Annotated in this window: 48 protein-coding genes, 6 tRNA genes and 2 pseudogenes; 34 read left to right on the top strand and 22 right to left on the bottom strand. The window is 69.5% G+C overall.

Annotation, left to right across the window (positions count from 1 at the left end; all coding sequences use genetic code 11):
- Positions 1-51: 51 nt before the first annotated feature.
- Positions 52-993, bottom strand: coding sequence for a hypothetical protein (locus AB0N66_RS32900; RefSeq protein WP_365441902.1), 942 nt, complete (start codon positions 991-993; stop codon positions 52-54).
- A gap of 359 nt (positions 994-1,352) precedes the next feature.
- Between AB0N66_RS32900 and AB0N66_RS32895 the strand changes: the two genes are divergently transcribed.
- From AB0N66_RS32895 to AB0N66_RS32880, 4 genes and pseudogenes are all read left to right on the top strand, one after another.
- On the top strand, positions 1,353-2,534 hold the full coding sequence (locus AB0N66_RS32895) for a glycoside hydrolase family 19 protein (protein WP_365441900.1): 1,182 nt from the start codon (positions 1,353-1,355) through the stop codon (positions 2,532-2,534).
- 143 nt (positions 2,535-2,677) lie between these two features.
- Positions 2,678-3,184, top strand: a pseudogene (locus AB0N66_RS32890) (ricin-type beta-trefoil lectin domain protein); the annotation flags it as partial.
- Positions 3,185-3,277: 93 nt separating this feature from the next.
- Positions 3,278-3,547 (top strand): annotated as a pseudogene (locus AB0N66_RS32885) (septal ring lytic transglycosylase RlpA family protein); the annotation flags it as partial.
- Positions 3,548-4,562: 1,015 nt separating this feature from the next.
- Positions 4,563-6,053 carry a hypothetical protein gene (locus tag AB0N66_RS32880; RefSeq protein ID WP_365441898.1) on the top strand — a complete coding sequence of 497 codons (1,491 nt, stop codon included), beginning with the start codon at positions 4,563-4,565 and terminating at the stop codon, positions 6,051-6,053.
- A gap of 67 nt (positions 6,054-6,120) precedes the next feature.
- On the opposite strand, the gene AB0N66_RS32875 is transcribed toward AB0N66_RS32880, so the two are convergent.
- The 6 genes from AB0N66_RS32875 to AB0N66_RS32850 form a co-directional block, all read right to left on the bottom strand.
- Complete coding sequence (locus AB0N66_RS32875; protein ID WP_365441897.1) at positions 6,121-7,581, bottom strand: ATP/GTP-binding protein; 1,461 nt, start codon at positions 7,579-7,581, stop codon at positions 6,121-6,123.
- 113 nt (positions 7,582-7,694) lie between these two features.
- Positions 7,695-9,194: an SCO6880 family protein gene (locus AB0N66_RS32870; protein WP_365441896.1), complete on the bottom strand. Its 1,500-nt coding sequence runs from the start codon at positions 9,192-9,194 to the stop codon at positions 7,695-7,697.
- Entirely contained in the window at positions 9,181-10,512 is a 1,332-nt protein-coding gene (locus tag AB0N66_RS32865; RefSeq protein WP_365441894.1) for a hypothetical protein, read from the bottom strand. The genes AB0N66_RS32870 and AB0N66_RS32865 overlap by 14 nt, the downstream gene beginning before the upstream one ends.
- Positions 10,512-11,270 carry a hypothetical protein gene (locus AB0N66_RS32860; RefSeq protein WP_365441892.1) on the bottom strand — a complete coding sequence of 253 codons (759 nt, stop codon included), beginning with the start codon at positions 11,268-11,270 and terminating at the stop codon, positions 10,512-10,514. Before AB0N66_RS32860 ends, AB0N66_RS32865 begins: the two co-directional genes overlap by 1 nt.
- Positions 11,271-11,510: 240 nt before the next feature.
- A complete protein-coding gene (locus tag AB0N66_RS32855; protein ID WP_365441890.1) occupies positions 11,511-11,840 on the bottom strand; it encodes a hypothetical protein in 330 nt (109 codons plus the stop codon).
- 38 nt (positions 11,841-11,878) lie between these two features.
- A complete protein-coding gene (locus AB0N66_RS32850) occupies positions 11,879-12,397 on the bottom strand; it encodes a DUF6668 family protein (protein ID WP_365441888.1) in 519 nt (172 codons plus the stop codon).
- A gap of 260 nt (positions 12,398-12,657) precedes the next feature.
- Here AB0N66_RS32850 and AB0N66_RS32845 point away from each other — a divergent pair, with 260 nt between their 5' ends.
- From AB0N66_RS32845 to AB0N66_RS32835, 3 genes are read left to right on the top strand one after another with little or no spacing between them, the layout of a single operon-like run.
- The gene (locus tag AB0N66_RS32845) at positions 12,658-13,719 is read left to right on the top strand and encodes an NlpC/P60 family protein (protein WP_365441886.1); all 1,062 of its coding nucleotides are present in this window, start codon (positions 12,658-12,660) and stop codon (positions 13,717-13,719) included.
- A complete protein-coding gene (locus AB0N66_RS32840; RefSeq protein WP_365441884.1) occupies positions 13,716-14,366 on the top strand; it encodes a hypothetical protein in 651 nt (216 codons plus the stop codon). Before AB0N66_RS32845 ends, AB0N66_RS32840 begins: the two co-directional genes overlap by 4 nt.
- Positions 14,367-14,380: 14 nt before the next feature.
- Complete coding sequence (locus AB0N66_RS32835) at positions 14,381-15,634, top strand: hypothetical protein (protein WP_365441882.1); 1,254 nt, start codon at positions 14,381-14,383, stop codon at positions 15,632-15,634.
- Positions 15,635-15,676: 42 nt separating this feature from the next.
- Here AB0N66_RS32835 and AB0N66_RS32830 read toward each other — a convergent pair whose 3' ends face one another.
- The 3 genes from AB0N66_RS32830 to AB0N66_RS32820 all read right to left on the bottom strand — a co-directional run bounded on the left by AB0N66_RS32830 (position 15,677) and on the right by AB0N66_RS32820 (position 18,484).
- On the bottom strand, positions 15,677-16,267 hold the full coding sequence (locus tag AB0N66_RS32830) for a sigma-70 family RNA polymerase sigma factor (protein ID WP_365441880.1): 591 nt from the start codon (positions 16,265-16,267) through the stop codon (positions 15,677-15,679).
- Between the two features lie 230 nt (positions 16,268-16,497).
- The gene (locus AB0N66_RS32825; RefSeq protein WP_365441879.1) at positions 16,498-17,610 is read right to left on the bottom strand and encodes a hypothetical protein; all 1,113 of its coding nucleotides are present in this window, start codon (positions 17,608-17,610) and stop codon (positions 16,498-16,500) included.
- 55 nt (positions 17,611-17,665) lie between these two features.
- The gene (locus AB0N66_RS32820; RefSeq protein ID WP_365441877.1) at positions 17,666-18,484 is read right to left on the bottom strand and encodes a transglycosylase SLT domain-containing protein; all 819 of its coding nucleotides are present in this window, start codon (positions 18,482-18,484) and stop codon (positions 17,666-17,668) included.
- A 302-nt stretch (positions 18,485-18,786) separates the two neighbouring features.
- On the opposite strand from AB0N66_RS32820, the gene AB0N66_RS32815 reads away from it, so the two are divergent.
- The 11 genes from AB0N66_RS32815 to AB0N66_RS32765 all read left to right on the top strand — a co-directional run bounded on the left by AB0N66_RS32815 (position 18,787) and on the right by AB0N66_RS32765 (position 28,862).
- Positions 18,787-19,398, top strand: a complete 612-nt coding sequence (locus tag AB0N66_RS32815) for a DUF6668 family protein (protein WP_365441875.1) — start codon at positions 18,787-18,789, stop codon at positions 19,396-19,398.
- Positions 19,395-19,697, top strand: coding sequence for a hypothetical protein (locus tag AB0N66_RS32810; RefSeq protein WP_365441873.1), 303 nt, complete (start codon positions 19,395-19,397; stop codon positions 19,695-19,697). The genes AB0N66_RS32815 and AB0N66_RS32810 overlap by 4 nt, the downstream gene beginning before the upstream one ends.
- A gap of 44 nt (positions 19,698-19,741) precedes the next feature.
- A complete protein-coding gene (locus tag AB0N66_RS32805) occupies positions 19,742-20,056 on the top strand; it encodes a hypothetical protein (RefSeq protein WP_365441871.1) in 315 nt (104 codons plus the stop codon).
- A gap of 27 nt (positions 20,057-20,083) precedes the next feature.
- Positions 20,084-20,851 (top strand): hypothetical protein, encoded by a 768-nt coding sequence (locus AB0N66_RS32800; protein WP_365441869.1) that lies wholly within the window; start codon positions 20,084-20,086, stop codon positions 20,849-20,851.
- A gap of 1 nt (position 20,852) precedes the next feature.
- On the top strand, positions 20,853-22,028 hold the full coding sequence (locus AB0N66_RS32795) for a hypothetical protein (protein WP_365441868.1): 1,176 nt from the start codon (positions 20,853-20,855) through the stop codon (positions 22,026-22,028).
- Positions 22,029-22,183: 155 nt separating this feature from the next.
- The gene (locus AB0N66_RS32790; protein WP_365441866.1) at positions 22,184-23,680 is read left to right on the top strand and encodes an SCO6880 family protein; all 1,497 of its coding nucleotides are present in this window, start codon (positions 22,184-22,186) and stop codon (positions 23,678-23,680) included.
- Positions 23,681-23,910: 230 nt separating this feature from the next.
- Positions 23,911-25,377, top strand: coding sequence for an ATP/GTP-binding protein (locus AB0N66_RS32785; protein WP_365441998.1), 1,467 nt, complete (start codon positions 23,911-23,913; stop codon positions 25,375-25,377).
- Positions 25,378-25,465: 88 nt separating this feature from the next.
- Positions 25,466-27,253: a TraM recognition domain-containing protein gene (locus tag AB0N66_RS32780; protein ID WP_365441996.1), complete on the top strand. Its 1,788-nt coding sequence runs from the start codon at positions 25,466-25,468 to the stop codon at positions 27,251-27,253.
- Between the two features lie 254 nt (positions 27,254-27,507).
- Entirely contained in the window at positions 27,508-28,479 is a 972-nt protein-coding gene (locus tag AB0N66_RS32775) for a hypothetical protein (RefSeq protein WP_365441864.1), read from the top strand.
- 210 nt (positions 28,480-28,689) lie between these two features.
- A tRNA-Asp gene (locus AB0N66_RS32770) sits at positions 28,690-28,764 on the top strand.
- Between the two features lie 24 nt (positions 28,765-28,788).
- Positions 28,789-28,862, top strand: a tRNA-Phe gene (locus AB0N66_RS32765).
- Positions 28,863-28,914: 52 nt separating this feature from the next.
- Here the strand turns inward: AB0N66_RS32765 and AB0N66_RS32760 are convergent.
- Entirely contained in the window at positions 28,915-29,967 is a 1,053-nt protein-coding gene (locus AB0N66_RS32760) for an ABC transporter permease (RefSeq protein ID WP_365441994.1), read from the bottom strand.
- Positions 29,968-30,102: 135 nt separating this feature from the next.
- Between AB0N66_RS32760 and hrpA the strand changes: the two genes are divergently transcribed.
- The 3 genes from hrpA to AB0N66_RS32745 all read left to right on the top strand — a co-directional run bounded on the left by hrpA (position 30,103) and on the right by AB0N66_RS32745 (position 34,780).
- Entirely contained in the window at positions 30,103-34,062 is a 3,960-nt protein-coding gene (gene hrpA, locus AB0N66_RS32755; RefSeq protein ID WP_365441862.1) for an ATP-dependent RNA helicase HrpA, read from the top strand.
- A 96-nt stretch (positions 34,063-34,158) separates the two neighbouring features.
- A tRNA-Asp gene (locus AB0N66_RS32750) sits at positions 34,159-34,233 on the top strand.
- 337 nt (positions 34,234-34,570) lie between these two features.
- Positions 34,571-34,780, top strand: coding sequence for a DUF6274 family protein (locus tag AB0N66_RS32745; RefSeq protein WP_365441860.1), 210 nt, complete (start codon positions 34,571-34,573; stop codon positions 34,778-34,780).
- 392 nt (positions 34,781-35,172) lie between these two features.
- On the opposite strand, the gene bldC is transcribed toward AB0N66_RS32745, so the two are convergent.
- Positions 35,173-35,379 carry a developmental transcriptional regulator BldC gene (bldC, locus tag AB0N66_RS32740; RefSeq protein WP_003949541.1) on the bottom strand — a complete coding sequence of 69 codons (207 nt, stop codon included), beginning with the start codon at positions 35,377-35,379 and terminating at the stop codon, positions 35,173-35,175.
- Positions 35,380-35,916: 537 nt separating this feature from the next.
- On the bottom strand, positions 35,917-36,765 hold the full coding sequence (locus AB0N66_RS32735; protein WP_365441858.1) for a hypothetical protein: 849 nt from the start codon (positions 36,763-36,765) through the stop codon (positions 35,917-35,919).
- A 247-nt stretch (positions 36,766-37,012) separates the two neighbouring features.
- Between AB0N66_RS32735 and AB0N66_RS32730 the strand changes: the two genes are divergently transcribed.
- Positions 37,013-38,116, top strand: coding sequence for a Glu/Leu/Phe/Val dehydrogenase dimerization domain-containing protein (locus AB0N66_RS32730; protein ID WP_365441856.1), 1,104 nt, complete (start codon positions 37,013-37,015; stop codon positions 38,114-38,116).
- 280 nt (positions 38,117-38,396) lie between these two features.
- Complete coding sequence (locus AB0N66_RS32725; RefSeq protein WP_326722128.1) at positions 38,397-38,654, top strand: DUF3073 domain-containing protein; 258 nt, start codon at positions 38,397-38,399, stop codon at positions 38,652-38,654.
- Between the two features lie 174 nt (positions 38,655-38,828).
- On the opposite strand, the gene purM is transcribed toward AB0N66_RS32725, so the two are convergent.
- The 4 genes from purM to AB0N66_RS32705 form a co-directional block, all read right to left on the bottom strand.
- On the bottom strand, positions 38,829-39,899 hold the full coding sequence (gene purM, locus AB0N66_RS32720) for a phosphoribosylformylglycinamidine cyclo-ligase (protein ID WP_365441854.1): 1,071 nt from the start codon (positions 39,897-39,899) through the stop codon (positions 38,829-38,831).
- A 34-nt stretch (positions 39,900-39,933) separates the two neighbouring features.
- Complete coding sequence (gene purF / locus AB0N66_RS32715; protein ID WP_365441852.1) at positions 39,934-41,463, bottom strand: amidophosphoribosyltransferase; 1,530 nt, start codon at positions 41,461-41,463, stop codon at positions 39,934-39,936.
- Positions 41,464-41,524: 61 nt separating this feature from the next.
- Positions 41,525-42,328 (bottom strand): META domain-containing protein, encoded by an 804-nt coding sequence (locus AB0N66_RS32710; RefSeq protein WP_365441850.1) that lies wholly within the window; start codon positions 42,326-42,328, stop codon positions 41,525-41,527.
- Positions 42,329-42,500: 172 nt separating this feature from the next.
- Positions 42,501-43,301, bottom strand: a complete 801-nt coding sequence (locus AB0N66_RS32705; protein WP_365441848.1) for a sterol carrier family protein — start codon at positions 43,299-43,301, stop codon at positions 42,501-42,503.
- Positions 43,302-43,568: 267 nt separating this feature from the next.
- Between AB0N66_RS32705 and AB0N66_RS32700 the strand changes: the two genes are divergently transcribed.
- The 3 genes from AB0N66_RS32700 (at position 43,569) to AB0N66_RS32690 (ending at position 45,899) form a co-directional block, all read left to right on the top strand.
- Complete coding sequence (locus AB0N66_RS32700) at positions 43,569-44,702, top strand: NAD(P)/FAD-dependent oxidoreductase (protein ID WP_365441846.1); 1,134 nt, start codon at positions 43,569-43,571, stop codon at positions 44,700-44,702.
- Positions 44,703-44,901: 199 nt separating this feature from the next.
- Positions 44,902-45,318, top strand: coding sequence for a hypothetical protein (locus AB0N66_RS32695; protein ID WP_365441844.1), 417 nt, complete (start codon positions 44,902-44,904; stop codon positions 45,316-45,318).
- The gene (locus AB0N66_RS32690; protein WP_365441842.1) at positions 45,315-45,899 is read left to right on the top strand and encodes a Uma2 family endonuclease; all 585 of its coding nucleotides are present in this window, start codon (positions 45,315-45,317) and stop codon (positions 45,897-45,899) included. The genes AB0N66_RS32695 and AB0N66_RS32690 overlap by 4 nt, the downstream gene beginning before the upstream one ends.
- Positions 45,900-45,979: 80 nt before the next feature.
- Here the strand turns inward: AB0N66_RS32690 and purL are convergent, their stop codons facing one another.
- From purL to purS, 3 genes are read right to left on the bottom strand one after another with little or no spacing between them, the layout of a single operon-like run.
- Complete coding sequence (purL, locus tag AB0N66_RS32685; protein ID WP_365441840.1) at positions 45,980-48,238, bottom strand: phosphoribosylformylglycinamidine synthase subunit PurL; 2,259 nt, start codon at positions 48,236-48,238, stop codon at positions 45,980-45,982.
- Positions 48,235-48,915 carry a phosphoribosylformylglycinamidine synthase subunit PurQ gene (gene purQ / locus AB0N66_RS32680; protein ID WP_365441839.1) on the bottom strand — a complete coding sequence of 227 codons (681 nt, stop codon included), beginning with the start codon at positions 48,913-48,915 and terminating at the stop codon, positions 48,235-48,237. Before purQ ends, purL begins: the two co-directional genes overlap by 4 nt.
- Positions 48,912-49,175: a phosphoribosylformylglycinamidine synthase subunit PurS gene (gene purS, locus AB0N66_RS32675; protein ID WP_060898438.1), complete on the bottom strand. Its 264-nt coding sequence runs from the start codon at positions 49,173-49,175 to the stop codon at positions 48,912-48,914. The genes purQ and purS overlap by 4 nt, the downstream gene beginning before the upstream one ends.
- Positions 49,176-49,536: 361 nt before the next feature.
- On the opposite strand from purS, the gene AB0N66_RS32670 reads away from it, so the two are divergent.
- From AB0N66_RS32670 to AB0N66_RS32635, 8 genes are all read left to right on the top strand, one after another.
- The gene (locus AB0N66_RS32670) at positions 49,537-49,854 is read left to right on the top strand and encodes an Lsr2 family protein (RefSeq protein WP_365441837.1); all 318 of its coding nucleotides are present in this window, start codon (positions 49,537-49,539) and stop codon (positions 49,852-49,854) included.
- A gap of 170 nt (positions 49,855-50,024) precedes the next feature.
- Positions 50,025-50,096 (top strand) — tRNA-Gly (locus AB0N66_RS32665).
- 79 nt (positions 50,097-50,175) lie between these two features.
- Positions 50,176-50,251, top strand: a tRNA-Gly gene (locus tag AB0N66_RS32660).
- A gap of 151 nt (positions 50,252-50,402) precedes the next feature.
- Positions 50,403-51,398, top strand: a complete 996-nt coding sequence (locus AB0N66_RS32655; protein ID WP_365441835.1) for an ABC transporter ATP-binding protein — start codon at positions 50,403-50,405, stop codon at positions 51,396-51,398.
- Positions 51,399-51,457: 59 nt separating this feature from the next.
- The gene (locus tag AB0N66_RS32650; RefSeq protein WP_365441992.1) at positions 51,458-52,201 is read left to right on the top strand and encodes an ABC transporter permease; all 744 of its coding nucleotides are present in this window, start codon (positions 51,458-51,460) and stop codon (positions 52,199-52,201) included.
- Positions 52,202-52,224: 23 nt separating this feature from the next.
- Positions 52,225-53,565 carry a histidine kinase gene (locus AB0N66_RS32645; RefSeq protein ID WP_365441833.1) on the top strand — a complete coding sequence of 447 codons (1,341 nt, stop codon included), beginning with the start codon at positions 52,225-52,227 and terminating at the stop codon, positions 53,563-53,565.
- Entirely contained in the window at positions 53,562-54,191 is a 630-nt protein-coding gene (locus tag AB0N66_RS32640; protein ID WP_365441831.1) for a response regulator transcription factor, read from the top strand. The genes AB0N66_RS32645 and AB0N66_RS32640 overlap by 4 nt, the downstream gene beginning before the upstream one ends.
- Before the next feature lie 23 nt (positions 54,192-54,214).
- Positions 54,215-54,290 (top strand) — tRNA-Gly (locus AB0N66_RS32635).
- 53 nt (positions 54,291-54,343) lie between these two features.
- Here AB0N66_RS32635 and AB0N66_RS32630 read toward each other — a convergent pair.
- Positions 54,344-55,255 carry a phosphoribosylaminoimidazolesuccinocarboxamide synthase gene (locus AB0N66_RS32630; protein ID WP_365441829.1) on the bottom strand — a complete coding sequence of 304 codons (912 nt, stop codon included), beginning with the start codon at positions 55,253-55,255 and terminating at the stop codon, positions 54,344-54,346.
- A 102-nt stretch (positions 55,256-55,357) separates the two neighbouring features.
- Positions 55,358-56,893: a N,N-dimethylformamidase beta subunit family domain-containing protein gene (locus AB0N66_RS32625; protein ID WP_365441827.1), complete on the bottom strand. Its 1,536-nt coding sequence runs from the start codon at positions 56,891-56,893 to the stop codon at positions 55,358-55,360.
- Positions 56,894-57,167 lie beyond the last annotated feature (274 nt).

The following is a 57,167-nucleotide window of genomic DNA, read 5'->3' as shown; positions in this document are numbered from 1 at the left end:
ATCGGCCGCACCGTCAGGGTGCGGCCGTAGGCATCGAGCTGGTGGGTGCGGTTACTTGCGCTTCGCCTTGGGGCCGGCGGGGGAGTTGTCCCTGGACCTGTTGCCGTCCACGGGCCCGTCCCCTTCCCCGCCCCGGCGGCGGATTTCACTGCGGCCCGCGTCGGTCACGGGTGGGTTGAAGTCCTGGGCGGGCACAGGGATGGGCACGTGAGGCTCGAAGGACGAGGTGCTGGACGAGGGTTGGGTGGGTGGATTGACTCCGGGAGGGTACTGACCCGGCTCCGTTCCGACCTGCGTATGTTGATGCATCCCGGCATACAGCTGGTTCTCGACGTCCCCCAGCCTCTGCGGCCCAGGCTGAGCCGAGTGGCGCATCCCGTCAACACCTGTCGCGGCGCCCGCCCCCCAGTTCCCGAGCCCGTCGATCACGCCGGTGATCGGCTTGGTTTTGTTTCCGACCTCTCCGAACGTGTTCGCCCCCGCGGAGAGTATCCGGACCATGCTCGTGGTGATCTGTGGCCAGTCGACCTGGCCGCCCGCTCGATGCTGCTTCGCCTGGCCGACGAGGTCGTAGATTCCCACGCCGGCCTGAGCGAGGATTCCTGCCCCCTTCACGACCGTGTGGGCGGTTCCTTCGGGCACGAAGGCTGAAGCGCCCTGTATGAAACTGGGAGAAACATCGAGGACGGCTCTCGCGAGTTTCTGACGGTTCTCCCAGATCCATTCCTTGCCCGCGTTCCAACGGGCAACATAACCTTCAGGGTGGACCGCGAAAAACTCTCCGGTGTTTTGGCGGTAAACTCCCAGGCCTCCCGGGGGGAGTGGAGGTGCGTCGTCCGGGACCGGCTGATCCGACTCCACGGACCGGATTTCATCCGGCTCCTGCGTTTGACTGCCCTGGCTCTCACTCAGAGGCATTTCGGTGATGTCGACGGACCTGTAGGAGCTGGCGTTGGAAACGTTGCTGTCGTCTGAATGCTCTGAGCCTGGCATTTAGCCCTTCCTCACGGGTGGATGGTCGCTCCGTGCGGTGCCCGTGGCGGCGCCGAGTTCAGCACCGTCGATCGGCCAAGTTCTCCGCTCGACAAGTCACAACGCTTCTGTCGGTACATCAGTTCACTACCTTTGTTCCCCCGGACGCCGGTTTTCGCCGCCCACGCTCCCTCAGCGTGGGCAGGAAAAGAACCGGCAACGTGGCAGAACCGTTCGCGGCTCTTGGCCGTGGTACGAGCGTCGGCTGTCGGGGCCTCGCCGGTCTCGGCGGATTCGCTCGGAGGGAGCGTCGGTTCGGAGCCCTACGCGAACAGCGAACCCTTTCCCTGCCTTCACCACAGGACCAAGGAGTGACGTCCATGATGTCCACCACCCCCCACTTCAGATGGCGTTCACCCGGGCGGCTTGTCCGAGTTGGGCTCACGGTCGGTGCCGAGTTGGCCGTGGCCGCAGCGACGTTGTTCACCGTCGGGCCGGTCAAGTTAGGGCTGGCGTCCGAGGCGTCCGTGCCCGCGGGGCCGATCACCGGGCTGGCCGGCAAGTGTGTCGACGCGGATCGGTCGAGCAGTGACAACGGCACCCCCGTTCAGCTCTACGACTGTCTCGCGAACTCCGCGCAGAGTGTGTCGAACCCGGGGGACGGGACCCTGCGGATACTCGGCAAGTGTCTGGACGCCCTGGACTTCGGTACCGCGGACGGGACGGCGGTCCAGCTGTGGGACTGCCACGGCGGGCCCAACCAGCAGTGGGTGGTCAACGGGGCCCACGACATCGTCAATCCGGCCGCGAACAAGTGCCTGGACGTGCGAGACAACCTCAGCGCCAACAAGACGCGCCTGCAGATCTGGACCTGCACGGGCGCCGCGAACCAGAAATGGGTCACCACGGCGGCACTGGTGCGGGACAAGGGCGAAGCCCCGTCGGGATTCGTGGTGAGCGAGGCGCAGTTCAACGAGATGTTCCCGGACCGGAACTCCTTCTACACGTACAGCGGGCTGACCGCGGCGTTGAGCTCTTACCCCGGCTTCGCCACCACTGGTGACGACATCGTCAGGAAGCAGGAGGCCGCCGCCTTCCTCGCCAACGCCAACCACGAGACCAGCGGCCTGGTGGACATCATCGAGGACGACTTCACCGCGTACACCTCGTACTGCGACCAGAGCAAGCCCTTCGGCTGCCCGGCCGGCATCGACGCCTACTACGGCCGCGGCCCCATCCAGCTCAGCTGGAACTACAACTACAAGGCTGCCGGAGAGGCCCTCGGCCTGGATCTGCTGAACGACCCCTTCCTGGTGCAGAACGACTCCTCCATCGCCTGGAAGACCGCCCTTTGGTACTGGAGCACCCAGTCGGGGCCCGGCACCATGACCCCGCACGACGCCATGGTGAACAAGGCCGGCTTCGGGCAGACCATCCGCTCCATCAACGGCGACCTGGAGTGCGACGGCAAGAACCCCTTCGCGATCGATCGCCGGGTGGATTCCTACCAGCGCTTCACCGCGAGGCTCGGGGTCCCGGCAGAGGGCACCCTCGGCTGCTGAGACGGACAAACTCCGTTCACCGCAAGGCTGTTGAGGTGTGGGTCGGCACGCGCGATGCGTTTCGTCCGGCGCACGCCCCTTCGTACTCCGCACCTCGTACGGCTGTCTCGCCCCCGCTTCCGAAAGGCTGTGACTCTCTCCCCATGGCCGCACGCACCCCCGCTCGTTCCGCCGCGTTGCGCGGCGCCCTCGCTCTCGGCGTCCTCGCCCTTCCCATCGGCCTCCTCGGCGCCTCCCCCGCCCTCCGCCTCCTCAACACGGCCCAGGACGAGCCCGCCCCCAGCACGATCATCGGCCTGGCGGGCAAGTGCCTCGACGTCGAAGGCGCCAACCCGGCCGACGGCACTCCCGTACAGCTCTACGACTGCAACACAACCGTCGCCCAGCAGTGGACGGTCGGCTCCGACGGCACCCTCCGGGCCCTGGGCAAGTGCCTTGACATCACTGATGGTTCGACCGCCGACGGTGCCAAGGCACAGTTGTGGACGTGCCACGGTGGGGCGAACCAGGTCTGGTCCATCAACACCGCGCACGACATCGTCAACCCGCAGGCGGGCAAGTGCCTCGACGTGACCGACAACAACCCGGCGAACAGCACCCGGGCCCAGATATGGACCTGCACCGGCGCCGCGAACCAGAAATGGACCGCGTCAAGTCAGCCTGTCGCCCCGCCCGTTGTCCAGCCCGTCGGCGACCAGTGCTGGGCCACCCACTACGGAGCCCAGCCGGCCGGTGCTCTCACCTCCAGCGGCGAGCTGTACGACAACAACGCGGACACGGCCGCCACTTCGCTCAGCCGCCAGCCGCAGCTGCCGTTCGGGACGCTGGTTCAGGTCACCAACGTCGCGAACGGCAGGTCCCTGGTGGTGCGCATCACCGATCGGGGGACGTTCGCGCAGACGCCCCAGGAACCCAAGTGCCTCGACCTGACCGACGGAGCGTTCGACCGGCTCGGCGGGAGTCTCAATCCTGACGCCGGGCACATCGTGGTCACGCAGCAGGTGTTGAACTGACCGTGCTGCGGAGGGTGCCGCCGCCGTGGGGTCCGGAAACCTTATTTTCCGCGGCTGCGTGGGCGGCTCCGTTCACGGGACTCCTCGCGCGGGCGCCCCGTGTTGGAGTCTCCACGGGGGCGCGACTCCCTGTCCGTGGGGAAGCCGTTGGGCATCATCCCGGCTATGTCCGCCGAGTGCCTCGGTGTCGGGGTTGGTGGTACTGACCGCGACCGATCGGCATCGGTATCGGTACGCGAGTTCTCCGGCCACGGATTCTGGCGTGAATCGGGAGCCGTGGACTGGGAAGCCCTGGTCCACCTACTCCACTGCTGGAACTCCCGGAACCTCTGGGACTCTTCGAGATCCTTTGGCTGCTTCGGCTCCTTGAGCCGCGGGTCAGGTTCCGGGAGCTGCGCCTGCTTCGACGAGTTGTTGGCTTCCTGTGCCTGCAACGCTGCCCTCTCCCGCAGCTGCCCCGTCTTCCGCCTCATCCCCATGGAAAGCCCGAGCGCCGCCCCTCCCGCACCGCCCAGCGCGGCCGCCAACGGCAGCGCCAGTCCCAGCCCCAGCGGCCCTGCCAGCGCGAATCCCACGGCTCCCAGGACCAGCGCCGGCCCCCATATGCCCTTCGTCCGCCATATCTGCCGCCCGATCCACCGTGCCGCCCGTCCGAGAGCTCTCAGAATTCCCACAGCTGCGGCTCCGGATCGTGGCGTCGGTGAGGAATCGGATGCGGCAGGAGTCCGTCTCCAGAGGACCGGACCCGGCGGCGTCACATAGGAGCCGCCGGGTCCGGTGCCGACTGGGAGGCCGCCGGGGGGATGGCGTCCTCGCCACCTCCACGGGAAAGGGACCCGAGTGGTTCACTGCGCGGCCTCGGTGAGATCGGTCGTGGCCGCGGATTGAACTGTTTGCCCTCGGGGCCCGTTGCGGCGTTGTGCAGGGACCGCGTCCGTGTTCTGGCCGGGCGGTTCGGGTTCGTCGAGGATCCGGATCGGGGCCACACGGACGGCAACGTCAGGAGGGGATAGGCATGGGCCTGGGTGAAGAAGAGGACGAGCCGATCTCGGGGGACAAGCACCTCGCACCCGGGGAACCGGTGGACGGCGGCTCACAGAGTCCCGCCCCGGAGACGCCCGGGACCATTCCCGTGATCGTCGCCGGCGACGGCTCCGCCTCCATCGACGGCATCCCCGTACCCGTGATGGGAGGCGAATCGGTCGACGTCGCGATCCTCGACACGCTCCACGGGTACGCCCGCAACCGCAACTCCACCGTAAGAGCCTCGATTTCCGACCCGTCCGCGGGATACGTCGCCATCGTCGAGGTCGCACCCGACGGCTCCAGCCAACTGGTCGAGCAACGCCAGGAAGGCTCCACCGAGGACTCCGGGTCCGAACAGCCCGCGGACCAGTCCGACTTCTCCGACATCGACGACGATACCGATACCGGTGTTGATACCGATGCGGATGCGGATGGCTACGACGCCGCCGGTGACTACAACACTGCCTATGGCTACGCCGCTACTGACGACAATGACCACAATGATGGCGACGACGATGACGCGGTGGCCCTCGTGCCGGAGCGGCCAAGGCCGAGAATCTCAGCCCCCGCTCTCAGCGTCCCGAACCTCGGCCTGGGCAACATCCGGAAGAAGATCCTCCGCCAGTCGGACGACGAGTACGAGCCGCCCTCGTTCCTCAAACGCCCCCTCGGCGTAGGAATAGCAGGCGTCGTAGCAGCCGCAGTCATCGTCGTCCCCCTGGTCATGCTCGGCAGCGGCTCGGGCGGCGGCGAAGGCCAGGATGGTCAGAACCAGGCCGCCGACTCCACAGCCGCCGACACCACCTCACCCACGCCAGTCGAACTCACACCGAGCTACTCCACCTCCCCCAGCCCATCACCATCCCTGTCACCCGCACCGTCACGCTCCCCCTCACCGTCGCGCTCCCCCTCTCCCTCAGCATCCACCTCGGCAAAACCAAAACCGAAGACGAAGACGAATCCGAAGACCACGGCGAAGCCGAAGGCGCCGACAACGCCCAAGCCCCACAAGGAGACCGCCGCGGAGGCCGTCATGAAGTTGGCGGCGAGGGATCCCGGGCGGCACATCTGCTACCGCGTGTACCTCGACAAGGACGGCTGGCAGAAGCCGGCGTGCGACGGCACCACGGCCGGACGTGTGGGCACCAGCCAGAAGATCAAGTCGATCAACACGGCGACGGCGGGTACGAAGGGCACGGCCTCCAGTGCCTGGGTCCACATCGAGGAATGGAAGGCCCCCTGGAACGGGGCGGCCGATGGCGTCGACAACTACATCGGCTCCACCAAAGCGAGTTACCCGTACATCCTGGGCTTCGTCATCAACGTGGGTGACGGCGCGGTCTGCCAGAACGCGGCCGTCAACGGCCGTTGGGGCGGGCTGGGATGCGACCAGCCCACGGGCCAGGCGCCGGGCAACTTCATCTGGGGCGGCACCCAGGACAACTCCCTCTGGCTGCAGGCCGTCAGGTTCACCGTGTGAGCGGAAGGGACGGTGCCGGGCCGCGTTGACGCCGCCCGGCACCGTCCCTCGGCGCACCGAGGCCGCTCTACTTGTTCCACCTCTTGTTCGTGTTGTTGACCTCCAGCTCCGCCGCCGTCAGATCCACGTGCAGCGGGATTCCGGGACGGTTTCCGACCTTGATCAGGAAGTTGCCGAGGCCGGGCGGGTCGGTGCGGCGGCCGTTGGCGCCGTCCCATGCGGGCGGGGTGGACCAGTCGACCAGGAGACGCTTCTCCGGCTCGGTCAGCTCGACGATCTGGGCGAGCTGAGGCATCTCGGCCGGGGGCAGGCCCGCGCAGATCACCATGCCCGCGCGTTCGACGAAGCCCTTGGCCTTGGTGCGGTCCTCCTCGGTGGGGAGGGCGAGCAGGTCGTCGAGGCTGTGGGTGATCATGGCCAGACCGACTCCGCGCTGCCGGTCAAGGCGGGTGAGCGCGTTGACCCGGTCGACCAGACCGCGGCCCGCCTGGAGGACACGCCACAACTCGTCCATGACGAGGAAGTAGTTGCGCTGCGGCTCAAGACCGGCGTCCGCGAGCGCGTGCGCCGCGGAGACCGCGCCGAAGCCGTACGACCAGCAGGACAGCAGCGCCGCCGCCTGGAGCAGCACCTCGCTGTCGTCGATGCCGCTGATGTCAAAACAGACCGGCCGGTCGAGCTTCATCGGCTCGGTGGTCTGCTGGGCGAAGGTGCCGCCCAGCCGGCCGTCACCGAGCAGCGCGGTCAGCGACGCCTCCAGGTTCTCGGTGATGTCCTGGTAGCGAGTGATGTCGCCGCGGTCCAGGGCGACCGAACGCACCGACTCCGGGGCCTCCTTGATGACCCGCACCAGGTCGCCGAGTACGGGTATGTCGCCCGGTCCGTGCCGGTCGTCGAGGACGTTCAGCGCCGCCGAGATGATCGTCTCCTCGCGGTCGGTCGGTGGTGCCGAGCGCAGGATGGTGATGAGCGCGGAGACCATGTGGAGACGGCGGCCGTGGATGTCGGCGAGGAGCCGGTGGCGTGCGTCGCCGGTGAGCCGGGCCGCGGCCTCGATCGACGCACCGGGGTCCAGGACGTTCAGGTTGCCACGGCCTCTGCCCAGGCTGATGACCTGCCCGCCGATCGCCCGGATCAGGTCCACATAGTCGGGCTTGAGGTCGCCGAAGATCAGCGGGTGGACGCCGTAGCCGGAGAGGCCAAGTGCCATGCGTCGTACGATCGTTGACTTGCCGAGGCCCGGGCGGCCCAGCACGAACATCGAGGGGTTGGCCAGCAGGCCCGTGCGCGTGAACCACGACACGGGGTCGCAGCACACCGTGGCTCCCGAGTCGAGGTCGCGGCCCAGCGGCACCCCGACCATGGGGGTCCCCGCGCCCGCGCCGAACGGCCACAGCCCGCACACCTGCACCGAGGTGCCGCGCCACTCCGGGGCGGGATCCACGTACCCCACCATGCCGCCGCCATGGCCGGGCCAGCCACGGGACGTGACGCGCGGCGGTCGGAGTTCCCTGGTCGTGCGTGCCATTGAACTTCCCCTGTACTGGATCGAGTTGTCCTGGATCGAGTTGTCCTGGATCGAGCCCGACAAATGAAGATCGAGCCCCGCAATGAACCCCGCAATGAACCCCGCATCGACCTCTACATCGAGTCCCGCACCGTCTGCGGCAACGCCGTGTGCAGCGGCAGTACCAGCCCCAGCGGCAGCGCCGCGGCGAACGCCGCCGCCTGCGAGCCGTAGACGGGCCGCACCGCGATGCGGGCGGCGGGTGCCAGGTTGTCCACGGTCGCGGCGGCCTTCGCCAGTTCGTCGGCGGAGTTGACTGTCGCCGTGATCAGTAGTCCGAAGCGGATCACGCCGTGGCCTTGGGCCTGCTCCTCGGTGGTCCTGCGTGCCGCCGTCAGCTCCGCGTCGTCGCGCGCCTGGCCGACCTGCGACTGCTGGGCGTTGAACAGGGCGTTCTTGTAGTCCTGTTGGACGACCCGGGCGCCCTCGGCCCGGGTGTGCGGGCGGTAGAGCAGGGTGACCCGCTTGCGGGCGATGTCTCGGTTGGGCTGTACGAGGGCGGTGAGGACGTTGGAGAACACCTCACCCTGCGGGGCCTCCGTCATGGCCCAGGTGACGCTGAAGACGCCGTCGTGCCGGTAGTGGTCCCAGGATTCCTGGGCGGCCATGGGCCCGGCCTGGTCCCAGGTCAGCCCGGTGCCGCCGGAGCCACGCGCCTCCTCCACCAGGGACGCCACGGTGGGGTCGTAGGCGACGCGTACCGCCTCGGCGAGCTCGGTCGCGGTCATCGGCACGGCCGTGCCGGCGCCGGTCATGGACAGCCCTGCGGTCAGGCCCGGCAGGCGGGTGCCGATGTGCAGCGCCATGTCCTCGACGCTGCGGCGAGGTGTGCCCTCGCGGGCGGCGCCGGAGTACGTAAGCGCGATTCGCGTGGCGATCTGCGCCGAACCGGCGGGATAGGCGGCCAGCACCTCCCGCAGCATCGATCTGGCCAGGTCGGGGGCCCCGTCGACGGCGTTGGCCGCGATCTCCTGCTGGAGCCGGACTCCGGAGTCGGGGGCTGTCTCCACGGTGACGCTCGCGGCGACGAGGCCCGGCTCGGCGCCCAGGGCGGACAGCCACTGACCCCAGTGGGCCACCCAGACATCGACCTGCTGCTCGTCGACGAGGGCGGCTCCGTCCGCGTCGCAGGAGATGACGACGGTGTGGTGGCCGGTCGCCGGAATCGTGATCACGGCGAACGGGCGGCCGTAGCCGTCCCGCGCCTCCGTCAAGGTCGACTCGGCTGCCAGGCCGGGCAGTTGGCAGGTGCCGTAGCCGGTCAGGCCCAGCGGACCCGAGCGGTACTGATGGCCGCCGGACGAGGTGGTGCGCCGCCAGGCCAGCCGGACCGCGCCGCGCTGCATCAGAGTGCGGCCGTGCCGGTCCCGCAGTGCCAGCGGGGCCAGGGCCATGACCAGCACCACCCCCAGGGCCAGCGCGGCCCACACGGAGACCAGCGTGGCCAGGACGACGGCGATCAGTCCGGCGAACAGCAGCAGGGTCGCCCCGAGGGACAGACCGCGCAGGCCGGAGGTACGGGGCTTGCGGAAGTTGCCGTACGTGCGGGGGCCGGTTGCTTCAGTGGCTGCCACGGGGCTCCTCCTGGTGGTGGTCGGTGTGCCGCCAAGCGGGCAACAGCAGGGAGGCCGTCGCGTCCCACTGGTGCTCGGGCTCTGTCTCCGCGGTGTCGTCCGGATACGCCGGGTCCGTCTGGTCCGTCTGGTCCGTCTGGTCCGCCGTCTGTGGCGGCCAGGTGGTGTCGCCCGCGGTGCGCTCGCCGTCCGGAGCTCCACGTGCGCCGTCGGCGCCCGGCGCGGGCCCCGGCCCGCCCGCCTTCGCTCCCGGGGTGACGCGCGCGCCGGTGGTTCCGTAGCCGTCCGGGTGCACGGCGGCCCCGGACACCGACCGGCCGGCGGCCGGACCGCGCAGCTGCGGTACGGACAGCGCACCGGTGGCCGCGGCCGAGCCGCCCGCACCGGCGGACGTCTTGCCCGCGCGGCTCGTCCCGGACACCGCCGCCTGTACGACTGGAGCGGCGAACCGCATCAGCGCGGGCAGCGTGAAGCAGGCCAGGACGATCAGGACGACCCCGGAGACCATCGAGACGACGTCGTTGTCCTGCGTCTGGCCGGACATCGAGAACGCGGCCGCGTACACGACGGCCGCGGCCGGTTTGTACAGCACGAAGGCGAGCAGCCAGCCCACGGACCTGCGGAACCAGACCCGGCCGGTGGCGGTGGAACTGGCCGCCGCCGCCAGCGGCAACGTGCCGGTCAGGATCACCAGCATGGCCATCCGTACGATCATCAGCGCGATCTGCGCCACACTGCCGACGATCACCAGCACGGCCATGATCAGGACGAGGAACGACGAGTCCGCGTCGCTCAGCGCCAGCATGGCCGAGGTGCGTTTCTCGAACTCGGCCACGCAGCTGGCCACCGGCTCGCCGGTGGCGCTGATCTTCTGGCAGCCGGTGGACCTGTCGATGATCCAGACGCTGAACTTGTCCCCCGCGTCGGCCAGCAGATTGACCGTGGCGACCCCGGCGGAGGAGACCACCACCAGGTTGAGCAGCCCCTGGAGGGCCTGCCGGGCGGGTTCGCCGCGGCGCTGCCAGGCGAGGTGCCCGGCCGCGACGAGCAGACACAGTACGGCGGTGAACGTGGTGAACCAGAGCGTGGAGCCGCGCAGGAACGCCACCGGGCCGCCTTCCTCGCCCAGGTCGGGACTGCCCAGGTCCATCCACGCGCTGCCGAGTGCCTTGACGGTGATGCTCGCCGCCTGCGCGGCGCTCTCGGCTATGTCGTCGAACCCGGTGTCGCCGAGGTTCTTCGGGGCCGTCCCCGTCCCCTTCCCCACGCAGTAACCGCCGACCGTGGGGGGTACCCAGCCGAAGTCGCAGCCCGCCATCAGACGCCTCCCCACTGGGTGTATCCGGCGAGGGAGTCGACCGGGGCGGGGTCGGCCGGGTCGGCCGGGTACTCCAGCCGCCAGTCCCCGTCCTGCCACAGCACCGTCGTGGTGGCGGCCTGCAACTGCCCGTCAGGGAACCGCCACACGGTCTGGATCACCGCGGTAGTGTCGTTGTAGGTGACGAACCTGAATCCGGCGATCTGCCCGTGGGAGCCGCTGTCCCCGGCCGGGGCCGCCGTCTGCTCCGCCTTGGTCCGGTCGGTGATGTAGGCGTCGCGGCCCGCGCCCACGGTCTGGGTGCGGGTCACCTTCAGCCAGTCGTCCGCGGCCAGGTAGCGCACGCTGATCTGGCTGTTGGCCAGCAGGGCGCCGACGGGGGTGTGCGCGTAGCAGCGCGCCACGTCCTTGCCCGCCGTGGCCGGGCCCGCCTCCTCCGAGGAGGGGAGGGCGACGCTGCCGTACAGGTTCCAGGTCACGCCCGCGGGTGCGGAAGTGGGCAAGTCCTGCTCGCCGTCGGCCAGTTCGGGGCACGAGCCGCCGTCGGCGGCGGCGGACCCGGACGGCAGGCCGGCGGCGCGGGCGGCGGGTGTCTCCGCCGTGCTGGTGCCGCCGTTTCCGGAGGTGTCCGAGGTGACGGCGAGCACTGTGCCGATGACGGCGATGAAGCCGATGAACGCGGCGGCGAGGACGAAGCCGGTACTCAGCCACGGGCTGCGCGGCTCATCGGCCGCCGCGCTGTTGCCGGGCTCTGCCATGTTCCTCCCTCATCCTCGTGAGTTGTCGGGTGACGGGTGGCCAGGGGCGTGGGGTGCGCGTGGGGTGCGCGTGGGGGCCGGTTGGCCGGTTGGCCGGAACACCAGGCGCCGACGCCAGCTCGCCTGACGGACTCTCAGCTCACGTCGACGCCTGGTCGGCGTCCGGCTCTCGGCCCGCGTCGACGTCTGCTCGGCATCCGGCTCCCGGCCCGCGTCGACGTCTGCTCGGCATCCGGTCGCCTAGACGAGCGCGCCGACAAGGCCCGAAGCGGAGCCGACGAGCAGGCACGCGCCGAGGACGAACCCGAGTCCCCTGGCGTGCTCGCGGGCGCCTCCCCGGGAGTGGTCGACCGCCATCCTGGCGGCCACGCCGAAGATGCCCGCGACGCAGAGGGCGGTGACACTCCAGGCCACCCACTTCAGCACCGTCAGCAGGCCTTCGGCGCCGGGTGGCGCCTCGCCCCCGCCGACGTCCGGCGGGCCGGAGGGGACCGGGGTCGCGGCGGCCAGGTGGGCAATCGGGGCTATGTGCGGTGAGGCGTCCAGAACGACCGCCAGCAGGCTGGACAACGGGTTCTCCCTAAGCGGGGCGGGATAAGCGGGGCGGGCTAAGCGGGGCGGGTGAGTCGGGACAGGTCGCGCGCCAGCGGCGCGCACTCCTTGGGCAGGTGCGCGATGGGCGATTCACCGAGCCGCCAGGGCTCCACCCACGGGATCTCCCACAGCCGGGGCACGGCGCCGGAGACCAGCCGCACCAGGTTCTGCAGAACCCGGGGCCGCCTGCCGGGGGCGTCGGCGACGACGACAAGGCCGAGCAGATCGACGCCGGGGACCATGCCCGAGGCCCACTGCCGCGCGGCGTTCTGCGCGGCCTTGATGCCGTTCGCGCTGGAGCGGGCGACGAGCACGACCGCCGGGGACTGCGCGGACGCGGGCCAGGCGAGCCCCGCGTCCTGGCCGCCGGGCACGGCCCGCTCCAGCGTGCTGACGCCCGCGCCGCCGTGCACGCCGAGCCACCACCAGCCGTGCGCGGTGCCGGGCCGCGGCCCTGCGACGGGCAGCCCCTGCTCGGGTCGCGGCACTCCAGCACCCTGCGGCGCCACCGGGCCGGTGAGCTCTGCCGACACGTCCTGAACCGATCGCAGGGATTTCCCGTTGCTGCCCCCGGAAGGGCGTGACTGCGGCAACCAGGGATTGATGACCGGTGCATCACCCGCCACGGCAACTCCTTCCACTGCTGACTCGACTGACTCAACGCGCCCATAGTACACATAAGTTAGCAATACAACACAAGTGATTACTTATCAGGAATACGAAATTTAGGGCGAGTTGAGGCAATTCCGGAGCGCTTGGTTCCCGGATCGCAGGTCTATTTGGGGGGTTGCAGATGACCGGCCATACCGCGCAGGCACGATCGACGATGCTGGTGACGGGTTGCAGCGTCCTGGCGTTGATCGGCTCTCTGGTCGGCCTGTCGGTACTGGGCGCCGTGGACCAGAAGGAGGAGGCCGCCGCGTCCGTGGGGTTCGCGACCACGCTGGACGCCAAGGGCGTTCCGACGGACTACGTGGCGTGGATCGAACGCGCGGGCCGGCAGTGCGAGGAGGTCAGCGCGCCTCTGGTGGCCGCGCAGATCAAGGCGGAGTCCAACTGGGACCCGACCGCGGTGAGCCCCGCCGACGCACAGGGACTCAGCCAGTTCATACCCGGCACCTGGGCGACCTGGGGCGTGGACGCGGCGAGCCGGGACGGCAGCCCCCAACCGGACGGCGTGGCCGACCCGTTCACCCCGGGCGACGCGATCATGACGCAGGCCCGCTACGACTGCTGGCTCGCCGACAAGGTCAAGACGATGGAAGCGGACGGCGACCCCACCCGGCTGATGCTCGCCGCCTACAACGCGGGCCCCGGCGCGGTCCAGCAGTACGGCGGTGTGCCCCCGTACCCGGAGACCCAGGCCTACGTCGCCAGGATCATCAAGTCGATGTCCGACTTCACCGGCGACGAACCGGGCCAACCGGCCGAGCAGGGCGGCGCGTTCGGTGACCGGGTGGTGGCGGCCGCCAAGAAGTGGCTCGGCACCCCGTACTCATGGGGCGGCGGCGGGCCGGAGGGCCCAGGGCGCGGATTCGCCCAGGGCGCGAACACGATCGGGTTCGACTGCTCCAGCCTCGTCCAGTACGCGGTCTACCACGCCAGCGGCGGCGAACTGCTCCTGCCGCGCGTCTCCCAACTCCAGGTCGCCTCGGGCAAAGCGGTGGCACGCGACGACATGCGGCCGGGCGACGTGATCGGTTTCAAGCTGAACGGCAACTACGACCACATCGGCATCTACATCGGCCACGGTCAGTTCATCCACGCGCCGAAGACCGGAGACGTGGTCAAGATCAGCAACCTCGACGAGGCCTACTACACCTCGAAGACCCAGAAAGTGAGGCGGTTCGGATGACTCCCCCCAGTACGCGGGACACCACCGCCGTGGCCGCGACGGTACTCGCGCTCGTCCTCACCCTGGGCGGCTGCGGCTCCGGCGGCGAACAGGGCGCGTCCGACCGTCCGTCGGCTCCCGCCGCGACCGGCACCGGCCCCTACCCGACCCCGCCCGACGCCCGCGAGGCCGCGCCCCTGCCCGCGGGGGCCAAGGGCACACCCAAGGGAGGCGTCACCAGGCCCGCCGACGTCGACCAGCGGAACGCCGACGCGGTCGGCCGGGGCGCGCTCGAGGTGATGTGGACGTTCGACGCCGACATCGACAGCGGCCCGCAGGACGCCGGAGTGCGCGCCGCGGACGCGGGCTGGCTGACCAAGGCGTACGCGACACAGTTGCGCGCGCACCGGTCCCGCTCGGTAGCCGGCGCCCAGTGGCGGGAGTGGGCGGGCCACCGCGCGTACACCGTCGTCACGGTGCGCAAGGCCGAGGACGCCGCCATGCCCGGCGACACCGGCACCGAGGCGTGGGGGCAGTGGACCGTCACCGCCACCCCGTTCGGCCGCGACGGGTGGAAGGGCGGACCCACCACCGTCGCGGCGTTTGTGCACCTCACCCGCACGGCAGCCGGCGGGACGTGGCGTATCGCCGACGTCACCGTCCCATAGCCCGGAGGGATTTCATGCCTACGACGTATGAGGACGAGGAAGTGCCGGCGTGGCCGGTCTACGCCCTCACCGTTCACGACGGCGGCGGGGTCGACGCCTCCGGCCCGCTGGTGCCCGCCTACGCGCATCCCGACCGCGCCTCGGCCATCGACACCGTGGCCGCGGCGGCCGCCCGCCTCGGCCGCCCCGTACGGGCCGAGGCCACCGAACCGGACGGCGCCGTATGGCATTTGGTCATTTCGCCCGAGGGAGCGGTGGGGGAGGTCCCGGGCAGCGGACAGCGTGCCAAGGCGACGAAGAAGCGCCAGGACAAGCCCTCCGCCCGGCCCGGGAACGCGGCCACGGAACCGGCGGCGCCGCAGGTCCCGGCAGACGTCCACGGAACCGCCGTCGCCGTACGGACTTCCCCGGGGCCGCCGGCCGCCGGGCACCCGGTTACGGCCGTGTCGAGCCGGCCGCGCCCGAGACCGTCGGTGGTCGCGTCGCGTCAACTTGGTCCGGCGGCCGCGTCGAGCCGTCCTGTTCCACTGGCCGTGTCGAGCCGGCCCGTTCCAACGGCCGCGTCGAGCCGTCCCGTTCCAGCGGCGGCCTTGGTCGGCCGCGCCCTCGAAGCCGACCCGGGGACGAATCCCGGAACGAATCGCGGAACGGATCCCGGAACGAATCGCGGAACGGATCTCGGAACGGATCTCGGAACAGATCCCGGCACGGATCCCGGCACGGATCCCGCGGAGTACGCCGAGTCCCTGGCCATGGTCACGAAGCTCCTTCAGACGGGCCGGGTCGGCAAGGCCGCCTCGCTCGCCTCGCGGCTGGACGAGCAGGCCGCCGGCACGCTCGGGGTCTCCCACCCCGACGCCCTGCGCATCCGCGAGATCCGGGCCCGGGTCACCGCCCTGGCCGGGAACGCCCTCGGCGGCGTACAGCTGTTCCGCGATGTCGCCGAGCGCTGGCACTACCAGGGGAACGGCGAGCGGGCCGAGGCCGCGGCGGCCCGCGCGCAGGCGCTCTGGCTGCAGATCACCGACCTGGACCCCGCGCTGTCCGCCGCCGTGGCCGTGGTCCGGCTGCGCAACCAGATCCCGGGCGAGGGCGGCACGGCGCTCACCGCCGCCCTGCACCACAGGGCATGGCTGGAGGCGTCCCGCGTCGCGGGCGGACAGCCGCTGCGGGAAGTCGCCCCGGCGGGCCCGCCCGGCATGGTGCGGACCCGGCGTCCGATGCCGTCCTGGGAGCGCCCCGCGCAGGAGACCCGGACGGCCAGGTGAGCCCGGGGCCGTCCGGTGGCCCGCCGAAGCGGGCCGGGCTGGTCACGCGGCGGGCGTGTGCCACAGGACGGGGTGCTTCCCGGCGACCACCTCGTCGGGGGTCTCCACGACGCCCAGGGCCATGCGCAGCGCCCGCACCGCGTGGTACAGACGCGATTTGACGGTGCCCGGCGGTATCCCGAGCACGAGGGCCACCTCACGCGTCGACCTGCCGGTGTAGTAGGTCTCGTACAGCACCTGTCGGTGCTTGGGCGAGAGCGACTTGAACGCCTGCTGGAGGATCATCGAGGAGAGCAGGCGGTCCAGGTCGTCGGTCTTCGCCAGCAGCTCGTCCAGCCAGGCGGTGCCGTCGACCTCCTGGGGGCGGGCCATCCGCAGCCGGTACTCGTCGATGACGAGGTTGCGGGCCACCCTGAACAGCCACGGCCGCAAGGGCTGGTCGTCCTCCATGCTCTGGGTGCGCCAGCAGCGCAGCAGCGTCTCCTGCACCACGTCCTCGGCTCTGTGCCGATCGCCTCCCAGCAGACGCAGGACATAGTGGTACAGGTCCCTGGCGTGGTCGTCGTACAGCGTGCGCATCGCTCGTTCCCGGGCGGCGACAGCTCCAGTGGATCCCATCACGGTCCAGCTCAAGGTCGTACTCCCTCGTTCTGTGACCTCGTGGCGAAGGTCGGGCGTCGAGGCCGGTTCAACAGCCCCGATCGCTGGGAGTCTCGCGAGCCGGGTTCCACGTCGAATTGACGAGCGATTTACGTACGACCGATGGATCCCCCCGGAACCGGAGGGCGCGCATCCGTAGCGGCGGGGTCACCCCAACCAGGGCTTCCCCGCCGCTGTCACCAGGTTGAGCTGGGCTTTTCCTCTCAGGCCGCGCCGGTTACGCGGGTGTCCGACGCGTCGGTGAGGGCGCGCATACGGCGATTGACGAGCCGCGGCAACGCGGCGTCCACCACGGTCCGGCCGCCCTGTTCCCCACGTGTGGACGACACGGCGAGCAGTACGGCGAGCAGGGCGCGGCCGTGCTCGACGGCGGACGGCACGTCCTCGACCAACAGCCACGCGGCGGCCGCCCGGGTCAGCTCCTCCCGCACCCGGGGGTCGCCCTGCCGGTGGCGGATCCGGGCGAGTTCGATACAAGTGGCCGCGGCGAGGCGGTGGTTGTCGCTCCGGTGGGCGACGAACGCCTCCAGGGCGTGGGCCTCAAGTGTGTAGGGGTGTTCGCGGCCGAAGGCGCGCGCGGTGTGTTCCCGCAGCCGGAAGGCGAGCGCCGCCGCCTGTTCCAGTGCGCCGGCGTCCACGGAGTGGCGGACGAGCGCGACGAGTTCGGCGAGTTCGTCCGGCACGGCCTGCGGGACCGCGTCCGGAACCGGCTCGTCCACCATCGCGGGGTGCGTCCCGCCGGAGCGGGAAGGCGCGTGGACCGACGGGCGCCCGGCTTCGACGGGCGGCGGTCCGGTCGGCCGAACAGCCACCGGAGGCGGGGCCGTGACCGGAGGCGGAACAGCAACCGGAGGCGGGTCCATGACCTGCGAGCGAACAGCGACCGGAGGCGAGTCCATGACCTGCGGCGGAACAACGCCCGTAGCTGGGGCGGAAGTTGGCGGCGGAGCAACCGACCGGGGCTCCGCCGCCGGCGTCTCGTCGTGTTTCTCGTGAAGCAGGACCCGACTCGAACCGTCGGGTGCGACCTCGACGAGGGTGACTTCGCCCCCCGGCCTGTCGAAGATCACCGCCTCGACGGGCACGCCCAGGTCCTCCGCGTGACGGTGCATCATGTCGAGTACGACGACATGCACCGGTTCGCCCTCCGGCACCCGGAGAGGTTCACCGTCCACCGCCGCACTGCCGTCGTGATTGATGAGCACATCGAAGGGGGACGCCGTCGGCGCGGTGTCGTCCCGTGCGTAGTCGTTCCCTGCGTCGTCGTCCTGTGTGTTGTCGTCCTGTCGGTCCTGACGGATGCGCTTGCTGAACACGTCGTGCCTCCTTGCTGTGCTGGTCTGCTGGTCTGCTGGTCTGCTGGTCAAGTGGTCAGGTGGTGCTGGGCGTCGGACGCGGGCTGAGGCTCGGGTACTCCTCGTCGTCCCCCAGGTCGACGGACTCGGAGTACAGGGCGAACGACGACCTGACGCCGATGACGTAGCTCTGCGCCTTGTCGGTCTTGGGTACGCCCTTCGCCTGCTTGACGGCGTCCAGACCGACCGTGTACGCCGCAAGGGTCATGTCCAGGCTGTTGCCAGCGACCTCGTTGTTGGCGATGAGGGTGTCGATCTCCTTGGCCAGCGAGCACATGTACCTGCCCTGGGCCATGATCGAGTCGGCGGCGTCCAGGGCCGAGGTCTTGTCGTTGTCGTCGTCGTCCTTGCCGAACTCCTTGAACTTGTCCGGCGGCAGCTGGGAGATGCCCTCTTTGCCGTCGGGACCGACCAGTTTCGGGTTGAACTGCGACTCCAGCTGGATCTGCGAAACGATCACGATGGCGCCGATCTGCTTGCACTCCACCCCGGCGTCCTGGATGCGCGAGAGGTAATCCACGGGCACCGCCCCCTCCTTCAGCGCCCCCTTGCCGTCGCTGTTGAACGCCGCCACGACCTGGTCGGTGTCCACAGCACTGCCACCGCCGCCACCGCCTCCGTCACAGTCCAGGATGCCGATCTCGCAGAGCAGCACGATGGGCCAGAAGATCCAGCCGAGGGCGCAGACGACGATCGTCCCGGCGAGGAGGAGCAGGAAGAGCAGGGGCGCGATGAGGCAGCCGAAGGCCCCCGTGCCGATACCGGCGGCTATGTAGACGGTGTTCTTCCCGGCGTCGGAGGAACTCTCCCCTTCCCCGCCACCACTTGCGCCCACTACCCGTCACACCCCTTGCCTTCGCCTGCCGAACATGCGTCCCCGGGCTCCCTTGAACCAGGTCGCCCGATTTCCCGTAGTCGCTGCCCGACGGATCACCGCGGACACGCACGCCGCAACGGACACGACGGTCCAACAGTTCAATCCGGGATCCGTCGCAGTACGCGACACGAGGGAAGGGGTGGATGCGCATGGGCGTCCCTTCGGCACCGTCCGCCGGCTCGCAGATGTGGGTCCGGGGACCGACCGCACAACAGGCTGCGCCACCGGCACAGACAGCACCGCCGGCACACCACACGCCGATGCCTGTGGCTCCGACGGCACCGACGGCACCGACGGCACCGACCGGATACCGGGCCGCGCCGGCGCCGACCGCACCCACCGCACCCACCGCACCGACCAGGCCCTCACGGCCGTCGGTCCGGACCGCGCTGCCCAAACCCCCCGCGCCGGCGGGGAGTTCACCGGCGCGGCATCAGGGCCAACGGATCGCCTGGGTCACCACGCACGGCGGGGCCGGGGCGAGCACGCTCGCGCGGGTGCTGGGCGGCGCGGACATCGGCCACCGGTGGCCCGACCCGGCCAAGGGCGAACCCGGCCAGGTGCTGCTGGTGGCACGTACGCACAACACGGGCATGCGGGCGGCGTCCCACGCCCTGAACGCACTTCGTAAGGGAGACCACCCCGCCGGAGTGGAGCTCGTCGCCATCGTCCTGGTCGCCGACGCGCCGGGATCGCTGCCGCGCGCGCTCGGCAGGCGTGTGCGCGTGCTGCGTTCGGCGGCCGAGGTGCACCGCGTTCCGTGGGTGCCGGCCTGGCGCCTCGGCGACGAGGTCGAGCAACTGCCCAGGGCGGTACGGGCGCTGGCACGGCGTATCGCGGCCCCGGCCGGAAAGACGAGGAGATCGCGGTGATCCTCTCGGTCGCAGAGATCTTCAGGGCGGACATCGACCCCGACGCATTCACCCCCAACGGTTCCTTCAACCCGGGAACCGAGGCCGCCGATCTGCTCGGCATCCTCACCTGGGTCGTGTCGGCCGCTTCTGTCGCGGGCCTGATGATCGTGGGCCTCCAGATGGCCATGCAGCTACGCCGCGGCGAAATGGGCGAGGGGGCGACCTATTTCAGAGGGGCGTTCTTCGTCGTTGGCGCCTGCGTCCTCGGCACCTCCGCCGGACCGCTCGTCAATTTCATACTGGTGCCAATTCTCTGACAGCCGAACAAATCCCCTAACAGCCGCAATACCTGGAGAAGATCATGAAGGACACCCTGCTCTCGCTCTCCGTCGCCGGACACAATTACCTGGCCGACGGCGAGACCGCCTCAGCTGTCCCCCAGCCCACCTCGGGAGCCCCGGACAAGCTCGCCGACGCGGTCAACGTCGTACTGGGTATCGCCGCTTGGGCCGGCACCGTCGCCGGAGTGGCGGGCGTCCTCATCACCGGAATCATGATGGCCGTGTCCATGAAGCGCGGAGAGAGCTCCGAGCACTTCAGCCGCCTCGGCATGGTGCTGGGCGGCTGCGTCCTCGTGTCCACCGCGGGGCCCATAGTCGACTTCCTCTTCCCGTAGAGCCCGATCACAGGAGAGGCCATCGACGTGCTCGGCACCATGCGAAAAAGAGACCCGGTTGTCGGGCCTTTCTACAAACAGCGAGGCTGGATCAACTCGGCCCTTTTCCTGGGCTTTTTCGTGGTCATGTCGTTGGTGGCCCTCGTGGTCAACCCCCCGAGCGGCGAAGTCGCCGCGAGCAACCGGGAGACCCTCGACGGGCTCGGTGGCCCGCTGTCTCCCGACGATCCGCAGCGGGTCCGGACGGGGCCGGGCGGCCGGCCGGAGAACTGTCGTACCGACGACGGGGACACGGCCCGGCCCACCGCGGCGCCGACAGACGTGAAGTGGCGCCAGCTCGTCACCATGATGGCGCCCACCTCACCATCGGCAGGCCCTCTCCACACCGACGCCACCATGTGGTGGTGCTTCGCCCACACGCCCACCGGGGCCGTGCTGGCGGCGCACGTCATTCCCGTCCAGTTGAGCGGCGTCTCCTGGCGCATCGTCGCGGAGCAGCAGATCGTGCCCGGGAAGTCGCGCGACAGTTTCGTCACCAGCAAGGCCGAGGCCGAGGAGACGAACCCGCGGGAGAACGCCGTCGGAAGGTTCACCGGCTTCTCCGTGGAGTCGTACACGGACGACTCCGCGACCGTACGGCTGCTCGTCACCAATCCCATGGGCGGCTACCTGTCGACGTCGGTGTCCGTTCGCTGGCGGGACGGCGACTGGAAGGTGGCGCTCCTGGATGACGGGTCTCTCTACTCGTCCGTGAAACAGGCGACGCCCAATGGCTTCATCATGTGGGAGGCGTGAGATGTTCCTGGCCGCGGCAGGCGACGGATGTAACGGCGGTCTCGACTTCCTCGGGATGTTCGGCGACCCCATCGGCACCATGATCAACATGGTGGCAAAGATCATCATTCAGGGCGCCATCGGGATCTTCCAGTCCGTGGGGGACATCTCCTCGACCAACGAGGCCGCGTCGGGCAAGATCAGCGACCAGACGCGGTGGATCACCACATACCTCGCCTGCGGCTCGATCCTCTTCGCCGCCGCCAAGATGGCCCTGGACCGGAAGGGCGACTCGGGCGGGACCGCCCTCAAGGGCATCCTGCGCGTCATTCTGGTCAGTACGGCCGCGACCGCCGTGATCGGCACGTTCGTCGACCTCATGGACCGGTACTCCACTTACCTCCTCCGAGGCAGCCTCCTCAACCTGATGGAGGGCATCAACTGCAACGGCAACATTCCGGACATGCTGCTGCTGGTCGTCGGGTGCCTGCTCATCATCTCCGGCATCATCCACGCGCTCCTGATGTGGATCCGGCTCGGCGTGATGATCGTCCTGATGGGCACGCTCCCGATGGCCGCCGCCGCGTCGATGACGGACTGGGGCGGCAGCTGGTGGCGCAAGCACATCGGCTGGCTGACCGCCTGGCTGCTGTACAAGCCGACGGTCGCCCTCGTGCTGTACTCCGGCGCCATCATGGTCGACTCGTCGGAGTCCCACAGCGACGTCGACACACAGATCGCCGGAATGGGCCTGCTGCTGCTGTCGGCCGTCGCCCTGCCGGCACTGCTGAGACTGATCGTCCCGGCGACCGCCGCCCTCGGCGGCGACTCGGTCGGGAGCGCCACCATGGGCGTCGCCGGGGGCCTGGCCTCCGGAGCGAAGTCCCTGGCCGACTCGGCCGGCAGAAACGGAGGCGGCGGCTCCTCGGGACCCTCGGGCGCCAACGGAAGTAGCCCCTCCGGTTCGAGCCAGGAGGGAGGCGGTGGCGGCGGAGGAGGCGGCGGCGGAGGCGCTTCGAAGAGCGGCGGGTCCTCGACAGGAGGAGGAGGGGGCGGCGGCGCCGGCAAGGCGGCCGGAGCGGCAAGCCCCGCCCTCGCCGCGATGGTCATGGCCGCGGAAGTGGCGGGGAAGGTCGGCAAAGGAATCACGGACGTCGCCAAGAGCGGGGTCGAGGGCGCCGGCGGAGACGGCAACTGACCGTCACCAGGTCGGGTACGGCGTGGGCCTCCCCCTGGACGCTCCGGCCGCACGGCATGTGCGGCCGGGGCCGCGCCCCCGGACACACCGGGGCACATCTCAACTCGCCCGCGCCGTACCCCAGTTCCACCCAACGGAAGGGAAACAGGTAACCCATGTCCACCCAAGCCGCTGCCGTCGACCCCACATACGGGAACTGGCGCAGGCCCAGGCGAGCCGGCTTCGGGCCGTTCGGTCTCCTCGGCACCATCGGACTGTTCGGCGGACTCGTCTTCGACCTGATGATGTCGCTGGTCTCACTGCAACTCACGGTCGCCGTGCTCGTGCTCCAGGTCTTCTTCATGCTGCCGCTGGCCGTGCGCACGCAGGACGGGCGCAACGTCTACCAGCTCTTCGCCGTGCGCATCAGCTGGTTCCGGCGCAAGGCCAAAGGGTCGAACGCCTATATCTCCGGTCCGCTGTCCCAACGCCCCGGCGGCAAGTTCCGTCCGCCGGGACTGCTCAGCCGGGTCAAGGTCATCGAGGGCAGGGACGCCTACGACCAGCCGTTCGGCGTGGTGCACCACCGCAGCCGCAACCTGTACACCATCGTCCTGGGCTGCGAACCCGACGGTGGATCCCTGGTCGACCCCGACCAGATAGACAACTGGGTGGCGTCATGGGGCCAGTGGCTGGCCCGGCTGTCCAGCGAACCGGGTCTGCGCGGGGCCTCCGTGGTGGTGGAGACCGCCCCCGACACCGGCACCCGGCTCGCCAACGAGGTGCTGCCGCGCATCACCCCCGACGCCCCGCCTGCCGCGCGGGCCGTGATGGAGGAGGTCGTGCAGCGGTATCCGAGCGCGTCGTCGGAGATGCACACCTACCTCGCGCTGACCTACGGCATGCCGCCGGGCCAGAAGCGCAGGACCGAGGACATCCTCACCGACCTGGCCATCCGCATCCCCGGCCTGCTGGCGGGAGTGGTGGGCGCGGGCGGCGGCCCCGCGTCCCCCTTGTCGGCCGAGCGCATCGCCGAAGTCGTACGCGTGGCCTACGACCCCGCCGTGGCGGCGGATGTCCTGGAAGCCCGCGCCCTGCACGGCGGCACCGGCCTGGAATGGGAAGACGCCGGCCCCTCGGCGGCCGTCGAGAAGGTCAACGCCTACCAGCACGACTCGGGAGTCTCGCGGACCTGGATGCTCACCCTCGCGCCGCGCGGCACAGTGCGCGCGCAGGTGCTGCGCGGTCTGCTGGAGGACGCGCCCGGCACCCGCCGCAAGCGGGTGGCGCTGCTGTACCGGCCCATCGACCCGGCGACCTCGGCGCGCATCGTCGAGTCCGACCGGCGGGCCGCGCAGTTCATGGCGACCTCCAAGCGCGGCATGGTGCAAGCGCGTGCGGCCAACGAGGTGCGCGCCGCCGAGCAGACGGCGGTGGAGGAGGCCACCGGCGCGGGCCTCGTGGAGTTCTCGCTGATGGTCACGGTCACGGTCGACTCCGACGCCGACCTGGAGGACGCGAACGTGACAGTGCGCAACCTGCTGGCCGGAGCACGGCTGTTGATGCGCCCGGCCGACCGCATGCAGGCGGCGGCGTTCAGCTGCACGCTGCCGGTCGGAATCCTCCCGTGGGAGCACACCCTGGTGCCGCGCGAACTGAAGGAAGCACTGTGAGGACCAAGAACACGCGCGACAAGGGCAGGACCGCCTACGAGGACGACGACGCCCCGATCACGTACAAGGACGAGGGCCCGGACCTCAACCCCAAGAAGGACAGCAAGAACAACAAGAAGAAGGCGCAGGCGGAGGCCAGGAAGAAGCCCGGCTCCGAGCCCCCGGAGGAGAAGGAGAAACTGGCGCCCTCGCGCGGCTGGTACGGACCCGGCGGCGGCCAGGTCGCCAACATGGACCCGCCGACGATGTGGCGGGCCACCACCGTCCAGGCGTGCGGACTGTGGCCGTTCGCGGCGGGCTCGGGCGCGCCCATGACCGGCGTCCCACTGGGCCAGCACCTCTACACCGGGGCAACCGTCTGCGGCGACCCGCTGTCCTGGTTCACTCGCGCCCACTACATCTCCAACCCCTCCCTGTTCATGCTCGGCATGCCGGGCCTGGGCAAGTCCACCCTGATCAACCGCATGCTGATCGGCCTGGCCGCGACCGGCGTCGTGCCGATGGTCCTGGGCGACCTCAAGCCCGACTACGCCGACACCGTGCGCGCCCTTGGCGGCCAGGTCATCTCCATCGGGCGCGGTATGGGCGGCATCAACGTCCTGGACCCCGGCGCGATGGGCGCCGCCGCCCGGCGTATCGGCGGCGAGGCCGGACGGGTGCTGCACGCCGAGACCCACGGCCGCGTCCTCAACATGGTCGCCGCGCTCATCACCATCGTGCGCGACCGCCCCATGGACGACCACGAGCAGTCCGTACTGTCCGCGGCCCTGCACCATCTGCGCGAGCGCACCCCGCCGGACCGCGCGCCGCTGCTGGGCGACCTGGTACGGATCCTCGTCGAAGGTCCTGACCGGGTGCGGGCGGTGACCCTGGACCGCGGGGACGAGAGCCGCTACCGCGACGCCGTCGACCCGCTGCACCGCTCGCTCCTCGGCATCCTCGACGGGCCGCTGGGCGACACCTTCGCCTCCGAGACGTCCACCCGCATCAACCTCAACTCGTCCGCGGTGTGCATGGACATCTCCCGGATCGGCGAGGCCGACACCCAGCTCACCGCGGCGGCGATGCTGGCCTCGTGGTCCGACGGTCTCGGCACGGTGGCCGCCTCGCACGCCCTCGCGGACGCCGGACTCGCGCCCCGGCGCTGGTTCTTCACCGTGCTCGACGAGCTGTGGCGGCCGCTGCGCGCCGCCTCGGGCATCGTCGACCGCATCGACGCCCTGACCCGCCTCAACCGCAGCCTCGGCCTGGGCGACGCCAAGATCACCCACACCCTGAAGGACGCCGAGTCGCTGGGCAGCGACACCGACCGTGTCAAGGCGCGCGGCTTCGTCGAACGCGCCGGCATGGTGGTGGTCGCCGGGCTGCCGCGCCAGGAGATGGAGGAGCTGGGCCAGATCGTGGGCCTGTCCCGCCGGGAGATCAACCTGGTCTCCTCCTGGTCATCGCCGCCCGGCTGGGCCGCGCACGGGGACCGCGAGGAGCCGCCGGGCCGCGGCCGTTTCCTGATCAAGGTCGGTGGCCGGCCCGGCATCCCTATCCAGGTCGCCATCACCGACACCGAACGGCACCTGCACGACACGAACAAGCGCTGGGTGGCGAACAAGCCGGCCAACGAAGGCGGGTTCGAGCACATCCCCGACGACCCGTACGGACATCTCCCCGACCTCTCCAAAACGGCAACGGACAGAAGGTGAACCGCGTGACCACGAACGCGGTCGAGGCCAGGAGGTTCTCCCCGTGACAGCCAACTCACCCAGAGGCCAGACGTACGCCAGTGAACTGATGCCGTGGGCGATCGTGCTGGTGGCCGGCGGGTTCATGACGACGTTCGCGGGCGTCTGGCTCGGCGGAACACTGGCCGCCACCGTGACCGGCTCGGGCTGGAACCCCCCGCCGTTCACCCTGACGACGTTCGGCACCTTCGTCACCGAAGGCCCGGCAACGCTTTGGCCGGGCGCCTCACCGACCGGCGTGCTGGCCGGGATCGGCCTGGTCTTCGGCACGTTCCTGGCACTCGTCCTCCTGGCCGTGCGCCAGGTGATGCGCCACCTGTCCCGGCCCAAGGGCCTCGCCGGGCGGCGGGAGTTGGCCGCCATGGGACCGGACGGCATCGCGGCCCGCGCCCGCGAGCTGCGCCCCTCGCTCAAGGGCCGGGAGCACCTCCACCCCGACGAGACCGGCAACCTCCTCGGCGACCTCGCCCCGAGCGGCCCCGAACTGCGCTCCTCCTACGAGGACGTCGAGCTCGACCTGATGGCCCCGCGCGCCGGCAAGTCCACGGGCATCGCCGTCCCCCGCGTCCTGCGCGCGCAGGGGGCGGTGCTGCTGACCTCCAACAAGTCCGATGTGTACGCCGTCACGCGCGCCGAACGCGAGAAGGCCGGCACCGTGTGGACCTTCGACCCGCAGGGCATCGCCCACGCGCCGCGCGAGATGTGGTGGGACATCCTCGCCGACTGCCACACCATCGAGGGCGCCCGCCGGCTGGCCGGGCACTTCGTGGCCTCCGTCAACGACGACCAGTCCAAGAAGGACTTCTGGATCTCCGCGGCCCAGAACACCCTCACCGCCCTGTTCCTCGCGGCGGCCCGCGGCGAGGCCTCCGTCCTCGACCTGCTGGCCTGGCTCGCCGACCCCGCCGACCGCACGCCGGTGGACCTGCTGCGTGACGTCAACATGGTCGCCATGGCAGAGCAGTTGCAGGGCACGGTCCGCGGCGCGGTCGAGACCCGCGACGGCATCTACGAGACCGCCCGGCAGTGCGTGGCCTGCCTGCTCGACCCGGAGATCGTCAGGTGGGTGACGCCCGACCCGAGCCTTCCGCAGTTCAGGCCGGACGTGCATGTGCTCGGCCGGGACACCCTCTACCTGCTGTCCAAGGACGGCGGCGGTTCGGCCGCGGGCGTGATCGCGGGCCTCGCCGACGCGACACTGCGCGCGGGCGTGGTCGCCGCCGAGCGCACCGGCGGCCGGCTGGACCCGCCGATGACCGCCGTCCTCGACGAGGCCGCCAACGTCTGCCGCATCTCCGACCTGCCCGACCTCTACAGCCACCTCGGCTCACGCGGGATCAACGTCGTCACCCTGCTCCAGAGCTACCGCCAGGGCAGCCGGGTGTGGGGCGAGGCGGGCATGGACGCCCTGTGGAGCGCGGCCACGATCAAACTCCTCGGCGCCGGCCTGGACGACGCCGACTTCGTCGAGAAGATCTCCAAGCTCGTCGGCAACCAGGACATCCGCACCCCGTCGATCTCCCGGAGCAAGGAAGGCACCTCCCGCTCGTACTCCTACCGGCTGGACCCGGTGCTGCCCGCGGACAAGATCCGCGCCCTGCCCAAGGGCACCGCCCTGCTCCTGGCCACCGGCGTACGCCCCGCTCTGATCCGCCTGCGCCCCTGGTACAAGGAGCCCAATGCGGGCCCGATCTCGGCGGCGGCCAAAGCGGAGGTGGCCGCCATCACCGAGCGGGCGGCCCGGTCATGGGCGGGAACCCCCGGGGCCCGGATCACCGACGGCCTGTCCAGATGGCAACGGGAAGCGGTGACCCTACGGAAGGGCACCGACGCGTAGGGCTTCTCCGAGGTGCCGTAGGGGATCGGCCGGCGGCGGCTTTGGCGCGGGCCGGCGCTGGGGCAGCGGCCCGGCCGCCCGGCGCGAAACGGAACGCCGCCGCCTCCGAACGCCTCTTCCAAGGCGTCGTACGCCTTCCGGCGAGGCGGCGTGTGCGCGGCCGGACCCTTTGAACCCTCTCGCGACAGCCGACGTTGTGCCCTGACAGCAAGGGACTCGATCACCGTCATCGACCCGACCGGAAAGGCCGCCTCATGTGGATCTTTCGCCGTTCGCCGGAACGTGACCGGCGTGACGTCTCCCGTGACACCGAGTACGGCTTCTTCTCCGTCGACGAGGCCGCGCATTTCCGGGCACAGGTCCGTGAGGCCTTCGCCGAGCAGGGGCTGGAGGTCACCCTCCACGCGGGCGCGGTGAGCGACAGCGCGGGACGCCAGTTCGGTCTGGGCAACATCGCGGCGATCTGCCACAACGACCCCCGCGGACGGCGGTGGTGGCCGCAGCTGATCCGCGGACACGTCGGCCGCCTGGTGCGGGTGCTGGACGGACCGTCCCCGCTGGACCTCCTCACGGCCGACCAGATCCTCGCCCGGCTGCGCCCCTGGGTGGTCGCGCGGGACATCGTCGAGCCGAACCCCGCCCGGTACGTCCATGCCCGCGTCGTCGCGCCCGGCCTGTGCGAGGTCCTCGCCCTGGACCTGCACGAGAGTGTGATGACGCTCCCCGACGACCTGCTGGAACCGCTGGGCGGCGTCGTCGATCTGCGGATCCGTGCGCTGCGCAACCTCCGTGAGCTTCCGGTGGAATGCCACACGGTTCTTCATGGTCCACAGGAGATGAGCTTCGACGTGGTGACCGGGGACTCCTTCTTCACCTCCAGCCGTGTCCTGGCGACGGACGAGCTCGCCCGGGACCTCACCGGGCGCGACCTCGGTCCGGACGGAGCCCTGGTGGCCATGCCGAACCGCCACCAACTGGTGCTCCGCCCCATCGGCACCGTCCAGGACGCCACCCTGCTCCCGACGCTCTACGGCATGACCGTCTTCGCCGCCGCCAACTTCAAGGACGCCGCGGGCCCGGTCAGCCCGGACGTGTACTGGTGGCACGGAGGGACGCTCACCCGGCTCGTCCGGAACGACGGCGGGGAACCCGAGTACACGCCGGACGTCGAGTTCGAGATGTTACGGAGGCGACTGGCCGGCAACGACGCCGACAGACGCTTCTGACGACGGCTCTCCGAAGGCGGCGCACACGAGCGATCAGCCGCGCTGTGAGCAAGCTCTCCCGGCCGCGGTGCCCGAAAAGTGCCTCCGTCACGAGTCACCCGATACCGATTGGACACCGCTGGTCAGACCTGCAACCATCTGCGTGTGCGCCAATTGGGGGCACGCAAAACCGTGTGCGACACTGTCTTACGCAGCCGCACACAACAGCTTGGTCCTGTGGAGCAGCTTGGAGTGCTCGCCACCCTGTCAAGGTGGAGGCCGCGGGTTCAAATCCCGTCAGGACCGCTGAAGTTCCGCAAGGAACTTCGTGGCTGGGTAGCTCAGTTGGTACGAGCGATCGCCTGAAAAGCGATAGGTCGCCGGTTCGATCCCGGCCCCAGCCACCTCCCCGAAGACCCCGTCCGCTGGACGGGGTCTTCGTCGTTCCCGGGCCGTTCAGCCCGAGGCGTGCGCCGCCACGGCCGTCCGCCCCCCGGGGTGCCGGTGCCGCCACGTCAGGAACACCGCGCAGGACACCAGGGCCCACCCGGCGAGGACCAGGAACGGGAACCAGTGCTGGTAGCCGGCGAAGTACACCGCCGTGTGCTGGGCGTTGACGGAGGCGCCGGGCGGCAGCCAGCGGCCGATGAGGCCGAGCACGGACGGAAGGAGGGGCCAGGAGACGGCGCCGCCCGAGGACGGGTTGCCGAGGATGACCATCAGGCCCCAGGTGGGGATCATCGCCCAGCGCCCGAAGAGGGTGTTGAACATCGTGAACACCATGCCCGACGTGAACATGGTGAACGCGAGGATCAGCCAGGACTCGACGAACGGCAGATCGAGGGCGCCGAGCAGCCAGTCCACTACCGCCGCGATCGTGAACCCGCCGAGCAGGGCGTACACGACCGTGAACGCGATCCGTTCCAGCGGGTTCAGCGCCCGCGCGTTCACGCTGAGCTGGGTCGCGCCGACGAAACCGATGATCACGGCCGCGAGCGAGATGTAGAAGATCGCCAGGCCTCGCGGGTCGCCCTTCTGCAGGGGCTTGATGTCCGTGACGGTCACCGCGACTCCCGTCGCCTTCCCAACGGCCGGCGCGGCCTCCTCCAGCAGTTCCGCGACCGAGGCCCCGGACGCCCCGGAGACGTCGAGCGTGACCGCCCGCCCCGACTCCCGCACCTCAAGAATCGCGAAGACCTTCTGTTCGTCCACCGCCCGCACGGCCGCCGCCCGGCTGTCGTACGTATGGATCTTCAGCGAGGCGTCGAGCGCCTTCTCCATCCCTTCGACGAATCCCTTGCCCTGCACCTCGTCAACTCCCCCCACCACCGCCGTCGGCACGTGACGGGGTGTCGGATTGGCCATGGTGTACGTGTATGAGCCCGCGAAGAGGCCCGCCGCCACGGTGATGATCAGCACGAGGACGGTCGCGGGCAGGAAGGGCGACTCCTTGAAGGCGGCCCACCGCTCACGACGGGTGGGCGGCCGACCATGGGCACCGTGCGGCATCTCGGACATACCGCCCAAGCTAGAGCCACGTAAGCGATATTTCTCCGCGAGGACGGCCGACGGCGTTCCCGGCGGGTGTCCAGCACGCAAAAGCGTTCGCCAGTCATTTCGCCGAGGTGAGATCCTGGACGGCGTATGTCTACGCACCCTGCCCCCGCACTCGGCGATCTCGCCGCCCGCCTGACCGAGCTGTCCCTGCGCGACGCGCAGCGGCTCGGGCGCAGGCTCGAAGGCGCGCGCAAGATCCGCAAGCCCGAAGCCCGGTCCGCCGTGCTCGCCGAGATCGACGCGGAGGTCACCAAGGCCGCGGCCCGGATGGCCGAGCGCCGCGCTCGCGTGCCCGCGATCACGTATCCCGAGCAGCTCCCGGTGAGCCAGAAGAAGGACGACATCGCGGCGGCCATCCGTGATCACCAGGTCGTCATCGTCGCCGGCGAGACCGGTTCCGGTAAGACCACCCAGATCCCCAAGATCTGTATGGAGCTCGGCCGTGGCGTCCGCGGCATGATCGGGCACACCCAGCCCCGCCGTATCGCCGCCCGTACCGTCGCCGAACGCGTGGCGGACGAGCTCGACGTGCCGCTGGGCGAGGCCGTCGGCTGGAAGGTCCGCTTCACCGACCAGGTGAACCCGGACGGCACCTTCGTCAAGCTCATGACCGACGGCATCCTGCTCGCCGAGATCCAGACGGACCGCGAGCTGCGCGCGTACGACACGATCATCATCGACGAGGCCCACGAGCGGTCGCTCAACATCGACTTCCTGCTGGGATACCTGGCCCAGCTGCTGCCCAAGCGGCCCGACCTGAAGGTCGTCATCACCTCCGCGACCATCGACCCCGAGCGCTTCTCCCGCCACTTCGGCGAAGCGCCGATCGTCGAGGTCAGCGGCCGTACGTACCCCGTGGAGGTCCGCTACCGCCCGCTCCTTGAAGAGGAGGGCGAGTCCGCCGAAGGTGAGGAAGGGGACCGCGACCAGATCACCGCGATCTGCGACGCCGTCGAGGAGCTCCAGGGCGAGGGCAAGGGCGACATCCTCGTCTTCCTGTCGGGAGAGCGCGAGATCCGCGACACCGCGGACGCGATCACGAAGAAGAACTACCGCTTCACCGAGGTCCTCCCCCTCTACGCACGCCTCTCGCACGCCGAGCAGAACCGCGTCTTCCAGCAGCACACCGGGCGCAGGATCGTTCTGGCGACCAACGTCGCCGAGACCTCGCTCACCGTCCCGGGCATCAAGTTCGTCATCGACCCGGGCACCGCCCGTATCTCCAGATACAGCCACCGCACCAAGGTCCAGCGGCTGCCCATCGAGCCGGTCTCGCAGGCCAGCGCCAACCAGCGCAAGGGCCGCTGCGGCCGTACGTCCGACGGCATCTGCATCCGCCTGTACTCCGAGGACGACTTCCTCGCCCGCCCGGAGTTCACCGATGCCGAGATCCTCCGTACGAACCTCGCCTCCGTCATCCTCCAGATGACCGCGGCCGGTCTCGGCGACATCGAGAAGTTCCCCTTCATCGACCCGCCGGACCACCGCAACATCCGCGACGGCGTCCAACTCCTCCAGGAACTCGGCGCGTTGGACCCGGCCCAGCAGGACCCGCGCAAGCGGCTCACGGAGAGCGGCCGCAAGCTCGCCCAGCTCCCGGTGGACCCGCGCCTGGCCCGGATGGTCCTGGAGGCCGACAAGAACGGCTGCGCGCGCGAGGTCATGGTCATCGCCGCCGCGCTGTCCATTCAGGACCCGCGCGAGCGCCCCGCCGAGAAGCAGGCGCAGGCGGACCAGCAGCACGCCCGCTTCAGGGACGAGACGTCGGACTTCCTCGCGTATCTGAACCTGTGGCGGTACGTCCGCGAGCAGCAGAAGGAGCGCGGCTCCTCCGCGTTCCGCCGGATGTGCAAGCAGGAGTACCTGAACTTCCTGCGCATCCGCGAATGGCAGGACATCTACACGCAGTTGCGGACCGTCGCCAAACAGATGGGCATCCATCCGAACGAGGACGACGCCTCCGGCCAGAGCGTCCACGTCTCCCTGCTCGCCGGTCTCCTCTCCCACATCGGCATGAAGGACGTGAAGGAGGGCGCGAAGAACGAGTATCTGGGCGCCCGCAGCGCCAAGTTCGCGATCTTCCCGGGCTCGGCCCTCTTCAAGAAGCCCCCGCGTTTCGTGATGTCCGCCGAGCTGGTGGAGACCTCACGGCTGTGGGCCCGCGTCAACGCGCGGATCGAGCCCGAGTGGGTCGAGCCGCTCGCCGAGCATCTCCTCAAGCGGACGTACAGCGAACCGCACTGGGAGAAGGACCAGGCCGCGGTGATGGCGTTCGAGAAGGTCACGCTGTACGGCGTACCGATCGTCGCCCAGCGCAAGGTCAACTACGGGCGGATCGACCCGGAGGCCAGCCGCGAGCTTTTCATCCGCAACGCGCTCGTCGAGGGTGACTGGCGTACGCACCACAAGTTCTTCGCCGACAACCGCCGACTCCTCACCGAGGTCGAGGAGTTGGAGCACCGGGCGCGGCGCCGCGACATCCTCGTCGACGACGAGACGCTCTTCGACTTCTACGACCAGCGGGTGCCCGAACACGTGGTGTCCGGCGCGCACTTCGACTCCTGGTGGAAGCACCAGCGGCACGAGGAGCCCGAACTCCTCGACTTCGAGCGGTCGATGCTCATCAACGAGCGGGCGGGAGACGTCAGCAAGGACGACTACCCCGACTCGTGGCGTCAGGGTCCCCTCAAGTTCCGTGTCACCTACCAGTTCGAGCCGGGCGCGGACGCGGACGGCGTCACCGTCCACATCCCGCTGCACGTCCTGAACCAGGTCACCGACGAGGGCTTCGACTGGCAGATCCCGGGGCTCAGGGAAGAGGTCGTGACGGAGCTCATCCGCTCCCTCCCCAAGCCGATCCGGCGCCACTACGTGCCCGCCCCGAACTACGCGACGAAGTTCCTGGAGCGGGCCGTGCCCCTCCAGGAGCCGCTGCCGGTGACGATGGCGCGCGAGCTGAAGCGCATGGTCGGTGTTCCGGTGAGCGCCGACGACTTCGACTGGTCCCGGGTCCCGGACCACCTGAGGATCACCTTCCGGATCGTCGACGAGCGGCGCCGCAAGCTCGCCGAGGACAAGGATCTGGCGGCTCTCCAGCTCCAGTTGAAGCCGAAGGCGCGCCAGGCGATCTCGCAGGCCGCGGCGGCGACGGCGGAGCGCGAGGGCGGGGAGTCCCTGGAGCGCAAGGGCCTGACCGACTGGACGATCGGCTCGCTCACGCGGGTCTTCGAGACGCGCCGGGCCGGTCAGCCGGTCAAGGCGTATCCGGCGCTGGTGGACGACGGCGACTCCGTCTCCGTACGCCTCTTCGACACGGAGGCCGAGCAGGCGCAGGCGATGTGGAAGGGCACGCGGCGGCTGATCCTGCGCAACATCCCGGTGAACCCGGGCAAGTTCGCCTCGGACAAGCTGACCAACGTCCAGAAGATCGCCCTGTCCGCGAACCCGCACGGCTCCGTCCAGGCCCTCTTCGAGGACTGCGCGACGGCGGCGGCCGACAAGCTGATCGGGGACTTCGGGGGCCCGGCGTGGGACGAGGAGTCGTACCGGAAGCTCTACGAGAAGGTGCGCGCCGAGATCGTCGACACGACGGTCCGCACGGTCGGCCAGGTGCAGCAGATCCTCGCCGCCTGGCAGGCCTGTGAGGGCCGTCTGAAGGGCACCCGGAGCCCGACGCTGCTCGCGAACCTCACGGACGTACGGACGCAGTTGAACGGCCTCGTGAAGCCCGGCTTCGTCACCGGGACGGGGCTGCGCCGGCTCCCGGACCTGATGCGCTATCTGGTCGCGGCCGACCGCCGCCTCCAGCAGATGCCGACGAACGTCCAGCGGGACACCTCCCGCATGGAGAAGGTCCACGAGATGCAGGACGAGTACGCCTGGCTCCTGGAGCAGCTTCCGCAGGGCCGGCCGGTCCCCCAGCAGGTCCTGGACATCCGCTGGATGATCGAGGAGCTCCGCGTCAGCTATTTCGCCCACGCGCTCGGCACGGCGTACCCCGTCTCCGACAAGCGCATCGTGAAGGCGATCGACGCGCTGGCCCCGTAACGGCGTATCTACGGTGGGTGAGTTCGACCCCGGGGCCGCCCCTCCTGTACAGTCTCTTTTCGCAGCCCAGCGCACCGACAAGTGGTTGCGAAACCTGGTCCTGTGGAGCAGCTTGGAGTGCTCGCCACCCTGTCAAGGTGGAGGCCGCGGGTTCAAATCCCGTCAGGACCGCAGTGAACAAGAGGGCCCGCGCCGACAAGGTGCGGGCCCTCTTGTCATGCCGGCGAAGCCCCTCACCACCCCGTCGAGGCGGAGGCCGCGCCCGCGGCGCAGCCGCAATCGGATGCAGCAAATCCCGTCAGGACCGCAGTGAATGAAGTGCCCCGCATTCTCGCCGGATGCGGGGCCCTTCGCGTTCAGAGGCCCGGAGCTTCGGCTCCGGGCCTTTCGCATGCCTCGACCTTGCCGCGTACGCCCCGAGGTCGCTTCGTATGTCTTGACGTCGTCACATTCCGCCGGTACCCAGAAACCAGGCCTCTTGCCCTCGTGAGGCCTCCTGGAGGTGCACATGGCGGCAACCGCCCGGCACGAGACGCGCGCTCTGCTCCGCGCCCACCTGGCGGCCGCCTCCGAGTACCGCCACCTGACGCGCCACTGCCCGATCTGCCACCGGCTGCTGCGGCTGGCCATGGAACCGGCCCCGTACGGCGAGGAGGACACTGAGGGCGTCGAGGGCGCCGCCGAGGACGAAGCCTCCGCGGGGCCCCAACTCCCTTAGCGCAGAAGCAGAGTGGGCGACAAGGACTCTGGCATGTGACGGGTGTCACCGCATAAGTTTTTGAAACAGCGCAACTTACACCTCACCTACAACTGGTCAATTTAATATGTGCAATTGCACCAGCCTGCGAGGGCCACCCACAGCAGATCCGACAGCCCTCCCCAGACTCCGACAAGCCCACTCACAGACCCGCCACGAGACCCACATCCAGCGCACAAAAAAGATCGCGCTGGACCCGGCGGAGTCCAGCGCGATCTACGACGCACCCTTGTCGCTTGTGTAATTGGGTCGGGCGTGGGTCCCGTTGGGGCAGGGCCCGCGTCGCTTGGAGCTGTGGTTCGGGCGCAACGGCAGATTGGGGGTCCTGCCGAAATGCCCGGCTATGCGCTTGTTCAGGCCTCGCTGCGCTGCTGCGGGATACCCGCGAGTAGCGCGCGCACCTCAGCTTCGCGATAGCGGCGGTGCCCGCCGAGCGTGCGGATGGACGTAAGCTTGCCGGCCTTCGCCCACCGCGTGACCGTCTTCGGGTCCACGCGGAACATCGTGGCGACCTCAGCCGGGGTCAGCAGCGGCTCGGCATCAGGGGTGCGAGCGGTCATGAGCGGCCTCCTCGGGAGAACCGAACCTTCTCGGTTCATTCCTCTAAATTCTGCACCTTGACCCGCGTTGCCCGAAATGGCGGACGCGGGCCGAGTCGGTTATAGGACGAACGGCTTGTCCTCGGCACTACAACTACACCATCCGTCCAGCCACGTCGGCCAAACCGATGGAATTGCCCTCCCAGGTGTTCATCAGCGACGGAAGCCGATGGACCATGCCATAGCGGACAGTCACGCCGCTGTGACGATCAGTCACAGGGCGATCAGGAGTCACCAGACCCCCCATAGCGTGCAATGCTGAGATTCCACCCATACGTGGGCGGACGGAGCCCTCCCCCGGGCTCCTTGTCCTATTTTGACACGAGGAGGGGTAAGGGGCGCAAGGGCCAGGAAAGTGCCATCCGTCACGCTTGGCACGCCATTGACGCAAAAGCCCGGATCAGGACTTACGTCCCGTAGCCAAGGGTCTTCAGTGCGTCACGACGCGGTAGTCGTCCGGCATGTGACGGCAGCACACGCCGGAGCGCCGACGGTACGTCAGTTCGCGGACTGCCGGTCGCGCACCGACCGCCAGCGTTCCACGAGCCGCCCGTACGCCTCACCCGCGGCGGCCCCGTCCCCGGTGCGCAGCGCCTCGATGCCCTCGTGGACGTCCGCGGCCGAGTGGTCGCCCTCGAGCTCCCCGGCGGGCAGGACGTGCACGAGCCCGCCGTAGTCCAGCTCGACCAGCGAGCGCGGGTGGAACTCCTCCAGCCAGCGCCCCACCTCCAGCAGACCGTCGATGAGCGGTCCGTCCTGGATCGTGTCCTTCAGCGTCTTCAGGGCCCGCGCCGTCCGCCGCCGCGCCTGCACCATCGGCGTCCGGTAACGCAGCGCCGGCGCGGCCCCGTCGGGCCCCGCGCCCTTCTCGTACAGCCGCTCCTCGTCGGAGACGAGCACGAACCAGTTCAGCGGCACCTGCCAGGTCGCCGTGCGGATCCACGGGCGGGCATCGGGGTTGCGCTCCAGCCAGCGTTCGTAGTCCAGGGCCGCCTGACGGCGTACGAGCGGGGGCAGGACCGCGTCCAGGACCGGCTCGGGCAATTCCTCGCCCAGCTCGCCCAGGGCCTGCCAGCCGCGCAGCCGGGTGCGCCAGGGGCACACACAGACCACCCCGTCGACCTCCACCACGAACGCGTCGCCGCTCTCGTGCACCGGCACGGCGACCGGCGGGGTGGGCAGCAAGTCGGCCAGGGAGCGGCGCAGTTCGTCCTGGTACGAGGGGCGCTCGGGGCGGCGGGCGTACCGCGCCCAGTGGCCGCGCTCCGGCTCCGGGAAGGCGGCCAGCGGCTCGTACACGCGCAGATAGGTCGCGTACGGGACGATCACCGAGGACACCTTGGGCACGCCTGCTCCCTCCCCAACCGGCCGGACGTGAAACCCGGGCTCGAAACCCGCTCAACCCACGCACACGAGACCGGGAAACCACTGCAAATCGTGCCACGGCCGAGGAGGAACGTAACCCGGCGGAGGGTGATCCTGAACACTGCGCGGATCGCGGCCCCGTCCAGGCTCTAGTCTCATGCCCACGGGAGCCCGCCACCCGTACGGGACCCGCACGTCAACCGCCGCTTATTACCTTGGAGTCACCACCGTGACCGACGTATCCGGCGCTCATGCTGATGTACTGCACACCCTGTTCCACTCGGACCAGGGCGGTCATGAGCAAGTAGTGCTCTGCCAGGACCGCTCCACCGGCCTCAAGGCCGTCATCGCCATCCACTCCACCGCCCTGGGCCCGGCCCTCGGCGGTACGCGCTTCTACCCGTACGCGAGCGAGGCGGAGGCCGTCGCCGACGCCCTGAACCTCGCCCGCGGGATGTCGTACAAGAACGCCATGGCCGGTCTCGACCACGGCGGCGGCAAGGCCGTCATCATCGGCGACCCCGAGACGCTCAAGAGCGAGGAACTGCTTCTCGCGTACGGCCGGTTCGTGGCCTCCCTCGGCGGCCGGTACGTCACGGCCTGCGACGTCGGTACGTACGTCGCCGACATGGACGTGGTGGCGCGCGAGTGCCGCTGGACGACCGGGCGGTCCCCGGAGAACGGCGGCGCGGGCGACTCGTCCGTGCTGACGGCCTACGGCGTCTTCCAGGGCATGCGGGCGAGCGCCCAGCACCTGTGGGGCGACCCGTCGCTGCGCGGCCGCACGGTCGGCGTCGCGGGCGTCGGCAAGGTGGGCCACCACCTCGTGGGGCATCTGCTCGGCGAGGGCGCGCAGGTCGTGATCACGGACGTGCGGGACGAGTCCGTACGGCGGATCGTCGACGAGCACCCGTCCGTCGCGGTGGCGGCGGACACCGAGGCGCTGATCCGCGGCGCCAATCCCTTCGGGGGACTCGACATCTACGCCCCCTGCGCCCTCGGCGGGGCGCTGGGCGACTACTCCGTGCCGGTGCTCGCCGCGAAGATCGTGTGCGGCGCTGCCAACAACCAGCTGGCGCACCCGGGCGTCGAGAAGGACCTCGCGGACCGCGGGATCCTCTACGCGCCGGACTACGTCGTGAACGCGGGCGGCGTCATCCAGGTCGCCGACGAGCTGCACGGTTTCGACTTCGAGCGGTGCAAGGCGAAGGCCGCGAGGATCTTCGACACCACGCTGGCAATATTCGCACGTGCGAAGGAAGACGGGATTCCGCCGGCCGCCGCGGCCGACCGGATCGCCGAGCAGCGGATGGCCGAGGCCCGCCGCGGCTGAGGTCTGAGAGGTACCCGCCGACGGGTGTTGGAGAGAACTCTCACGTCTGTCGGCGGGTCGCCCGCCAAGAAGAGGTTAAAATCGCGGTTGACCAGCGAGGACGGGGCTCCTCGCAGGTTCTGCGCACACGCGCGTCCTGCGGGCGACGTACCGTATGGGCGCGGGAGCAGGTACCGTGGAAGCCCTACGGACCGGTCTCTTCACGGAGAGCCCGTTCCAGATCATGAACGCGTGTCAAGACTCTGGGGCCATCGAGCCCCGTATCCGAGGGGGTCGAGCCATGGGGCGCGGCCGGGCAAAGGCCAAGCAGACGAAGGTCGCCCGCCAGCTGAAGTACAGCAGCGGCGGGACTGACCTCTCGCGTCTGGCCAATGAGCTGGGCGCTTCGACTTCGCAACAGCCGCCGAATGGCGAGCCGTTCGAGGACGACGACGAGGAAGAAGACGACCCGTACGCGCAGTACGCGGATCTCTATAACGACGACGATGAGGACGAGGACGAGGAGTCCGGTCCTCAGTCGCAACGTCGCGGCGCGTAGCGCTAACAGCGGGCTCAGCAGGTTCGGCGTTCTCGTAGAGCCTCATAGCATCTGCACCTCACCCGGTCCGGGGTGGTCTCACACCGGACCGGGTTTTGTGCTGCCTTGTGGGGCTTACCCGGCGTACTCCCCGACGAGGGGGCCTGCTTTGGCGTACTCCCAGATGAAGTGGGCCTACTTGGCGTACTCCCCGATGAGGGCGGCACCCGTCGCGTGCTCGCCCCGCTCGGTGATCTCGCCGGCGATCCAGGCCTCCACTCCGCGGTCCGCGAGAGTGGCGAGCGCCACGTCCGCCGACTCCCCGGGGACGATCGCGATCATGCCGACGCCCATGTTGAGGGTCTTCTCCAGCTCCAGGCGCTCGACGTCACCGGTCTTGCCGACGAGGTCGAAGACGGGCGCCGGGGTCCAGGTCTCGCGGTCGACGATCGCGTGCAGGCCCTCGGGGATGACGCGGGCCAGGTTGGCCGCCAGTCCGCCGCCGGTGACGTGCGAGAAGGCGTGCACCTCGGCGGTGCGGGTGAGGGCCAGGCAGTCCAGCGAGTAGATCTTGGTGGGCTCCAGGAGTTCCTCGCCGAGCGTGCGGCCGAACTCCTCGATACGCCGGTCGAGCTTGAGCTGTCCGCGGTCGAGGAGGACGTGCCGCACGAGCGAGTACCCGTTCGAGTGAAGACCGGAGGACGCCATGGCGATCACCGCGTCACCCGTACGGATACGGTCCGCGCCGAGCAGCTGGTCCGCCTCGACCACGCCGGTGCCCGCGCCCGCGACATCGAAGTCGTCCGGACCGAGCAGACCCGGGTGCTCGGCCGTCTCGCCGCCCACGAGGGCGCAGCCCGCAAGGACACAGCCCTCGGCGATGCCCTTGACGATGGCGGCGACGCGCTCGGGGTGGACCTTGCCGACACAGATGTAGTCGGTCATGAAGAGCGGCTCGGCGCCGCACACCACGATGTCGTCCATGACCATCGCGACCAGGTCGTGGCCGATGGTGTCGTACACGCCGAGCTGTCGGGCGAGGTCGACCTTCGTGCCCACGCCGTCCGTGGCGGAGGCGAGCAGCGGACGCTCGAAGCGCTTGAGGGCGGAGGCGTCGAAGAGACCGGCGAACCCGCCGAGGCCGCCGAGGACCTCGGGGCGCTGCGTCTTCTTCACCCACTCCTTCATCAGCTCCACGGCACGGTCGCCGGCTTCGATGTCGACGCCGGCGGACGCGTAGGAGGCACCGGATGTGGTCTCAGACATTGCCTGGGATCTTTCGGGTCGGGATACGGGGCTCTTACGGCCGACGGATCGCGTCGGCCGCGGCCGTGGCGGCAGGACCTGCCGCCAGCTCGGTCTCCAGAAGCTGCTTGCCGAGCAGTTCGGGGTCCGGGAGATCCATCGGGTACTCGCCGTCGAAGCAGGCGCGGCACAGGTTCGGCTTGTCGATGGTGGTGGCGTCGATCATGCCGTCGATGGAGATGTACGAGAGGGAGTCGGCGCCCAGCGAGGTACCGATCTCCTCGATGGTCATGCCGTTGGCGATCAGCTCGGCGCGGGTCGGGAAGTCGATGCCGAAGAAGCAGGGCCACTTCACGGGGGGCGAGGAGATCCGGATGTGGACCTCCGCCGCGCCGGCTTCCCGCAGCATCCTGACCAGTGCGCGCTGGGTGTTGCCGCGCACGATCGAGTCGTCCACGACGACCAGCCGCTTGCCCTTGATGACTTCCTTCAAGGGGTTCAGCTTCAGACGGATGCCGAGCTGGCGAATGGTCTGCGAGGGCTGGATGAAGGTCCGGCCGACATAGGCGTTCTTGACGAGACCCGCGCCGAAGGGGATCCCGCTGGCCTCCGCGTAACCGATCGCGGCGGGGGTCCCGGACTCCGGAGTCGCTATGACCAGATCGGCCTCGACGGGAGCTTCTTTGGCGAGTTTGCGGCCCATTTCGACGCGCGAGAGGTACACGTTCCGACCGGCGATGTCCGTGTCGGGGCGGGCCAGATAGACGTACTCGAAGACACAGCCCTTGGGCTTTGCCTCAGCGAATCGCGACGTACGCAGACCGTCCGCGTCGATGGCGACGAACTCGCCCGGCTCGATCTCGCGGACGAAGGAGGCGCCGCAGATGTCGAGGGCGGCGGACTCGGAGGCGATGACCCAGCCACGCTCCAGGCGGCCGAGGACCAGCGGGCGGACGCCCTGCGGGTCACGGGCCGCGTAAAGGGTGTCCTCGTCCATGAAGACGAGCGAGAAGGCGCCCTTGACCTGCGGGAGGATCCTGGCGGATGCCTCCTCGATGGTCAACGGCTTGCCGTCGTCGTCGACCTGGGCGGCGAGGAGGGCCGTCAGAAGGTCGGTGTCGTTGGTGGCCGCCACACGCGGGGAGCGACCGTCCTGCTGCTTGGGGAGGTCGGCGACCATCTCGGCGAGCTGCGCCGTGTTGACCAGGTTGCCGTTGTGGCCGAGCGCGATGGAACCGTGCGCGGTGGCACGGAACGTCGGCTGGGCGTTCTCCCAGGTGGAGGCTCCGGTGGTCGAGTAGCGGGCGTGACCGACCGCGATATGACCCTGGAGCGAACCGAGAGAGGTCTCGTCGAAGACCTGGGACACGAGGCCCATGTCCTTGAAGACGAGGATCTTGGAGCCATTGCTGACCGCGATCCCCGCGGATTCCTGGCCTCGATGCTGGAGGGCGTAGAGCCCGAAGTAAGTGAGCTTGGCGACCTCTTCGCCCGGAGCCCAGACTCCGAAGACGCCACAAGCGTCCTGGGGGCCTTTCTCACCGGGGAGCAGATCATGATTGAGTCGACCGTCACCACGTGGCACGGCACCGAGTGTAGGCGAGATCGACCACTGGTCCGAATTGGGGATACGGGACTCTGACGGTTCACTTACCGGCGACGGCCGTCACATTTTCGCCGTTTGTGCTGGTCAGCGTGAGGTCGCGGTGATCCAACTCGTAGTCCACCTTGCCGTCGAAGAGGCCCAGCAGGGTCTTCTCGGTCTCCATGAGTGAGCTGTCGCACATCATGCGGGTGGTCTTCGGGGTTCCGAGGGTGATATGTCCGTCGCTGACAGTGGCCTTCGCGGACACATCGTTGCAGCCCAGGTGGCCCCCGACCGTGCCCTTCGCCTTGTCGAGGACGAGGTACGGGGCGGCGCCCTCCGGGAGGGAGTGGGACACCTCTCCGGCACCGAGTGCCGTGACGTTCCACTTGGTGCCGTAGAGCGGGGCGGCCTGCTCCTTGGTGAGGTTGACGCGGTCGCCCGTGCCGGTGGTGAGGGTGAGCCTGTCGTCCTTGACCGCCGTGGTGAGGGCGCCGTCGGCGAGCGTGCGGGCGAGGGTCTGCTCGAACTCGGCGGGGACCTTCTCGCAGGCCATCTCCGTCATCGACGTGTCACCGACGTCGATGCGGCCGTCCTTGAAGGTGGCGGTCGCGCTGAAGTGGTTGCAGCCGTAGTTCCCCTGGACCTTGCCGTCCTCGCCGAACTCGACGTTCGCTCCGTCGGGGGCGGCGTGACTGGTGCCGTCCACGGTGACGCTGTCGATGATCCAGTGGGCGCCGGTGACATCCGCCTGCGCACCCGAGCCGACGGAACTGCCGCCGGTCTCGTCAGCGGTTTCGTTGCCGCAGGCCACGGCGAGCGGGATGAGGGTCAGGGCGGTGAGGGTGAGTCGCTGCCTGTACATGCCGATGTGACGGGGCGGGTGGGGTACTTGGTTCCACCCAGGTCGTGACGGGGTGGCCTTCCGGGTGCCTCAGGTCGTGACGAGGGTGGCCTTCCGGGTGCCTCGGCTCATGCCGGGGGCCGTCCTTCGGGACCGCCTCGGCTCATGCCGGGGGCCGTCCTTCGGGACCGCCTCAGCCCATGAGCGGCAGCAGTCCGCCCAAGTCCGCCCGCTCCCCGCTCGCGCTGACCTTGGCGTCGTCCAGAGCCGCCTTCCACTCCGTACGTCCCGTAGCGAGCCGGAGCCAGGTCAGCGGGTCGGTCTCCACGACGTTGGGTGGGGTGCCCCGGGTGTGCCGCGGGCCCTCCACGCACTGCACCACCGCGTACGGCGGAATCCGCACCTCCGTCGAAGCGCCGGGCGCCTTCGCCGCGAGCGCGTCGGCGAGCAGCCGGGTGCAGGCGGCGAGCGCCTGGCGGTCGTACGGAATGTCGAGGCCCGGCACGGCGCGGTTCAGGTCGTCCGTGTGGACGACGAGTTCGACGGTGCGCGTGACGAGATAGTCGCCAAGGGTCATGGCACCGGTGCGCGCGGCGAGCAGTCGTTCGTCGGGGGTCGTGGCCAGCCGCTCGGTGATCCGCTCCTCGGTACGGGCGTAGAGCGCGTCGAGATCGGGGTTGTCGGCGGCGAGTTCGCGCGTGCCGTCGGCGATGTCCTCGGCGCGGGCCGCCGTCGCGAACGGCCAGTCGAGCAGGGTGAGTTCACGCTTGCCGGGCTCGGGCCTGTCGATGTTCCGGCTGACGGTCTCGACGGCCATCGTGACGTGCGCGGCCAACTCCCTCACGGTCCACTCCCCGAGGTGCGTGGGCCGCCCCAACTCCTCGTCACCGAGGCCGCGTACACCTTCCCGTACGTTCCCGAACTGGGCCAGCACCGCGGCGCGGATCCTGGCGGAGTCGTACGTACGGGCGCGTCGCTTTTTGGCCGGGGGCATGACGGTGAGCCTAGTCCGCATGATCCGCGCGAAAGGTCGGGACGGGCACGGCGGCCCCTGCCCCCGTCGCCTTCTGCCGCGGACGCTGTGACGCCCCTCCTCTACTCCACAGACACAGACACCGGCACCCTGCGCGAGTAACAGCCGTGTCGGTCATCTGTCGGAGCTGTCGGCACCGCGTAGGCGATCTGTCGGCACGGCGTTGAAGCCTGGGTGGAGATCCCGCCGGGTGACCGTCCGGCAGGCCCGCGACACGCAGGAGTCATCATGACCACACACGTCACGATCATCGGCGCCGGACTCGGCGGACTGACCCTCGCCCGCGTCCTGCACGTGAACGGCATCCCGGCCACGGTCTACGAGGCGGAGGCCTCACCGATGGCCCGTCTGCAGGGCGGGATGCTCGACATCCACGACTACAACGGCCAACTCGCCATCAGGGCAGCCGACTTGATGGACGAGTTCCGCGCCATCGTCCTGGAGGGCCGCCAGGCGACCCGCGTCCTCGACCGAGACGGCACCCTCCTGATGGACGAGCCCGACGACGGCACGGGGGGCCGCCCCGAGGTGCAGCGCGGTGAGTTGCGACAGATCCTGCTCGACTCGCTCCCGGCCGGCACCGTCCGCTGGGGCCACAAGGTCAGCGGCACCCGCACCCTCGACGACGGCCGCCACGAGGTCACCTTCGCCGACGGCGGCATCGTCGTGACGAACCTGCTCGTCGGCGCGGACGGCGCCTGGTCACGGGTCCGGCCGCTGCTGTCCGATGCCACGCCCAGGTATTTCGGCCGGTCGTTCGTCGAGACCTATCTGTACGACAGCGAGACCCGGCACCCGGCCGCCGCGAGGACGGTCGGCGGCGGCTCGCTGTTCGTGCTCGCACCGGACACCGGAGCGAGCGGGAAGTGGATCGGGGCACACCGGGAGAGCGGCGAAACACTGCACGCCTATGTGACGCTGGCCAAGCCGCAGGAGTGGTTCGACGGCATCGACTTCACCGACTCTGCCGCCGCCACCGCACGCATCGCCGCAGAGTTCGACGGCTGGGCCCCCGAGATCACCGCCCTGATCACCGACAGCGACACCCCTCCGGTCGTGCGCCCTCTCAACTCACTGCCGGTCGGGCACCGTTGGGACCGGGTGCCCGGGGCGACCCTGCTCGGCGACGCCGCCCACCTCTCCCCGCCGGACGGCGAAGGCGCCAACCTCGCCATGCAGGACGGCGCCGAACTCGGCCTGGCCATCGCCGCGCACCCCGACGACATCGAGGCCGCGCTCACCGCGTACGAGGAAGCGCTGTTCCCTCGTAGCGCCACAGCGGCAACCGCGGCCGTGGCCACCAACGAAGCCATCGGCCAGGAGCTGATCGACGCCTTCAGCCAAGACGAGCGGAGCGCATAAAAACGTTCGTGGAACGGTCACCATGCCCGTTCCACGAACGCCTTCGTCGCGAAAGGCGGTGAGCCGATCCGCACGAAGGACGATGAGCCCGGCCCGCACGAAGGACTGTGCGCCCGGCCCGCACCAAGGACTGTGCGCCCGATCCGTACGAAGTGTCGGTGCGGCCCCCTGAACGTCTCATTCCCTTCGCGCGTAGTCCTTGAGCTCCCCCCCCCACCAGCGCGAAGGCCCGCTCGGCAAGCAGGGCGGCGTCGGCGGCGACTTCGTCAACGGTTTCGCCGGCGTCGATGCGGAGGTGGTGCTCCTCGACCAGGGCCTGGCGGGCGGCGGTGAGCGTGGCGTCGGCGATCAGGGCCGAAGTGGTGTCACCGGTCTCCTCGGTGAGCAGGTCGGCCAGTTCGTGCGCGCCTTTCTCGGACAGCACGTGCGGGCGCTCCCTGAGGACGGGCGTCGCCATGATGACCGCACGGATCCGGCGGGCGAACGGCTCTCTGCCATGCTGCCCGAACCGGAGGATCGGGGGCGATCACCCATACGGGTGATCCACAGCGAAACCCGCCTCGCATCGCCTGGACCCGACAACACTGGCTTCCGCCTGGAAGGGGGTGCAACATGACGGTTATGGCCGAGCGCACGTCTCAGATGTCGGTGGAGGAGTTCGAAACGATCGCCTCCGCCGCCCCCGAGACCGTCACGTTGGAGTTCATCAACGGACGGATCGGAGTCAAGAAGGTGACGGACGGGGACCACAGCACCATCGTGTCCTGGCTGACCCGCCGCTGTATGCAGACCAGGCCCGACCTCGACCTGTACCAGAGCCAGGGGCTCCAGGTCGATGCCTACCGCGAGGGCAGGGCGAAGCCGGATGCGGTGCTCGCACCTGAAGCCCATTTTGCGGGACACGGTGACTGGGCCGACCCGGACGGGGCACTCATGGTCGTCGAGGTCACGTCGTACGACTCGGACACCGACCGCCGGGATCGGCACGAGAAGCCAACTGCCTACGGTCAATCCGGAATCCCCGTGTACCTTCTGATCGACCGGGACTCCGGCACGGTCACGGTGCACAGCGGCCCGGACCGGCAGGTCGGTGGCTACCGGAACATCCTCGTCGCGAAGTTCGGCGAGAAGGTGTGCGTACCCGACCCGATCGCCATCGAACTCGACACAGAGGCTCTCAAGAACTACGTCCGGTGAGCCAGGTCTGACATGTGCAGAGGTCCCGCCCGGAAACCTCGGGCGGGACCTTTGACGTCGTACACCTGGAAGGACTACGGCTACGCCAGCAGCGCCGGGATCGTCCCCTCGTGTGCCGTGCGCAGTTCGGTCAGGGGGAGGGTGAACTCGCCCTGGACCTCGACGGAGTCTCCGTCGACGACGCCGATGCGGGTGGCGGGCAGGCCCCGCGCCCCGCACATGTCGTTGAAGCGCAGCTCCTCCGAGCGCGGGATGGCGACGACCGCGCGGCCCGCGGACTCGGAGAACAGGAAGGTGAAGGCGTCGAGTTCGTCGGGTACGACGAGACGCGCGCCCTTGCCGCCGAGGAGCGCCGACTCCACGACCGCCTGGATCAGGCCGCCGTCGGACAGATCGTGCGCGGAGTCGATCATGCCGTCGCGGGAGGCGGAGATCAGGATCTCGGCGAGGAGGCGTTCGCGCTCCAGGTCGACCTTCGGGGGCAGGCCGCCGAGGTGGTCGTGAACGACCTGCGACCAGGCCGAACCGCCGAACTCCTCGCGGGTGTCGCCGAGGAGGTAGACCAGCTGCCCTTCCTCCTGAAAGGCGACCGGCGTGCGGCGGGCCACGTCGTCGATGACGCCGAGGACGGCGACCACCGGCGTCGGGTGGATGGCCACCTCGCCCGTCTGGTTGTAGAGCGAGACGTTGCCGCCCGTGACCGGAGTGCCCAACTGCTGGCAGGCGTCGGCCAGTCCACGGACGGCCTCCACGAACTGCCACATCACCGCCGGGTCCTCGGGCGAGCCGAAGTTCAGGCAGTCGGAGACGGCGAGCGGCTTGGCGCCGGTCGTCGCGACGTTCCGGTACGCCTCGGAGAGCGCGAGCTGGGCGCCCGCGTACGGGTCGAGCTTCGCGAACCGGCCGTTGCCGTCGGTGGCGATGGCGACGCCGAGCCCGGTCTCCTCGTCGATGCGGATCATGCCCGAGTCCTCAGGCTGCGCCAGCACCGTGTTGCCCTGCACGAAGTGGTCGTACTGGGAGGTGATCCAGGACTTGGAGGCCTGGTTGGGCGAGGCGACCAACTTCAGGACCTGGTCCTTGAGTTCCTCGCTGGTGGCCGGGCGCGGAAGCTTGTTGGCGTCGTCGGCCTGGAGGGCGTCCTGCCACTCCGGGCGGGCGTAGGGGCGTTCGTAGACCGGGCCGTCGTGCGCGACCGTGCGCGGGTCGACGTCGACGATCTTGCCGCCGTGCCAGTAGATCTCCAGGCGGTCGCCGTCGGTGACCTCACCGATCACCGTGGCGATGACATCCCACTTGTCGCAGATCTCCAGGAACCGGTCGACCTTCGCCGGCTCGACGACCGCGCACATACGCTCCTGCGACTCGCTCATGAGGATTTCCTCGGGCGAGAGAGTCGAGTCCCGCAGCGGTACGTCGTCCAGCGTCACGCGCATGCCGCCGGAGCCGTTGGACGCCAACTCGCTGGTGGCACAGGAGAGTCCGGCCGCGCCGAGGTCCTGGATACCGACGACCAGCTTCTCGGCGAAGGCTTCGAGGGTGCACTCGATGAGGAGCTTCTCCTGGAAGGGGTCGCCGACCTGGACCGCCGGGCGCTTGCTCGGCTTGGCGTCGTCGAAGGTCTCGCTCGCGAGGATCGAGGCGCCGCCGATGCCGTCGCCGCCCGTGCGAGCCCCGTACAGGATGACCTTGTTGCCCGAGCCGGACGCCTTCGCGAGGTGGATGTCCTCGTGCCGCATGACGCCGATGGCGCCGGCGTTGACGAGCGGGTTGCCCTGGTAGCAGGCGTCGAAGACGACCTCGCCGCCGATGTTCGGCAGGCCCAGACAGTTGCCGTAGCCGCCGATGCCGGCGACGACACCGGGCAGCACGCGCTTGGTGTCGGGGTGGTCCGCCGCACCGAAGCGCAGCGGGTCGACGACCGCGACGGGCCGGGCCCCCATCGCGATGATGTCGCGCACGATGCCGCCGACGCCCGTGGCAGCTCCCTGGTAAGGCTCCACGTACGAGGGGTGGTTGTGCGACTCGACCTTGAAGGTGACGGCGTAACCCTGGCCGACGTCGACCACGCCCGCGTTCTCGCCGATGCCGACGAGCAGGGCGTCCGACCGGGGCGCCTTCTCGCCGAACTGGCGGAGGTGGACCTTCGAGGACTTGTAACTGCAGTGCTCGGACCACATGACCGAGTACATGGCCAGCTCGGCGCCGGTCGGACGGCGGCCGAGGATCTCCACGACCCGCTCGTACTCGTCCTTCTTCAGGCCGAGTTCGGCCCAGGGCAGCTCGACGTCGGGGGTCGCGGCCGCGTTCTCGACCGTGTCCAGAGGCGTGCGGCTCATGCGTTGACCAGCTTCTTGAGGATCGAGGTGAAGAAGGGGAGGCCGTCGGTACGACCGGACCCGATGAGGGGCTCGACGGCGTGCTCCGGGTGCGGCATGAGGCCTACGACGTTCCCGGCGGCGTTCGTGATGCCTGCGATGTCGCGCAGCGAACCGTTCGGGTTGACGTCCACGTAGCGGAACGCGACCCGGCCCTCGGCCTCCAACTCGTCGAGCGTGTGCTCGTCGGCGACGTACCGCCCGTCCATGTTCTTCAGCGGGATGTGGATCTCCTGGCCGGCCGTGTAGTCGGCGGTCCAGGAGGTCTCCGCGTTCTCCACCCGCAGCTTCTGGTCGCGGCAGATGAAGTGCAGATGGTTGTTGCCGAGCATCGCGCCCGGGAGCAGGTGCGCCTCGGTGAGAACCTGGAAGCCGTTGCAGATACCGAGAACCGGCATTCCGGACTTCGCCTGCCCGATGACGGTCTCCATCACCGGCGAGAAGCGCGAGATGGCACCGGCCCGCAGATAGTCCCCGTACGAGAAACCGCCGGGCAGCACCACGGCGTCGACCTGCTTCAGGTCCTTGTCCTTGTGCCAGAGAGCGACGGGTTCGGCACCGGCGAGCCGGATCGCGCGCTGCGTGTCCCGGTCGTCCAGGCTTCCGGGAAAGGTGACGACTCCAATACGAGCGGTCACTTTCCCGCCTCCGCGACTTCCTCGACCTTGACGGTGAAGTCCTCGATCACGGTGTTGGCGAGGAAGGATTCCGCGAGTTCGTGGATGCGGGCGAGCGCGGCGTCGTCCACCGGTCCGTCCACTTCCAGTTCGAATCGCTTTCCCTGACGTACGTCGGAGACACCGTCGAAACCAAGACGCGGCAGTGCACGCTGCACCGCCTGGCCCTGGGGGTCGAGGATCTCCGGCTTGAGCATGACGTCGACTACGACGCGTGCCACTGGCACTCCCGGTGTGTGGTGCTGAGCAGGTCGCTTCAGACTACCCGCACAAAATTTCTACTCGCGTAGATTCGTAGAATCCTACGTGAGCCCGATCACGATCCCGCATCGACGCGGGGGCTTCCACGGAAAATCCAGGGAAAAACCGCAGAAGAGCGGCAGGACCCCATTGCCTCCGGACACGCGGAAGGATTTAGTCGGGCTTCACAATGCAATGCCGAGCACTGTACAAATGAAATCGCAATAGCCGATACTTTGCCCAATAACAGCCGGACAGTCGACATCTCCCCGACAACTCGGTGACGTCTCCGCACGTCATGACGCTTGATCGCAGAGGTGCCGCACGAAGGGACCGATATTCGTGGCGCAGCGTGTCGTGGTCACTCTCTTTGACGACATCGACGGCTCAGAAGCGGCGGAAACGATCGCCTTCGGACTGGACGGCAAGTCGTACGAGATCGACCTCAACCCATCCAATGCCAAGAAACTTCGTAAGGTGCTCGCGCCCTACCTGGAGGCCGGCCGCAAGCAATCGAGGTCCGGGAAGGCGTACACGCACACCGCGTTGACCCCCGACCCGGCGGCCGTCCGCGCCTGGGCCCGCTCGAACAGGCTGGACGTGCCGCCGCGCGGCCGCATCCCCAAGAAGGTGTACGAGGCCTTCGCCGAGGCGCACTGAAACCGGGGCTCCGTCGGTTGACCTATGACCGACACATGACCGGCCGAGGCCTCGGTCCGGCCGGTCATCCGCCCCTGAGCGGAGCCGACTTGCGCAGACCCCCCGCTGGTCAGCTAGAGTCTGGAGCACGCCAAGGGGCAAGGCCGAAAGGCCGAACCTCACGGGGTCACGCGGGTGTAGTTCAGTAGCAGAACATCCCCCTTCCAGGGGGAAGGCGCAGTGTGCAATTCCTGTCACCCGCTCTGCATCCCTTACCGGTCATCCATTTGGATCAGGTAAGGTGGTGCCCGCGCCGATCGGTGAGAGCCGGTCGGAGGCAATGCGGACGTAGCTCAGTTGGTAGAGCGCAACCTTGCCAAGGTTGAGGTCGCCAGTTCGAACCTGGTCGTCCGCTCCAGAGAAAACAAAGGCCCCGGTCATCGACCGGGGTCTTTGTCGTGCTGCGTGCTCTCCTCCGTCGTCCCTGCGCGGTGGCGTCTGACATATGTCATACGGAGTGATGACACCGCGCACTGCCGCCGGGGGCCGTCCGCGGGGACGCTGAATCCATGAACACGAACGAGCAAGATGACGTGATTGAGGTCACTGATCTGCGGCGCGTGTACGGGGGAGATTTCGAGGCGGTGCGCGGAATCACCTTCTCCGTGGGCCGCGGTGAGCTCTTCGCGCTGCTGGGGACGAACGGCGCGGGCAAGACCAGCACGGTCGAGCTCCTTGAGGGCCTCGCGCCCCCGGCAGGCGGGCGGGTGCGGGTCCTCGGGCACGATCCCTACGAGGAGCGGGCGGTCGTACGGCCCCGGATCGGCGTGATGCTTCAGGAGGGTGGTTTCCCCTCCGAGCTGACGGTCGCGGAGACCGTACGGATGTGGGCGGGCTGCACCAGCGGCGCACGCCCCACCGCGGAGGCCCTGGACATGGTCGGGCTCGCGCGGCGGTCCGGCGTACGGGTGAAGCAGTTGTCCGGGGGTGAGAAGCGACGCCTGGACCTGGCACTCGCGCTCCTCGGCCGCCCCGAGGTCCTCTTCCTCGACGAGCCGACGACCGGACTCGACGCCGAAGGACGCCGGAGCACCTGGGAGTTGGTACGGGAACTGCGCGACGGCGGTACGACGGTGCTGCTGACCACCCACTACCTGGAAGAGGCGGAGCAACTGGCCGACCGGCTGGCGATCCTTCACGAAGGAGTCATCGCCACCACCGGCACCCCGGCCCAGGTGACCGCCTCCCAGCCGTCCCGGATCTCCTTCGAACTGCCCGACGGCTACTTCCTCGGAGACCTGCCCCCGCTCGCCTCGCTCGGCATCACCGGGCACGAGAAGGAGGGGCGCACGATCCGGCTGCGCACCCACGAACTCCAGCGGACCGCCACAGCGCTGCTGGTGTGGGCCGAACGGACGCGGGTCGAGCTGCGGGGGCTCGATGTGCGGTCGGCCTCGCTGGAGGAGGCGTTTTTGCGGATCGCTCGGGAGGCGGGGGGCGGCTCGGGGACCGCTCGCTCGGAGGCTCGTACTGGAGCTCGTACGGATACGGAGACGGTGGCGTGAGCTCGGTGGCTGTGACGAATGTGGAGACGGCGGGGGCTACTACTACCGCGGTGGGACGGATGGGCGCCCTGGCGCGCGCCGAGCTCACTCTGCTGGGGCGCACGAAGGCAACGCTTCTCGCGGCGCTGTTCGCACCGATGCTGCTGCCGTTCAGCCTCAGTGCGAACGTCGACCAGATGGATCTGAAGGGCACCGGGCTCTCGGCCGGGTCGATCATCCTGCCCTCCTCCATCGGCTTCTCGCTCCTCTTCGCGGTCTACAGCTCGCTGGTGACCGTGTACGCGGCACGGCGCGAGGAACTCGTCCTCAAGCGGCTGCGCACCGGGGAGCTGCGGGACGCGGAGATCCTCGCGGGCGCCGCTCTGCCGTCGATGGCGATAGCGCTCGTGCAGTGCCTGGTCCTGACGGCCGCGTGCGCCGTACTCCTGGACGTGGGGCCGCCGTCAGCACCTCATCTCGCCGTCCTGGGGCTGCTGTTGGGCCTGGTGATGTGGCCCCCGCTCGCGGCGGTCACCGCGAATTTCAGCAACAGTGTGGAGGGCGCCCAGATGGCGACCATGCCGCTGATGATGATCTCCCTTCTCGGCTCCGGCACCTTCATCCCCCTCGAAGTCATGCCCGACCGGCTGGCCTCGGCCTGCGAACTGCTGCCCCTGACCCCGGTGATCACCCTGATACGCGGCGGCTGGACCGGCGACCTCTCCGCCTACGACGCCCTGGGCGCCCTCGTCACGGCGGTGGCCTGGACGGTCCTCGCGGTGTTTGCTGTACGACGGTGGTTCCGATGGGAGCCTCGGCGGTGAGAGGCAACGACGAGGGCGGGCGCATGCGGAAACCTGGGGCCTGGTGGCGGGGGAAGAGCACACCGGCGAAGGTCGAGACGTATACGCGGTGGTCGTTTCACTTCATCTTCGTCGTCGAGATCCCGGGGGTCGGCCTCGCGGCATTCGGCCAGGTCGGGATACGGATCGCGGGCTGGCTGTTCCTGATGGTGTGCGCGCACTCGGTGCTGTGCGTCGTGACCGCGTCGCGGGCGCTCGACTGGACGCGCGGCCGCCGTGAACAGCCGCTACGGCTCTTGTGGACACTTGGCGCAGTCACCGTGCTGATCGCGATCGCCGCGCTCGGCCTCGCGGAGTACGGACCGAGCGGCTCCGGCACTGCGGCCGGCACGCTGTTCGGGGGTGTGCTCACCTTCAGCGCGGGCACCCTCGCACTCGGCGTCCGGAACCGGCGGCGCGTGCTGGCAATCGTGGGAGGCTTCACGGTCGGCGCCGGAAGCATGTCGTTCCCGCTGGGCGCTTCCGGGCCGGCCGCGCTGGGCACCGCGATCGCGGTGCTGCTCGGCGCCGGGTTCCTCTCCTTCACCTCCGTCTTCTCCGTCTGGCTGCTCAACTCCGTCTACGAACTCGACGAGGCCCGCGAGACCCGGACCCGCCTCGCCGTCGCCGAGGAACGGCTGCGCTTCGGACGCGATCTGCACGACGTGATGGGCCGCAACCTCGCGGTCATCGCTCTGAAGAGCGAGCTCGCCGTGCAGCTGGCACGACGCGGGCGGCCTGAAGCCGTGGAGCAGATGATCGAGGTGCAGCGCATCGCGCAGGAGTCGCAGCGGGAGGTGCGCGAGGTCGTACGCGGCTACCGGGAGGCCGACCTGAGCACCGAACTCGCGGGCGCCCAGGGCGTGTTGACCGCCGCTGGCATCGACTGCGAGATCAGCGGCTCGGCGACGGGGCTGCCCGCACAGGTCCAGTCAGCGCTCGGCTGGGTCGTACGGGAGGCGACGACGAACGTACTGCGGCATGGGAACGCGGGGCGGTGCGCGGTGTCGCTGTGGGTGGCGGAGGGGCGGGTGACTCTGAACGTCGAGAACGACGGGGTGCCCGAGGGGGCGCAGGATGAGGGGGCGGGCTCGGAGCTCAGGAGGGGCTCCGGGCTCGTGGGGCTGGGGGAACGGTTGACCGAGGTGGGCGGGGTGCTGCGGGCGGGGGCTGTGGGGGGTGGGGTGTTCCGGTTGACTGCGGTGGTGCCGGCGCCTGTGGCAGCGGGGGAATCTATGGCGGCTGGGGAGGCTGTGGCATCTGTGGCGGAGTTCTCGGAAAGAGACCCGGACGGCGGGCGGCTTCCGGCTCCGGCTCCGGCACCAGTGAGTGAGGTCACTTCATGAGTTCCGGACCGGCAACTCCTCCCGTACGCCTTCTGCTCGCCGATGACGAGCATCTGATCCGTGGAGCGCTTGCCGCGCTGCTGGGTCTGGAGGACGACCTGGTCGTGGTGGCCGAGGCGGCGACCGGGCCGGAGGCACTGGCGATGGCGCGGGCGCACGTGCCCGATGTCGCCGTACTGGATCTTCAGATGCCCGGCGCCGACGGTGTGAGGGTGGCCACATCCCTGCGGGCCGAACTGCCCGCGTGCCAGGTTCTGATCGTGACGAGTCATGGACGGCCGGGCAATCTGAAGCGGGCGCTTGCGGCGGGTGTGCGCGGGTTCGTCCCGAAGACGGTCAGCGCGCAGCGGCTCGCGGAGATCATTCGTACGGTTCATGCCGGAAACCGTTACGTGGACCCGGAGTTGGCCGCCGACGCGATCTCCGCCGGGGATTCGCCGCTGACCGCGCGCGAGGCCGAGGTGCTCGAATTCGCCGCCGACGGGGCGCCCGTCGCGGAGATCGCCGAGCGGGCCGCGCTCTCGCAGGGCACCGTACGGAACTATCTGTCGTCCGCCGCGACCAAGCTCGGGGCCGAGAACCGGCACACGGCGGTGCGTCTCGCGCGCGAGCGCGGTTGGGTATAGTTGCTCTCGCGCCACGGCGCAGTGCGGACGTAGCTCAGTTGGTAGAGCGCAACCTTGCCAAGGTTGAGGTCGCCAGTTCGAACCTGGTCGTCCGCTCCAGAGAAGGCAAAGGCCCCGGTCAGTGACCGGGGCCTTTGTCGTGGGCTCAGTTCTCAGCTCCAGCTCATGCCAGTGAGGCGTTCGTACGCCTCGATGTACTTGGCGCGGGTCGCGTCGACGATGTGCTGGGGCAGGGCCGGCGGGGGCTGCTCGCTCGCCCGGTCCCAGCCGGACTCGGCAGAGGTCAGCCAGTCGCGGACGAACTGCTTGTCGTACGACGGCTGCGCGTGACCCGGCTCCCACTGCTCGGCCGGCCAGAAGCGGGAGGAGTCCGGGGTCAGCACCTCGTCGGCGAGGACCAGGGTCTCGCCGTCGACGCCTCCCTCGAAGCCGAACTCGAACTTGGTGTCCGCGAGGATGATGCCCCGGTCGCGGGCGATGTCGCGGGCCCGGCTGTAGACGGCGAGGGTCGTCTGGCGCAGCTGAGCCGCGGTCTCGGCGCCGACCTGGCGGGCGACCTCCTCGTACGACACGTTCTCGTCGTGCTCGCCGACCGCGGCCTTGGTGGCCGGGGTGAAGATCGGCGCGGGGAGTTCGGAACCGTCGGTCAGGCCCTCGGGCAGGGCGAGGCCGCAGACCGTGCGGCTCTCCTTGTACTCGGTGAGGCCCGAGCCGGTGAGGTAGCCGCGGGCGACGCACTCGACCGGCGTCATCCGCAGCGACTTGCAGATCAGGGTGCGGCCCGCCCAGTCGGCCGGGGCGCCCGGCGGGAGTTCGGTGCTCAGCACGTGGTGGGGGACCAGGTCGGCGAGCTGGTCGAACCACCACAGGGAGAGCTGGGTGAGTGTGCGGCCCTTGTCGGGGATCTCGGTGGGCAGCACCCAGTCGAAGGCGGAGATGCGGTCGCTGGCGACCATCACGAGGTCGCCCGCCTCGTTCTGGTACAGGTCGCGCACCTTGCCGGTGTGCAGATGCACCAGTCCCGGAACCTGAAGCGGCTCGGGCTTTTCAACGAATCCGGACACGGTTCCTCCCCGTGGTTATGTCCATGTGGCCATGTGGCTCGATTCTCCCGTATGTGGGGAGCGGCTTTGGCCAGGGGTGTGTGGGGTGGTGCTGTGGTGGTGTCAGTCGTGTTTGCAGATGCGGTCCAGGAGGTTGGCCGTGGCTCTCTGGATTCGCGGGTCCACGTGGCCCGGGCGGTCCAGGGCCGGGGACCAGGCGAAGGTTCCGGAGGCGAAGACCAGGGCGCCGGAGGGGGCGCGGTAGAGGGAGGTCTCCTGGTGGCGGGGGGTGCCCTCGCTGTCGGCGTACGGAGAGTGGGCCAAGAGGATGCGGCCCTGGTGCTCGGGGAGTGGGATGCGCGGGAAGTATCGGTCGGCCTCGCCCGCGACCATGCCGCTGAGCTCGTCGCCCTCGTGCGCGCCGGTCGCCTCCCAGAGCCAGTGGTCGGCGTTGCGGACGATGAGAGGGTGGGGGTCGGGGACCCTTCCCGCGTACTGGATCCCGATGAGTTGCTGTTCCGGGCGGTCGATTTCACGCCACAGGGCCGATTTTCCGGGGCCCCTGCGCTTGAGGCAGGTCAGCAGGCGGTTGGCGACGCCGGACGGGGACGGACCCAACTCCACTTGCCAGTACATGGTGTTGGCCGAGAGGAAGACGAGCGAGGTGCCGTGATCGCGGGCGAGTTCCGTGGTGCGGCGCATCGTCGGCGACCAGTACTCGTCGTGGCCCGGGAAGACCAGGCCGCGGTAACGGGTGGGGTCGATCCGGCCGGCGTGCAGGTCGCGGGCGTCGGCGTAGGCGAGGTCGTAGCCGTAGCGCTCGGCCCAGCGGATGAAATCGTAGGCGTGGCCGACGTGGAGGGGGAGGCCCGCGCCCGCGTACGGGCGGTCGAAGGAGACCGTCGTCGCGGCGTCGGCCTCGCCGAGCAGACGGCCGTTCTCGTCCCAGGCGTGGTAGAGGCTGGCCCCCGTGTGGCCGTCCTCCGGGTAGAGGTTGTACGCCTGCCAGGTGATGTCCGGGAGGAGCAGGAGCAGGTCCGCCGGGTGGTTGTCGCGGATCGTGAAGGGGACGTGGGAGCGGTAGCCGTCCGCGGTGGTGAGTACGGCCACGTACGCGCCGATGTTCCAGTAGCTCGGGATCTGCAGGCGCCAGGACAGCCACCAGTGGTGGCAGGAGACCGTGCGGTCGGCGGTGAGGGGCGGGGGCTGGACGATGCCGGAGAGGCGGGGGCTGGTGGTGATCTTTGAGGCTCCGTCGCCTCCGTAGTGGCCGATGCGGTAGATGTCGACGCTGAATTCCTGCGGCGGGTCCACCGTGATGTGGAAGTCGATGGCCTCGCCGGGGGCGGCCGCGCCGGTGGAGGTGAACCCCTTGATCTGGCGGTGGACGTCGTCGGCGGAGCGGGGGCCTCCGGCTCGGGGGTGCGGGATGGTTCCCCTGGCGGCCGGGGACTTGCGGTCGTGCCGGTGGTCGCGTTCGGTCTCGTGGAGGCCGGTGGCGCCCGGGGCGTGGTCGATGTACCAGGGGACCACGTGGCCGGTGTCGTCGAAGTACTGCTCGTCGCCGCGGAGCCAGGGAACGGGGCCCTGGCCGAAGGGGTCCGTGACGGCGTGGGCGAGTGCTCCCGACTCCCAGCGGCGAATCTGCTCCGACCCCATGCCAGCTCCCCTCCCTGTTGCCCCCGTCGTCCTTGTCAGCCATTGCCGTGTGCGCGATCGGTCCCAGCACATCACATTACGCACGCACACCGTCACCGTTCGTCGCTAATTGGCAGGAGTGGAACGGGGGGCTCCGCCTGTGGTGCGGTGTGGTGCGGTGCGCGTGCCGGGTGCGTCCGGTGGGTGGGTCGGGGGCGTGCCGGTACGTCCCGCCCGTCGCCGCCGGATCAGACGTCGGGCAGGAAGTGACGGGTCCGGTGACGCGAACGTACGC

The organism is Streptomyces sp. NPDC093544 (assembly GCF_040683495.1).
Lineage (GTDB): Bacteria > Actinomycetota > Actinomycetes > Streptomycetales > Streptomycetaceae > Streptomyces.
The sequence above is the reverse complement of the archived record's forward strand: the minus strand, read 5'-3'. Positions and strand labels throughout refer to the sequence as shown.

What these genes read in the sequence shown, in the direction of transcription:
- AB0N66_RS32900 (WP_365441902.1), bottom strand. Translation starts at nt 993, where the DNA reads ATGCCAGGCTCAGAGCATTCAGACGACAGCAACGTTTCCAACGCCAGC.
- AB0N66_RS32895 (WP_365441900.1), top strand. Translation starts at nt 1,353, where the DNA reads ATGATGTCCACCACCCCCCACTTCAGATGGCGTTCACCCGGGCGGCTT.
- AB0N66_RS32880 (WP_365441898.1), top strand. Translation starts at nt 4,563, where the DNA reads ATGGGCCTGGGTGAAGAAGAGGACGAGCCGATCTCGGGGGACAAGCAC.
- AB0N66_RS32875 (WP_365441897.1), bottom strand. Translation starts at nt 7,581, where the DNA reads ATGGCACGCACGACCAGGGAACTCCGACCGCCGCGCGTCACGTCCCGT.
- AB0N66_RS32865 (WP_365441894.1), bottom strand. Translation starts at nt 10,512, where the DNA reads ATGGCGGGCTGCGACTTCGGCTGGGTACCCCCCACGGTCGGCGGTTAC.
- AB0N66_RS32860 (WP_365441892.1), bottom strand. Translation starts at nt 11,270, where the DNA reads ATGGCAGAGCCCGGCAACAGCGCGGCGGCCGATGAGCCGCGCAGCCCG.
- AB0N66_RS32845 (WP_365441886.1), top strand. Translation starts at nt 12,658, where the DNA reads ATGACCGGCCATACCGCGCAGGCACGATCGACGATGCTGGTGACGGGT.
- AB0N66_RS32840 (WP_365441884.1), top strand. Translation starts at nt 13,716, where the DNA reads ATGACTCCCCCCAGTACGCGGGACACCACCGCCGTGGCCGCGACGGTA.
- AB0N66_RS32835 (WP_365441882.1), top strand. Translation starts at nt 14,381, where the DNA reads ATGCCTACGACGTATGAGGACGAGGAAGTGCCGGCGTGGCCGGTCTAC.
- AB0N66_RS32815 (WP_365441875.1), top strand. Translation starts at nt 18,787, where the DNA reads ATGCCTGTGGCTCCGACGGCACCGACGGCACCGACGGCACCGACCGGA.
- AB0N66_RS32805 (WP_365441871.1), top strand. Translation starts at nt 19,742, where the DNA reads ATGAAGGACACCCTGCTCTCGCTCTCCGTCGCCGGACACAATTACCTG.
- AB0N66_RS32795 (WP_365441868.1), top strand. Translation starts at nt 20,853, where the DNA reads ATGTTCCTGGCCGCGGCAGGCGACGGATGTAACGGCGGTCTCGACTTC.
- AB0N66_RS32790 (WP_365441866.1), top strand. Translation starts at nt 22,184, where the DNA reads ATGTCCACCCAAGCCGCTGCCGTCGACCCCACATACGGGAACTGGCGC.
- AB0N66_RS32785 (WP_365441998.1), top strand. Translation starts at nt 23,911, where the DNA reads ATGGACCCGCCGACGATGTGGCGGGCCACCACCGTCCAGGCGTGCGGA.
- AB0N66_RS32780 (WP_365441996.1), top strand. Translation starts at nt 25,466, where the DNA reads ATGCCGTGGGCGATCGTGCTGGTGGCCGGCGGGTTCATGACGACGTTC.
- AB0N66_RS32775 (WP_365441864.1), top strand. Translation starts at nt 27,508, where the DNA reads ATGTGGATCTTTCGCCGTTCGCCGGAACGTGACCGGCGTGACGTCTCC.
- AB0N66_RS32760 (WP_365441994.1), bottom strand. Translation starts at nt 29,967, where the DNA reads ATGCCGCACGGTGCCCATGGTCGGCCGCCCACCCGTCGTGAGCGGTGG.
- hrpA (WP_365441862.1), top strand. Translation starts at nt 30,103, where the DNA reads ATGTCTACGCACCCTGCCCCCGCACTCGGCGATCTCGCCGCCCGCCTG.
- AB0N66_RS32745 (WP_365441860.1), top strand. Translation starts at nt 34,571, where the DNA reads ATGGCGGCAACCGCCCGGCACGAGACGCGCGCTCTGCTCCGCGCCCAC.
- bldC (WP_003949541.1), bottom strand. Translation starts at nt 35,379, where the DNA reads ATGACCGCTCGCACCCCTGATGCCGAGCCGCTGCTGACCCCGGCTGAG.
- AB0N66_RS32725 (WP_326722128.1), top strand. Translation starts at nt 38,397, where the DNA reads ATGGGGCGCGGCCGGGCAAAGGCCAAGCAGACGAAGGTCGCCCGCCAG.
- purM (WP_365441854.1), bottom strand. Translation starts at nt 39,899, where the DNA reads ATGTCTGAGACCACATCCGGTGCCTCCTACGCGTCCGCCGGCGTCGAC.
- AB0N66_RS32710 (WP_365441850.1), bottom strand. Translation starts at nt 42,328, where the DNA reads ATGTACAGGCAGCGACTCACCCTCACCGCCCTGACCCTCATCCCGCTC.
- AB0N66_RS32705 (WP_365441848.1), bottom strand. Translation starts at nt 43,301, where the DNA reads ATGCCCCCGGCCAAAAAGCGACGCGCCCGTACGTACGACTCCGCCAGG.
- AB0N66_RS32700 (WP_365441846.1), top strand. Translation starts at nt 43,569, where the DNA reads ATGACCACACACGTCACGATCATCGGCGCCGGACTCGGCGGACTGACC.
- AB0N66_RS32690 (WP_365441842.1), top strand. Translation starts at nt 45,315, where the DNA reads ATGACGGTTATGGCCGAGCGCACGTCTCAGATGTCGGTGGAGGAGTTC.
- purL (WP_365441840.1), bottom strand. Translation starts at nt 48,238, where the DNA reads ATGAGCCGCACGCCTCTGGACACGGTCGAGAACGCGGCCGCGACCCCC.
- AB0N66_RS32655 (WP_365441835.1), top strand. Translation starts at nt 50,403, where the DNA reads ATGAACACGAACGAGCAAGATGACGTGATTGAGGTCACTGATCTGCGG.
- AB0N66_RS32650 (WP_365441992.1), top strand. Translation starts at nt 51,458, where the DNA reads ATGGGCGCCCTGGCGCGCGCCGAGCTCACTCTGCTGGGGCGCACGAAG.
- AB0N66_RS32645 (WP_365441833.1), top strand. Translation starts at nt 52,225, where the DNA reads ATGCGGAAACCTGGGGCCTGGTGGCGGGGGAAGAGCACACCGGCGAAG.
- AB0N66_RS32640 (WP_365441831.1), top strand. Translation starts at nt 53,562, where the DNA reads ATGAGTTCCGGACCGGCAACTCCTCCCGTACGCCTTCTGCTCGCCGAT.
- AB0N66_RS32625 (WP_365441827.1), bottom strand. Translation starts at nt 56,893, where the DNA reads ATGGGGTCGGAGCAGATTCGCCGCTGGGAGTCGGGAGCACTCGCCCAC.